Raw genomic sequence first — 56000 nt, 5'->3', positions numbered from 1 at the left:
GACTCCGCCCTCAAATCCATCGCCCGCGTCGTCCACGAGACGGTGACCCCCACCCCACCTGCGCAGGCGCTCGCGTTCATCCTCCGCCAGCTGCGGGCCACCGGCTGCCTCGTTCTCACCGGGGCCGGGGTCTCCACCGACTCGGGGATTCCCGATTATCGCGGCCCCAACGGTTCGCTCACCCGCCACCGCCCCATGACTTACCAGGAGTTTCAGCACGACCCTGAGGCTTTGCGACGCTACTGGGCCCGCAGTTTCATCGGCTGGCGGCACATGGATGAGGCGCGCCCCAACTCGGTTCACCGCGCCATCGCCGCGCTTGAGGCGCGCGGCTTCGTCTCGGGGCTCATCACCCAAAACGTCGACGGCCTGCACACGCAGGCTGGTTCGCGCACCGTCATCCCGCTGCACGGCGACTTGGGCTCGGTGTGCTGCCTCACGTGCGGTCACCGGGAGAAGCGCACGCGATTTGATAAGCGGTTGGCGTCAGCCAACCCCGGATATGTGGAGTCCATCCACGTGGACACATCTATGGTCAACCCCGACGGAGACGTGGCGCTTAGGGACGAGGACGTCGCCGCGTTCCACCTCGCCGAGTGCGAAAATTGTGGCTCCACGAAGCTCAAGCCCGATGTTGTCTACTTCGGCGAACCCGTCCCGGCTAACCGCAAGGCCCGGGCGCGGGAACTCCTGGACAAGTCATCCTCGCTCCTCGTTGTGGGGAGCTCACTTGCCGTCATGAGTGGCTACACGTTCGTCCTCGACGCGCGGGCGCAGGGCAAGCCCGTCGCCGTGATCAACGGCGGGCCGGGGCGCGGGGACAAGAAGGCCGACGTGGTGTGGCGCACCGATGTGGCCAGCGCATTCGAGCAGATTAGTGCTGCCCTGGATGTCGCTTGACCTCCGTCAGGGTGAGGTCGAGATCGAGCGCCTCCAGCAGATCGATGAGCTTATCTAGGCGCAGGGACATCTTGCCGTGTTCGAGGTCGCGGATGAAGCGGTCGGACACGCCCGACCTCTCGGCGAGGTCCAGCTGGTTGATTCCGAGCTTGCGGCGACGCTTGCGGATGGTCTCGCCAAGATTGTTAATGCTCATGTTTCCTCCACGGGCGGTTTAGTCGGGGTTTGAGGGGCCGTACGGGGGCGGTGCGGCAGAAGCGACGAAGTTCCTCGTCGCTGGCCGCGAGAATGCCGTCCCAAAGAATAAAAGGCGTGGTGAGGGGCTCACCACCGAAGGAGATTCCAGCCTCACTGGAACCGATGGCAATCCCCGCGTCGCCGATGGACGCGACCTCGCTGCCCGCTGGTACCCCCTCATCGGCGGTGGTGAGGAACCCCGCATGAAGCGGTGGGTTGAGCCACGAGGAGGTGAGCGCGGTGTTGGCCAGCAGCAGCTGGGCACCCCGCGCGGAATCCCCGTACGGCTGAATCCGCACTGTGAGCCCGCTGGGTACCCCGGCAATCATGCCCTGCGACACGTCAGCGCTGAACCCGCTGGAATCCTCGACAAGCACGCAGCCATGGCGCACCACAACGTAGGTGGTCACACCGTGGCGGTACTGCGGTGGTTGGGTCAGGTCCCGTGACGCTCCTACCCACGGCCCGACACTCACCCACCCTGCCGAGGGAAGCTGGGTAAGAAGAGGTGCCATGCCCTCATTATGGCTTGTCGGGCCAAAGTTTGCTTGACGTACTTATTCCGGCTTCACGATCGGGAACAGGACGGTCTCGCGAATGCCCAGGCCAGTAAGGGCCATGAGGAGACGATCGATGCCCATGCCGTTGCCCGATGTCGGAGGCATGGCCTGCTCCATCGCGAACAGGAAGTCCTCATCAAGCTCCATCGCCTCGTCGTCGCCTCCGGCGGCAAGACGCGCCTGATCCTCAAAGCGCTCGCGCTGGATCACCGGATCGACCAGCTCCGAGTAGCCGGTGGCCAGCTCAAAGCCGCGGACGTAGAGGTCCCACTTCTCGGTCACGCCGGGCTTGGACCGGTGCTGGCGAGTCAGCGGCGAGGTCTCCACCGGGAAGTCGCGGACGAACACCGGGCCGTACAGCTGATCTTCGCAGAGGAACTCCCAGATCTCCTCGACAAACTTGCCGTGACCCCAGCCCTTGCCCTTCTCCAGGCCAATGTGGTCGGCGATGGCCTCCAGCTCTTCTACAGAAGAATCGATGGTGACCTCCGGCTGGCCGGGGAACTTGCGGGCCAGCGCCTCGTTCAAGGAGGGATACATCTCCAGCGTCTTCCACTCGCCGCCGAAGTCGTACTCGGTGCCGTCGACAAGCGTGACGGTGGTGGAACCGAACACCTCCGTGGCGACGGACTGAATGAGGCGCTTAATAAGGTCAGCGCCGGTGTTGTAATCACCCCACGCCTGGTATGTCTCGAGCATCGCGAACTCCGGGGAGTGCGAGGAATCCACACCCTCGTTGCGGAAGTTACGGTTGACCTCAAAGACCCGCTCAATGCCGCCGACGACGCACCGCTTAAGGAACAACTCCGGCGCAATACGCAGGTAGAGGTCCATGTCCATGGCGTTGGAGTAGGTGACGAACGGGCGAGCAGCGGCACCACCGTGCAGCGTCTGCAGCATCGGGGTCTCCACCTCCAGGAAGCCCTCCGACTCCAGGAAGTTCCGCAGCGCGCGCATGACCTTAATACGCGTCAGCGCGTTCTTACGGGCCTCGTCACGCATGATCAGATCCGTGTAGCGGTGACGGATCCGCTGATCCTCACTCATCTCCTTGTGCGCCACCGGCAGCGGGCGCAGCGCCTTCGAGGCCATCTGCCAATCCGTAGCCATGACGGACAGCTCGCCGCGCTTGGAGGAAATAACCCGACCGGTAACAGAAATAATATCGCCGAGATCGACATCGGCCTTCCAATTCTTCAGCGACTCCTCGCCGACCTCTGCCAGCGAAATCATCGCCTGCACGGACGCACCGGAGCCCGCCTGCAGCTTGGCAAAGCACAGCTTGCCCGTATTACGGAAGAAGATCACACGACCGGCGACGGAAACAACGATATCCGTCTCCTCACCCACCTCGAGGTTCGTCGCCCCCTCCACGGCGGGCGCGTCCTCCTTGACCACGTGGTACTTCGAAACAAGGTCCTCGATGGAAATCGTGCGGGGAACCTCGACCGGGTACGGATCCCGGCCACTAGCTAGCAGGCGCTCGCGCTTCTCGTGGCGGATGCGCACCTGTTCGGGCAAATCATTCTTCACGTCAGTCATAGCACCATAGAGTACCCCACCTGCTGAAGGTTTCCAGTTCTAGGTGCACTTGCGTGATCGGCAAAACCGAGTTAATGTGATATCACATTCAAAAATTGATATCACATTCCGCACCGGAAGGACCCACTATGGAAACCGCCGCACCCACCGTCTCCGAAAAACCCGTCGGCCACGACGGCACCAAAGTCTCAATCACCGAACACCCCTCATGGGTCGCAGGCCCCGCAGCAGCAATCATCAACCTTGTTGTCATCATCGCGCTGCTCGTCGTGCCGCTCTTCACCCTGCCTGGACTCTTTATCCCGTTCGTCATCATCGCTGTCCTGCTCATCTCCATGTTCCGCATCATGTCCCCCGGCCACACGCAGGTCAACCAGTTCCTCGGCCGCTACGTCGGCACCAATCGGCGCACCGGCCTCAGCCTCGTCCCACCGCTGTGCACCACCAAGAACGTGTCCGTGCGTGTGCGCAACTTCGAGACCGCAGAGCTCAAGGTCAATGATGCCAACGGCAACCCGCTCAACATCGGCGCCATCGTCGTGTGGCAGGTCGCCGACACCGCCAAAGCCAGCTTCGCCGTGGAGGAGGTAGAAGAATTCATCCACTCCCAGTCCGAGTCCGCACTGCGCCACGTCACCACCAACTACACGTACACGCAGCTATCCAACTCCACCGACCAGATCTCCGGCGAGATCGCCAACGAGGTGGCCGCCCGCGCAGCACTCGCCGGCGTTGAGATCATCGAGGCCCGCATCTCCACCCTCGCCTACGCCCCGGAGATCGCCCAGTCCATGCTCCAGCGCCAGCAGGCCTCCGCAATTGTCGACGCCCGCGAAACCATCGTCGAGGGTGCGGTCACCATGGTGGAATCCGCGCTTGACCAACTGGAGAAGAAAGACATCGTCGAGCTAGACCCCGAGCGCCGCGCCCAGATGGTGTCCAACCTCCTCGTCGTCCTGTGCTCCGACAACCACACACAGCCCGTGGTGAACGCAGGTAGCCTGTACTAATGGCAAAACGCAAGGCCGTCCCGCTGCGCCTCGACCCCGCCGTCTACGAGGCAGTGGCGAAGTGGGCGGCCGATGACCTCGTAAGCGTCAACGCGCAGATCGAACGGCTGCTACGCGACGCACTGCGCACCAACGGGCGCCTACCTAAAAACGTGCAGCCCATCCCCCGCCGCGGCCGGCCCCCTAAAGCCCACGGCGAACAAGATCCAGGTGCTCAGAAATAATGCGCTCGGCAACGTCCTCCTGGCCGGTGACATCGAGGAGGATGCGGCGCGCGTCGGCGTAGGCATCCGCCGCCGTGTCGAGGGCGGCGGCGACGCGGCCGATGAGGGGACGATCCGCGTCGTCGACAACAATCGACACCCCACCCATCTCTGAGGCAAGCAGCGTGCCGATCATCGTCCCCAGCTCATCGACGGCAGACACACACCACATATCCCCCAGCGCGCCGAGCGCCACGCACAGCGCGCCGCGCACCTCCAGAGGATCGAGCACCTGCGCGCCCATGCGTGGGTCGGTGTGGACCACAACCTGACCGGGACGAATGAGGGACTCGAGGGAGGAAATGGCGTCGAAAAGCCCATCACCGCGGGTAGAAACAACGATGAGCGACGCATCCTCCGGGCGGGAAACCAACGTATGGTGCGTGCGGGCGAGCCCCTCGGCGACGTGCGGATCGGAGCCGATGTGGCAGACGCGCTGCGCGGGTGAAGCCACAACTACTTCTTCAGATTCTTGAGCAGATCAGCAACTGACACGCCACCCTCGCGGTCATCCGCGCGCCGACGGCCGTGACCCGAGGACCGCTCCTGGGCCTCCGGAACCGGCGGAATCTGGGCGGTCTGGTCAGACTTCGCCGTAACAATGTCCTCAATATCGGGCGCGTGCCACTCATCATCCGCGGCCACCGGATCCGTCACCGGAGTCCAACCACCGAAACGACGCGGCTCGTCCTCCTTCCGGCGACGGCCGTGGTACGACTCCTCCTCGACTGCAGGTTCCTGCAGGAAGTCGAACGAATCGTCTTCCTTGCGGCGACGCCCATGATACGTGTCAGCAGACTCCGACGGCTCAACATAGGAACTCGACGGCGGCGTCCACGACCACGTCGGCTCACTCTTTGACTCCTCCGCAGCGTGCCCCGCCGTGTGGCTGCCACCCTGATCCGGATCCGCCGTAACAACTTCGGCATCCTCTGCCTCCTCACGCGGCGGCTCCGGCGCAGGCGGCTCCGGCGGGGTAAAGGATGTCGAACCGATCTCCCGCAGGCGCGTGGCGGAGGCGGTGATGGAATTCGGCTCGTACTCGTACGTGCGGCCGGTGAGCTCCTCCAGCTGGGCGCGCATCGCGTCGAGCTGCTCGCGGATCGCGGCCAGCGTCTCGTCGGACTCCTCGGAACGGGCGATGGCCTGCTCACTGCGGGCGCGCTCCTCATCTGCACGCGCACGCTCCCGGTCAAGCTGATTTTCCAGCTCTGCGACGCGGTCGGCGTCGGCCTTGGATTCGCCGCGCATCTTCATGACAAGGAACGCGCCAAGGGCTGCGGCCCACAGTGCGGCAAGAACAGCGATTTTCTGCCAGGCATCGGAGTCCGAAAACATCATCAGGACGCTCGCCACGATAGCCAGCCCGATGAGCACCCAGAGAAAAACTTCACTGCCCTTGATATTCATGGTGCTTATGGTACCTTCCCCAGTCCGCGACCTGCGGTAGGTTCCCGGGCGCGCCCGGGTAGGCTTACACCCCGTGGAAACGATTACTGACCCCGCCCGCCTCGCCATGTACACCCGCGCCATGCGCAAAACCGCGCGCCCCGTCGTCCTCGTCCCCGATTCCGATGCCGGCCAGCAGGTGTTGATGCAGGCGGCGCGGCGGATCCCGCGGGCGGTTGTGGTCGGAGTTGTTTCGATTGCTTCCAGTGCGCCGTCAGGTGCACTTCCCGCTGATGTAGTCTTCGTCGACTCCACCCCCGCCCCTCATGTGCTTGTCGACGACTCCCCCTCCCTCACCCGCACCGTACGGCTCATCGGACTCGCCCACTGCACAGACATCATGGTCAGCGAACTCCACTTCGACGAAGTCCTGCGCCTCCAACAGACAATCACCGACCTCGCGCTTGAGGTCACCGTCCACACGCTGCCCACCCTCCGCGAACCCGACGGCATCGCACTCGCCCGCGTCAACGCCTTGCTTTCCGACGACGAAAGGCACGCAGCCCTCGCCCTCTCCGCAGCACTCACCGCCGGCGCCCACGAAGCACCCAAGGGGGACGACGCCGTCCTCGCCGCCGCGCGTGCCGTCTTCGACGTCGCCCCCAACATCACCCTCACTTCGTTGGAAATCCTCTCCGGCCGCCTGTTTGCGCGTGCCACGGTGGGCGAACACGAGCTTGTCGACACCATGGACATCCGCCTCAACGAATAAAACCCTCCCACGCTACCCTGCGTCCAGGTCCTGGCCCATGGATGCGACCTGGTCTGGGGATAACTTTTGGGACTGTGGGTGAGTTATCCACAGGTCCGTATCACCGCTCTTGACGTGTGTTGATTGTGGTTTATCGTCGGTGGCATGAACGAACTTTGTGCTATTGCTGAATTGCTTGCCCAGGCGATGACCGTCGCCGGGCAAGCGTTTGGCATGTCCCAAAAAGCACTTGTTCGCCTGGGCTACGATAAGACCACCGCCCACACCATTAAGAAACTTTCGAACATTTACTACGGGCGCGCAAGCGCCCCGCGGAGTCAGGAACGCTCCCGCGAAAAAGCAAAAGTTGCCGGCTGCTCCTTTGCCTCTCTGAACGCCATCGAACGATTTGTTGCAAAGCTTCCTAAGAAGTTCGCCTGGAAAATCCGTGAAGCCTTGGTCCCTTATGGTCGGGACATCACCGCAATTAACGCAGAAGGCGCTCGCCTCCTACAGACCTATCGCCAAGCTGACAACCCCGATAAGAAACTCACCTACATGTCTATCCCTAACTCCACGTTCGCAACGCTCACGTTAACTGCAGAGTCATCGCGTGTGAAGCAGATCTATGACCGGGCTCAGGAAACGGACACGAAATGTCCCGCTGACGGTTTAATCACGTTGGCGCTGGCAGCCAATGATGGCACGCTTCCACCGGCTGCGACAGCCTGTGTGATTATCGGGACGGATCTTCCCTTCACAGAAACTGATGATGGTGACTATGTTTTCTCGCTGACTAACGGTGCCACCATGACCTCGAAGGAATTATTCGAGGCAGAACTATCCAAAAAGGTAACCGGCGCTCTGGTTAATCCCTTGGGGCCGGAAAACTTTGGACTTTTTGACATCGAGTTTCCCCGCTTTGCTGATGGGAAGGAAAGGTTTTTCCAAGCGCTTCGCAACCCCGTGTGCGCGTGGCCGGGATGCGGCCAACCGGCCACAAAGTCCCAGATCCACCACATCAAAGCGTTCAAACACGGAGGCAAAACCACAACAGAAAACCTGATGGTGTTGTGCCCCTTCCACAACGGACGAAACGATGATGACCTGGATAAGCCCAAACATGGCCACATGGTCAGAATTGATGGGTTGGAGTATTGGCAGCCTGCCTTCGGCGGACCACTTCAGTTGAACATGCACCCGTGTGCCCAAGGTGGCGCCATACGAATAGCCCGAAGACAACTCGGCATCCCCATAGACCCGTCTCCACCAGGCATGGCATACGCACACGGATAACCCGACCAAAGTCGGGTCATCCGGCATGCCCTACTCCTTAAATCAGCCAAACAAGGGCGATCCAGATTGCAGCGCTAATGAAATCGCTGCCCATGATTACGCTCCTTCTGCCGAGGATGCCGGCGGAATGTGGCACCCGCGCTCAAGGTACAGGCCGGCGGCGGAGGCGGCAAGGCCACCGAGGGTGGAGACGATGACACCGGGCAGATCGTCGACAGCTGAGGCGAGGTGCAGGTTGAAGAGGAGGACGATGAGGACGCCGACGTAGGCGCCACCGACGATGCCGCCCGTCCAGGCGGATGTCTTGCCGATGACCAGCCACTGCGCCGCCGTCACCGGGTTGAGCTGCGAGCGGTCCTGTCCGATGTTGTCATCCTTCATCGCGCGACGCACCCGCCAACCCAAGTATCCGCACAGGGCGGCGATCGCCCACAGTGTCACGCTTGCTGCAGCGGAGAAACCACCGATCGCGCCGTAGAACCGCCACGTCAGGATGGCCGCTGCGGCGGCGAAGAATCCTCCGGTGGCGATGAGGGCGCGGATGTCGGTGAGGTTCATGGCAGCTCCGAAATGGGGGTTCCGTTCAATTCAGCGTCGGGTTCAATTTCTTCCCAGGGGCGCAGCACGAAGTCGCGCTCATGGGCATGCGGGTGCGGGACGATGAGTTCCGGGGAGGTGGACTCGGCGCCGTACATTTGCACCACATCAACGTCGAGGGTGCGCGGGCCCCAGTGGATCTCGCGGGTGCGGTGCGCGCACTTTTCCAGGTGCTGGCAGTAGCGCAAGAGACTCAGCGGCGTGCCGCACCAGGTGAGCTCCAGGGCGAGATTCAAGAAGTCGGGCTGTTCCACCCCGCCCCAGGGGGCCGTTTTGTGGATGGTGGAAACCTTCGTCGGGTGGAGACGATTCGTTGCGGATCGCAAGATCTCTTCGGAGTCGCCGATGTTGGAGCCGAGGGACAGGATGGCGCGGAAGGCGTTCTTGCGGTTGCGGCGGCGGACGACGGCGACGTCGGCAAAGTCGTGCGGGATCGGGGCGTGCGGCTTGTGCACGGTGACCTCGATGGCGTGCAGGAGCGGGAATGCGAGCATCGCCTCGTCGGCAATCAGGCCCGCGACGGTTTCGATGAGGTCGTAGGCGGGGCCGGTGAGGGTGCGGTAGGCAATCTCGGCGAGCTCACCGTAGTGGACGGTGTCCTCCACGTGGTCGGTGTCCGGAAACGGCAGCCAGCACGTGATGTCCACGGAGAATTCCTGGCCATCGCGCTTTTCGTGGTCGAAGACCCCGTGGTAGCCGGTTGCCTTAAGCCCGGTGAGCTCAATCCGATCAGCCACGCGGGTTCCTCCAGCGGGCTGCCACCTCGACGGCGTCGCGGGAACCGCGGACGCTGTGCACGCGGACGGCCCAGGCACCGTGGTAGGCGGATAGCGCGGAGACGGCGTGGGTGGCGTCGTCGCGGTCGACGGCGGTGTTCTCGTCGCGAGCGTACTCGGCGCGCATGTCGCCGAGGAAGCGCTTGCGGGACTGGCCGATGAGCACCGGGTAGCCGGTCTCCACGAGCTTCGGCAGCGCGTTGAGGAGCTGCCAATCCGCAAGCCGGGACTTACCAAAGCCCAGGCCCGGGTCGATGATGATGTTGTCCTTCTTCACGCCCGCGTCTTGGGCGCGGTGAACAAGTTCACCGAGGAGGCGGAGGACCTCGGCCACTACGTCCTTGCCGGCAAGCGTGTCGCCTGCGGCGTCGCCGAAGTTGGTCACGTCCCAGTGCTGCAGGATCACGGGCAGGCCCGTGTCGGCCATGGTGGCGAACATGTTGGGATCGGCCATGCCACCGGAGACGTCGTTCAAAATGGTCACGCCGGCCGAAGCGCTGGCGCGGGCAACGGCGGCACGCATCGTGTCCACCGAGGTCGCGATGCCTTCCTTGGACAGCGCCTCGATGACGGGCACGACGCGGGCGAGTTCTTGTTCCTCGGTCACGCGGGTGGCGCCGGGGCGGGTGGATTCGCCGCCGACGTCGATGATGTCGGCGCCCTGGTCCACGAGGTCGTGGGCGTGGGCGATGGCGCGGTCGAAGGTGTTCCATTTGCCGCCGTCGGAAAACGAGTCGTCGGTGACGTTCAAAACGCCCATGACGAGACAGCGGTCGGCGTTGAAAAGATCCATGGTTTAACCCCTAATCAGCGTGAGGAATTCCGCGCGGGAGGCCGCTGAGGTCTTAAATCCTCCGCGCATCGCAGATGTTGTGGTCTTGGAGCCGGGCTTGCGGATGCCGCGCATGGTCATGCACATGTGCTCGCATTCGAGGACGACGGCGACGGCCTGCGTATCCAGGCGGTCGACGAGTGCGTCGGCGATCTGGGAGGTCAACCGTTCCTGTACCTGGGGACGGCGAGCATAGCCGTCGGCAAGCCTGGCGAGCTTTGACAACCCTGTGACGGAACCGTGACCACCAGGAATGTACCCGATGTGGGCGACGCCGTAGAACGGCAGGAGGTGGTGCTCGCACATGGAGTAGATGGGGATGTCGCGCACGATGACGAGCTCGGTGTGGTTTTCCGGGAACGTCTTTTCCAGGTGGTCGGCGGGGTTGATGTGCAGTCCGCCGGTGTTTTCCTCGAAGGCTTTGGCCACCCGCCGGGGCGTTTCTTTCAGTCCGGGGCGGTCGGGGTCCTCGCCGATGGCGATGAGGAGCTCCCGGACGGCTGCCTGTGCGCGCTCAAAATCGAAATCTGCCACTACTTTTCCTCTTCTTCTTCCTCCGGGAGGCGGAACCCAATCTGTTCCTCCCCCTCCGGGCCGGCCCCGTAGGACTGCCAGCCGGGGTGTTTGTGCGGGTCGGTGCGGTCGCCTTCGGGCACCTTCGGGCTTGTCGACGGCTTTGCGTGCCGGCTTATCGACTGTGTCGGCGCCTCCTCGTAGCCCGGTACAACCCAATCCTTCGGCGGCGGCGTGCCACCGTAGACGGGCGCCGGCGTGGAGTTTTCCCCGCGCGGGGTGATGGGGCCGGTGGTGTTTTCCTTCTCGGCGCGCTCTTTCTCGCGGCGGGCGCGGGCGGCGCGGGAGGCCTCGAGGAGGGAGAAGCGCTTTGGCGGTTCCTCGCCGCGCTCCTCGGCAAGCTCCACGGGGGTCTTCACCGGGTCGCGGCCGATCTGCTTGGCAAAGCGGTAGCTCTCGCCGGGGAACACGTCGCCGGAGGGGACGGTCTCGATGCCGTCGAAGATGGCCTCGAGGTCCGGGCGGCGCAGGGTTTCCTTTTCCAGCAGCTTGGACGCGAGCGTGTCGAGGTAGTCGCGGTTGCGCTCGAGGATGGAGTAGGCGGTCTCGTGGGCTTTGTCCAGGAGGTATTTCACCTGCTCGTCGATAATCGCTGCGACCTTGGGCGAGTAGTCGAGGGTGCTGTCCGAGCCACGGCCGACGAACGGATCTCCCTGCTCCTCGCCGTACTTGACGGGGCCGAGATCCGGCGACATGCCGTATTCGGTGACCATCGCGCGGGCAATCTTCGTCGCCTGCTCGATGTCGGCGGACGCGCCCGTCGTGGGGGTGCCGAAGACGAGTTCCTCGGCGGAGCGGCCCCCCATGGCGAACACGAGGTGGGCGAAGAGTTCGGCGCGGGTGTTCATGCCCTTGTCGTCCTCCTGCGAGAGGCGGGCGTGGCCACCGGTACGGCCGCGGGCGAGGATCGTCACCTTGTACACGGGCTCGAGGCCCTCCATGACCCACGCGGCGAGCGTGTGGCCACCCTCGTGATAGGCGGTCATCTTCTTCTCGTGTTCGGAGATGACCCGGGAGCTACGGCGCGGGCCGCCGACGACGCGGTCGGTGGCTTCTTCCAGGGCATCGGCGGTGATGACGTTGCCGCCGATGCGGGCGGTGAGCAGCGCCGCCTCGTTCAAAACGTTGGCCAGGTCCGCGCCGCTCATGCCGGCGGTGCGCTTGGCCAGGGACTTAATGTCCGCGTCGGGTGCGAACGGCTTGCCCTTGGCGTGCACCTCGAGGATCTTTTCGCGGCCCTTGAGGTCCGGGTTGACCACGGGGATCTGCCGGTCGAAGCGGCCGGGGCGCAGAAGCGCCGGATCGAGGATGTCGGGGCGGTTGGTGGCGGCGATGAGGATGACGCCCTCGCGGTCGCCGAAGCCGTCCATCTCCACGAGCAGCTGGTTGAGGGTTTGCTCGCGCTCGTCGTGGCCGCCACCCATGCCGGAGCCGCGCTGGCGGCCGACGGCGTCGATCTCGTCGATGAAGATGATGCAGGGACTGTTTTCGCGGGCCTGCTTGAACAGGTCGCGGACCCGGGAAGCGCCGACACCGACGAACATCTCCACGAAGTCGGAGCCGGAGATGGAGTAGAACGGCACGCCGGCCTCACCGGCGACGGCGCGCGCCATGAGCGTCTTGCCGGTGCCGGGCGGGCCGTAGAGGAGCACGCCGCGGGGGATCTTGGCGCCGAGTTTCTCGTAGATCGTCGGATCCTGCAGGAAGTCCTTGATTTCCTGCAGCTCATCAAGGGCGTCGTCGGCGCCGGCGACGTCGGCGAAGGAGTTCGTCGGCATGTCCTTGGTGAGTTCCTTGGCGCGGGAGCCACCGATGCCGAACATTCCGCCGCCGCCCTGCATCCGCGTGAAGAAGAAGATGAGCAGCCCGAACATGAGGAGCATGGGCAGGATCATCATCAGCATGGAGCCGAAGAAGCTGTCCTTGGTCACCTTCGTGTTGTACGAATCAACCTGAGCGGAACTGACGGCGTCGAAGACCTGGCCCGTGGCGCGGGCGGGGTACTGGGCGATGATTTCCTCAACGCCCTCTTGCTCTTTCACCGTGATGGGGTTTTTGAGCTTGAGGCGGAGCTGCTGCTCGCGGTCGTCGATACGCGCCTCGGAGACGTTGCCGTTGTGCAGCTCGGCCAAGGCGACGGAGGTGTCAACCTTGGCGAAGCCGCGGGTGTCGTCTGTCAGCACGGAAAAGCTGAACAGGGCGATGAGGATGATCGTGGCGATGGTCGCCCAGCGGATGATCTTCTTGTTCTTGTCGTCCGCGGGTGTGGTGTTCTTTGAAATATCTGGCACTGTGTTAGTTCTCGTACATCCGTGGGTGAAGTGTTCCTACGTAGGGCAGGTCGCGGTAGCGCTCGGCGAAGTCGAGGCCGTAACCGATGACGAATTCGTCGGGGATTTCGAAGCCGACGTCGAGTAGCTCAACCTTGGCTTTTTGGGCCTCGGGCTTGCGTAGGAGGGTGATGACGTTGAGGGAAGCGGGGTGGCGCGACTTGAGGTTGCGCACGAGCCAGGACAGGGTGAGACCGGAATCGATGATGTCTTCCACGATGAGCACGTGGCGGTTTTCGATCTCTCGGTCGAGGTCTTTGAGAATCCTGACCACGCCGGAGGAGGAGGTGGAGTTGCCGTAGCTGGAGACGGCCATGAACTCCATCTGGCTGGGGATGGACAGTTTGCGGGAGAAATCGGTGAGGAAGTACACCGCCCCCTTCAGGACGCACACGAGGATGAGATCGTCATCGATGTCTTTGTATTCCTGGCTGACCTTGTCCGCCATCTCCTGGATGCGCGTTTGCAGCTGCTCTTCGCTGAGCAGAACTTTTTGCACTTCGTCGCCGTATCGGGACTCACTCATGAGTTTTTCTCCTCTATCTTTATCGCATCGGATACACGCAATGCTACCAATCCTCCCCCGACATCCCGCGGCCCCTGCCCGTGCCACTCGGTCAGAAGCTTGTCGACGCCCTCGACGTGCGGTTTGCTCACCTTCGCACCCGCCGCCCGCAGGGCCCCGGCGATGATGTCCTGCCGGGTAGCCTCCGGCAGGTCCTTGGTGGCCAGCGGGACGGTGGTCGCCGTCATGCGGGTCGCCTCCGCCTGCGTCCGCCGCGCCGCCTGCGCCAGCGCCGGTACGGCATCGCCGCCGACGATGTCTCCGAGTAGTGGCAGCACCTCCCGGCGCACGCGCACGCGGGTGAAGGCGGGGTCTGCGTTCTGCGGGTCGTGCCACGGGGTGACACCGATCTCCGCGCACGTGGCGACGGTGTCCGTACGCCGGACGGCCAGTAATGGCCGGATGATGTGTGCGCCCTCCACCTCGGCGGTTTCTCTCATGCCGCACGTCATGCCGCGCAGGCCGGCGATGAGGAATGTTTCGGCGAGGTCGTCCATCGTGTGCGCGACGCACACGGGGCCACCCCATTCGGCGAACGCCCGGTAGCGGGCTTGTCGAGCAGCGGACTCTGTAGGCGGATCCACATTAATCGGAATAACGCGGGCCTCCGCGCCCCAGCTGCGGGCGATGCGGGCTGCCTCCTCGGACACCTCCCGGGAGCCGTCCTGCAGGCCGTGGTCGATGCACAGGGCGGTGACGTGGACGCCCTCGGCGATAAGGGCTGCGGTGAGGGCGAGCGAATCCGGGCCACCGGAAAGACCTACCGCCACCGAGGACGGTACACATCGCCTCACGGCGTTTCTTACCCGCACGAAATGGGGGCTGGGCTCTGGAAATCGGTGCATGTTATTTGCGCAGCGCCGAGGCGAGGGTGTCGAGGGATTCCCGGGCGGCGAGGATATCGGAGCCGTTGGACAGGAACGCGAACGTGTAGACGCTGCCGTCCTCACCGGTGACAGTGCCGGCGAGCCCCGAGGTGGCGTCGAGGGTGCCCGTCTTGGCGCGCACCCAGCCCTGGCCGTCCTTGCCGCCGAAGCGTTCGGCAAGCGTGCCGGAGCCGTAGGCCACAGGCAGGGAGCGCAGCACCGGGTGCAGCTTGTCGTCTGTCGCCGCGGTGTAGAGCGCAATGTCGATGGTGCGGGGTGCAATCCGATTGTCAGCGCTCAGCCCCGAGCAATCGTTGAGGTTCAGCCCATCGGTGGGAATCGACAGGGCGTGCAACTCGGCGATGACGGCGTCCACGGGGTTGGTGGCCCCCTTGGCCACGGCGAGTTCGCGGCCGATGGCCTCGGCCATGACGTTGTCGGAGTGGTCCATCATGGCGTTGAGGCGGTCGTCGAGGCGCGGGGACTCTACCGTACCGATCTTGGTGGCGGTGGGGGGAACCGTCGACAAGCCTGCGGGGGTGGCACCAGAGCGGGCGGCGACGCTGGCAAGGACATCCTGAGCCGGCGTGTGGGAGCGGGGAACATCGCCCGTCGTCGCGTCGATGCGCGCCTGATTGATCATGACCGGCTCGATGGGGGCGACGAAACCCGCGTCGATGTCGGCGGGGTCCCACGTGGGGGCGAAGGGCTCGAAACCGTCCCAGACGGACGTGTCCAGGACGACCCGCGGGGTGGTGACCATACCAGCCAACCGGTCCAGGGAGGCGTCGGAAAGCCACACATCCCCACCGGCCTTGATATAGCTCGTATCACCGTCCGCGTACACCTCCGTCACCAGACGGTGACCGGCGGGCAGCGCGTGGACCGCGGCGGTGGCGGTGAGCACCTTCGTGATCGACGCCGGACGACCCGGAACATCGGCATTCTTCTCCCACAGCGTCTCCCCCGTCTGCACATCCGTGACGATGCCGAAGAACTCCCCCAGCGCCGGATCCTGCGACAGCGCCTCCAGCTCTAGGGCCTGCGCCGGATCAACCGGACCATCCCGGTGAGCGGGCACCGCCAGCGGCGTCGCCGACGGCGGCTGCATCCCCGGAGTTACCGTGGTCGCGCGGGCAGCGGACAAAACGGCGACCGCGACGATCGCCGCAATAACGGCGAGAACCGCCACGATGGCACCAATGAAAAGACCTTTTCTTCGCACCCCACACACTGTAGCGGGTGACCAATTCGAGGACAGACTAGGATGGGAGCGGAGTAAAACGTTTTGACAGAAAGGACTCACATGAGCTTCGAAGTGACCATCGAGATCCCCGCCGGCTCCCGCAACAAGTACGAGATCGACCACGAGACCGGCAAGGTCTACCTCGACCGTTACCTGTTCACCCCCATGGCCTACCCGCAGGACTACGGCTTCATCGAGGGCACCCTCGGCGAAGACGGCGACCCGCTCGACGCCCTCGTCATCCTGCCTGAGTCCGTATTCCCCGGCGTCATCGTCCCCGCGCGCCCGCTCGGCGTGTTCAAGATGACCGACGAGGCCGGCGGCGACGACAAGCTGCTCTGCGTTGTCGACGACGTCCGCTACGAGAACTACAAGGACATCGACGACGTCCCGCAGCACGTCAAGGACGAGATCGAGCACTTCTTCGTCCACTACAAGGACCTCGAGCCGAACAAGGAAGTTTCCGGCTCCGGCTGGGCCGGCAAGGACGAGGCCGAGCGCATCTACCAGGAGGCCATCGAGCGCCTCAAGAACGAGGGCTAAACGCGTAGCCCCGCGCCGCCACCCGGACGTGTTCCGGGTGGCGGATTTTTTGGCCGTGATGAGGGCAAAGTGGCCCGCAGACCAGGCCCCAAGACCTACACTTGGCACTATGAGCGAGATCCCCAGCCTCCTGACACAGTCCCCGCTTTTTCAGCTGGAGAAGCTCCGCAAAACGACCCGCGACGCGGTCGATGCCGCCCTTGTGCCCACGGACGTCACGCTCCGGGAGTATTGGGTGCTCACGTGTCTTGCACCCGCGCCCACCGCGCAGCAGGCGGAGATTTCTGCGGCGCTTGGCATCGACCCCTCCGACGTGGTGCGGATCCTGGACAAGCTGGTGCGCAAAGGGCTGGTGACGCGGGACCGGGCGGCGGAGGATCGGCGCCGACAAGTGGTGGCGCTCACCAAGGCGGGGCGGAAGCTGCACAAGAAGCTCGCCAGCGCGGTGACGGAGGCAGAGAAAACGGCCCTGGACGACTCCTCCAAGAAGCAGCTGAAGCAGCTGCGGAAGATGTCCAAGGCCGTGCTTGCACCGGCCGACGAGAAGAACTAGTCGCCGATCTGATCGCGGCCGCGCTTGACCAGCAGCGGGTCGGGCTCGCCGACGATCTCGTGATCCTTGTTTGTGTACTCGAACTTGCTCAAGATGTAGCGCATCGCGTTGAGGCGGGCGCGCTTCTTGTCATTCGACTTGATGGTGATCCACGGGGACTCATCTGTGTCCGTGTAACGGAACTGTTCCTCCTTCGCCCGCGTGTAATCGTTCCACTTATCCAGGGAGGCGAGGTCCATCGGGGACAGCTTCCAGCGGCGCACGGGGTCCACCTGGCGGATGGCGAAGCGGGTGCGCTGCTCCTTCTGGGTGACAGAGAACCAGAACTTCGTCAGCGAAATGCCGGAACCCAGGATCATGTTCTCCAGCATCGGCACCTCGCGCAGGAACTCGGCGTGCTGGGATTCCGTGCAGAAGCCCATGACGCGCTCCACGCCGGAGCGGTTGTACCACGAGCGGTCAAAGAACACGATCTCCCCTGCCGACGGGAAGTGCTCGATGTAGCGCTGGAAGTACCAGGAGGTGGACTCGCGCGGCGACGGCTTTTCCAGTGCCACGATGCGGGCACCGCGGGGGTTGAGGTGCTCGTTGAAGCGCTTGATGGTGCCGCCCTTGCCGGCGGCGTCGCGCCCCTCGAAAAGAATGATGTGGCGCTGGCCCGTTGCTTTGGTCCAGTTCTGCCATTTCAGGAGCTCGATTTGTAGGGCTCGTTTAATGTGCTCGTACTCCGGGCGTTTCATCTGCTCGTCGTACGGGTAGTTTTCGCGCCACGTGTCTACGCGTTCTCCATTGGGCTTGACCAGTACCGGATCGTCCTCGTCGCTGTCATCGACGTGGTATCCGTGCAGTTTAGCTAGGTCAAGTACGGGGATTTCCTCATTATCGTCGGCCATACGCACAATAATAGTCAGTTACTAGCCGGCACGCCGGGTGAAATTGAACGCGAAAAATCCCCCGCCTAATCGGCGGGGGATTAGTCGATTAACGCTATTGCGTTGTTGGCCTGAAAAGGCTCAGCTTATGCAAGACCGATGAGGGTCTTGATGCCCTTGGCAACCTCAGCGAGGTTGTCGAGGAGGCTGAAGAGCCAGCCGAAGCCGTCCTGGCTGTTGGAGAGGTTGCCCCAGTTGTTCACTGCGGTCTCGTAGCCCTCGTCAACCTTGAACTTATCTGCATCTGCAGCGTAGTAAGCAATGTTTTCCATGAAAAACTCCTAGTTTAAAAGATCCGGTTAGGGGGTTGTCTTACTTCTTGGGCTTGGTCTCAGTCGGAGCCTCGGGCAACGGCTTGAGGAGCTTATCGAAATCGAAGAAGTCCGGGTCATCAATGTGGTTGAAGGCCTGGAAGAACTTCGGCAGGTTGGTGAAGATCTTGGTGATGCCCTCAACGAGATCGATGAAGAAGCTCAGCGCATCCTTGATTGCAGACAGATCCATAATTTCTCCTTGGGTTGGCCAGCCCCAAGGGGCTGGGATTACAAGTTCATAACGTCTCTCGACCGTCGTTGATTTAATTTAGGCGGTAACGGCCCTACCGTCAAGCGTTTATTGCAAACTTTTCCACCAAATTTGCTACGTTTAGTCAGCGTCCACAAAGGCGTAACTTTGCATTCATTTTTGTGACTTTTCACAATACTTCAAGCTAGACGGGTTTTTAGCGGATCGACTACCTGAAAACGCGGTGAGAATTTTCAAAAAATCTGCCGTTTGTGTAACGCATACGGCATCAAAAAGCGATAAGGCGCGTTCAAACCAGAAAATTTTTCGCACACTCCCCCGCGCGGGGGTAACCAGCGGTTTCTACATCGTCGACGCAAACAACAACGGGCACCTCTGACGAGGTGCCCGTGATGTGTTACCGCTTACGCGTCAGCGTGAGGGAGGCTTAGAAGCCGCCCATGCCGCCCATCTCGTCGGCGCCGGGGGCTGCGGGAGCCTTGGGCTCCGGCTTATCGGCGACGACAGCCTCAGTGGTGAGGAAGAGGGCCGCAATGGAGGCTGCGTTCTGCAGAGCAGAGCGGGTGACCTTCACCGGGTCGTTGACGCCGGCAGCCATGAGATCCTCGTACTCGCCGGTAGCGGCGTTGAGGCCCTGGCCTGCGGGGAGGTCTGCAACCTTGGCAGCGACCACGCCGGGCTCGTAGCCAGCGTTGGCAGCGATCTGCTTCAGCGGGGCGGACAGTGCCTCGCGGACGATGGCAACACCGGTGCCCTCGTCACCCTCGAGACCGAGGTTATCCTCGAGCACCTCGGCGGCCTGCAGGAGTGCGACGCCACCGCCGGAGACGATACCCTCTTCCGCAGCGGCCTTGGCGTTGCGGACGGCATCCTCAATGCGGTGCTTGCGCTCCTTCAGCTCGACCTCGGTGGCTGCGCCGACCTTGAGGACAGCGACACCACCGGCAAGCTTAGCCAGGCGCTCCTGGAGCTTCTCGCGGTCGTAGTCGGAATCGGAGTTGTCGATCTCAGCGCGGATCTGCTGCTCGCGGCCCTTGATCTGGTCTGCGGAGCCCGCACCATCGACGATGGTGGTGTCGTCCTTGGTCACAACGACCTTGCGGGCGGAGCCGAGGTGCTCGATGCCGGCGGTCTCGAGGGAGAGGCCGACCTCCTCGGAGATGACCTGGCCGCCGGTGAGGATGGCCATATCCTGCAGCTGTGCCTTGCGGCGATCGCCGAAGCCCGGAGCCTTGACAGCGACGGACTTGAAGGTGCCACGAAGCTTATTCACAACGAGAGTGGACAGGGCCTCGCCCTCGACGTCCTCGGCGATAATGAGCAGAGGCTTGCCGGACTGCATGACCTTCTCCAGAAGCGGGAGGAGATCTTTGACGTTGGAGATCTTGGAGCCAACGAGAAGGATGTAGGGATCCTCAAGGACAGCCTCCAGGCGCTCCATGTCGGTGGCGAAGTAGCCGGAGATGTAGCCCTTATCAAAGCGGAGGCCCTCGGTGACCTCGAGCTCAACGCCGAAGGTGTTGGACTCCTCGACGGTGATAACGGAGTCCTTGTTCAGCTCTCCGCCGCCCACGGCGTACATCGCCTCGGCGATCTTCTCGCCGATGGCCGGATCAGCAGCAGAAATGCCAGCGGTTGCGGCGATTTCTTCCTTGGTGTCAATCTCCTTGGCGGTGGACAGGAGCTTCTCGGTGACCTTCTTTACTGCAGCCTCGATGCCGCGCTTAATGCTCATCGGATTGGAACCAGCGGCAACGTTGCGCAGACCCTCGCGGACGAGCGCCTGGGCGAGAACGGTTGCGGTGGTCGTGCCGTCACCCGCGACGTCGTCGGTCTTCTTGGCTACCTCTTTAACGAGCTCCGCGCCGATCTTCTCGTACGGATCCTCGAGATCGATGTCGCGGGCAATGGTGACACCGTCGTTGGTAATGGTCGGGGCGCCCCAGGACTTCTCCAGGACGACGTTGCGACCCTTGGGTCCAAGGGTGACCTTGACAGCGTCGGCGAGGGTATTCAGACCCCGCTCAAGACCGCGGCGTGCTTCTTCATCAAAGGCAATCATCTTAGCCATAGTGGAAGTGATACTCCTTATTATTTGTCGTGCTGTGTAGGTGCCCGCGACGGCGATGGACATCAAGCCCACCTACACTTCGTTCATTTAGCACTCTCAAACTGGAAGTGCTAAAAACCATTTTTAGCACTCAACCCCCGAGAGTGCAAGACAGTGGCCGCTCACCTGGGCGAGGGCTACCATGATGGTTATGACATTGAAATTGGACGGAAAGACGGTGCGCGAAGCCGTCGACAAGCAAAAAGACAGTATCTTTAGTACCCTCAGTGAGCTCGTGGCCTTCAATTCCCCGCGTGGCGAGGCCGGCAACCGCGAGGCTGCGCTGTGGGTAAAGGAAGCGTTTGAAAAGTTCGGTATCGAGATGGAGGCCCACGAGACCTCCGACGGCACGCTTGCGCTTGTTGGCACCCGCGCCGGCGAGGCCGACGCACCCGAGGTCCTCCTTTACTCCCACTACGACGTGGTGCCCGCGGGCGACCCGGAGAAGTGGGATTCCGACCCGTTCACCCTCACCAAGCGCGACGGGCGCTGGTACGGCCGTGGCGCCGCAGACTGCAAGGGCAATATTGCCACGCACCTCGCGGTACTTGAGGCCATCGAAAAGCTGGGAGGAACACGAGCCAACCTGCGCATTGTCATCGAGGGATCTGAGGAGGTCGGCGGCGAAGGCCTCGACTCCCTCATTGAATCCAACCCCGAGCTGTTCAAGGCGGATGTCATCTGCATCGTGGATGCCGGCAACGCCAAGGCGGGCGTGCCCACCATCACATCCAGCCTGCGCGGCGGCGGCCAGATGGACATCACCATCACAACCATGGCCTCCCCCGCCCACTCCGGTGAGTTCGGCGGCCCTGCACCGGATGCCACCTTCGCCCTCATCCGCACCCTTGACTCGCTGCGCGACGAGGACGGCTTCGTCGTCATCGACGGCCTGGACAACACCGTCAGGTGGGAGGGCCAGCAGTACTCGGCGGAGGACTTCGCCAAGGACGCCGGCGTTCTCGAGGGCGTAGATATTATTGCCGGCGATAAGGGCACGCCCTCCGACCAGCTGTGGTCCCGCGTCGCCGTCACCGTCACTGGCTTTAGCTCCACCCCGGTGGAGGAGGCCGTCAACGCGGTGCCCAACATTGCCCGCGCCCGCGTCAACTTCCGCGTGCCGGAGAAGATGGACGCCCACGAGGTGGCCGAAAAGCTCAAGGCACACGTGGAAAACCATGTGCCGTTCAACGCCCAGTGTGAGATCGAGCTGTCCGAGGTCTCCCAACCATTTTCCGCCAAGCTCGACGGCCCTGCCATTCAGCTGCTGGAGGAGGCGCTTTCCGCCGCCTACGACGGTGCCGAGGTAGTCAAGGTGGGCATGGGTGGCTCCATCCCGCTGACCACGAAGCTGCAGGGACTCTACCCCGACTCCGAGATTGCCCTGTACGGCGTGGAGGAGCCCGCCGCCAACATCCACTCCCCCAACGAGTCCGTCGACCCGGAGGAGATTTACGCCATCGCCGTGGCTGAGGCGCTGCTCCTGCTGTCAATCTAGCGCGCGTACCCGCCGTGTACCCGCGTTCGCGCGTTCTCCCGAACGCGTTATAAACGAGACAATGCCCGGAACCACGTGGTTCCGGGCATTGCGCTTTGGGCGCGCTATGTAAGTGTTGGTTAGGACATTCTGCCGAACGGCCGAACCTTTAGAGGTTGTCCACTGCGTACTGGGCCTCTTCTGCAGTGAACTTCTCGCCGTATTCGCTCACGAGCTGGTCGTAAATCGCAGACGGGGACATAGCCATGGATTCCTCGTAATTGCGGGCAGATTCCAACGCGTTCTTCTTGTAGTCGGCCTTCAGGTTGTCGACGGCGTACTGCGCGGCTTCGGGCGAGAACTGGTCGCCATATTCACTTGTCAGCTGGTCATAGATGCCCTGCTTGGACATGTGCATCATGTCTGAGTACGACTTGGCGCTGCGGAGGGCGTTCTTGTACTCCTTGGGCACATCGGCCTCTTTTTCCTTTTCCTCGGCGGCCGGTGCTTCCGAGGTTTCCTTTGCGAGTGCCGCCTCGGAGCTTGGTGCGTCGAGGGCTTCCTGCGCCTGCGTGCTCGTCACTGTGGAGGTGACGGGGGTATCGGCCTGATCTTTGTCACTATCACTGTTTCCGCCGCTACCGGCGATTCCGATGATGACGACGGCGGCGATGAGCCATACCCACCATTTCTTGTACCAAGGCTTCTTCGGTGCTTCCACGGGCTGGGCCGGGTTTTCTGCGTTGGCAGGCCATTGATTGGTCATGTTCACTTTTCCTTTTTCCTACTCGCATCTAGATGAGCGAAGCGTCTCTAGATGAGCGAAGCGTCTCTAGATGAACCGCGTGGTCCCCGGCGGGGTGCCGGGGAAGAGACCCCGCTGCTGTTCATGACACAAAAGTACAAAGCGGCGGGCACGCGTTCTTACACCTTTTAGAACATGTTCGAACACACGACACGCCCACGCTGGTGCGTGGAGGATGACAAACCCCACTTCGGCGGGGTCAGACCTTTCCCGGTACAATTAAAACGGTTTACCCCACATGTGGGGGATGTATAGCCAACCGATAATGCCCAAACGACAAATGATTGAGCCCACGTGTTAATAACTTTTCTCACACTTCTGATTGCTACCGCGCTCGCGCCGGTACTGGTCAAGGTTGTGGGTCGGGCCGCGTTTGGCATTCTTGCTCTTGTTCCGGCTGCAGGCTTCGCCTGGGTCGTGTCCCTGTTTGTCAACGGGACGTTTGGTTGGGACAAGCCTGGGCTCACCGCCACCATCGAGTGGATGCCCGCAGCGCACCTCAACCTGGAGTTCCGGATGGATGCGCTGGCTGCCATCTTCGCCCTCATTATCTTGGGCATCGGCGCGCTGGTGCTTCTGTATTGCTGGGGGTATTTCGATTCGGCGCCGAAGCGCCTGCGGGAATTCGCCGGTGAGATGACGTGCTTCTCGCTGGCGATGTATGGGCTTGTGATTTCGGACAACCTGCTCCAGATGTACGTGTTCTGGGAGATCACCTCGGTGCTGTCGTTTATGCTCGTGGGCTACTACCGCGAGCGCGCGTCGTCACGGCGCGCGGCGGGCCAGGCGTTGATGGTGACCACTCTGGGTGGCCTGGCGATGCTCGTGGGCATCGTGCTCTTGGGCTTCGACACGGGCATGTGGACGCTCTCGGAGCTCACCGGCTCCGGCGTATTGTTCGATTCCCCGGCCGGCCGCGCCGCCGTGGTCCTTGTTTTGGCCGGTGCGCTGAGTAAGTCTGCGATCGCCCCCACCCACTTCTGGCTGCCCGGCGCGATGGCCGCACCCACCCCAGTGTCCGCCTACCTGCATTCCGCGGCGATGGTGAAGGCCGGCATCTACCTTGTTGCCCGCCTGTCGCCGACGTTCCACGAGATCGGCAGCTGGCACCTCGTCACCATCACCCTCGGCGTGTTCACCATGCTGATGGGCGGGTGGATGGCGCTGCGCCAGGTGGATTTGAAGTTGATCCTCGCCTACGGCACGGTGAGCCAGCTCGGCTTCATCATTTCCGTGGTGGCGATCGGCTCGCGGGAGGCGCTCATGGCCGGGTTGGCGCTGACGTTTGCGCACTCGATGTTTAAGGCGACGCTGTTTATGATCGTCGGCGCGATTGACCACACCAGTGGCACGCGCGATGTGCGCAAGATCAGTGGACTGGGCAAGAAGCACCCGTACCTGGCGGTGTTGGCGACGATTGTCGCCGCGTCGATGGCGGGGATTCCGCCGCTGTTCGGGTTCGTGGCCAAGGAGGCCGCCCTGACCGCGGTGATGAACGAGGAGCTGCTCACGGGTATGCCGGGCAAGATCATGCTCGTCGGGCTCGTCGCGGGTTCCGTGCTGACGATGGCGTACTCGCTGCGCTTCCTGTACGGCGCGTTCGCCACCAAGCCCGCCAGCCACCCCTCGGGTGGTGGCACGTCGGAGCCGATCCTCACGATGGATCGGATGGTTCCGCAGCTCATCATCTCGCCGACAGTGCTGACGCTCACCACGATTGTGTTCGGTTTGTTCCCCGGGCTTCTCGACGTCCCCATCCAGGCGGACATGGAGCAAATGTGGGGGCTGGCGGAGGACGCGCCGCACCTGGGGCTGTGGCACGGCCTCACCCCCGCCCTCGCGCTCAGCGCGTTTATCATCCTCGCCGGCGCGATCATGCACTGGCAGCGGGGCGTTGTCGCCCAGCTGCAGTTCGAGCAGCCAGCCCTCGGCAGCGCCGACTACGCCTACGATGCCGTCCTCGACGGCCTGCGCAGGCTGTCGCTGAAGACGACGGCATCCACGCAGCGCGGCTCCCTGCCCCTCAACCAGTCGATTATCTTCCTCACCTTGATGCTGGTGCCACTCGTCGCGCTGCTTGCCGGTGAGCGCACCGACGTGCGCATGGTGCTGTGGGACACGCCGCTGCAAGGGATCATCGCGCTCATCATGATCATCGCCGCCATCGCCGCGACGCGCCTGGATAACCGCCTGTCCGCCCTCATCATGGTGGGCATGACGGGCTACGGCCTGTCCATGATCTTCGCGCTGTACGGCGCCCCGGATCTGGCACTCACGCAGGTGCTCGTGGAGACCATCTCGATGGTTATCTTCATGCTCGTGCTGCGGAAGCTGCCGGTGACCACCGTCGTTCCACCGGACAAGAAGCTTATCCGCCCTAGGGCGTGGCTGTCCGTGGCTCTCGGCGTGGTCATCGTGGTGCTGTCCACCTTCGCCTCCAACGCGCGCTCGGCAACACCGATCAGCGTGTACATTCCGGAGCTGGCCAAGGAGATCGGCCACGGCGCGAACGCCGTCAACGTGCTCCTCGTGGACCTGCGTGGCTGGGATACGCTCGGCGAGATTTCCGTCCTCGTCATCGTGGCTACGGGCGTGGCCAGCATCGTGTTCCGCAACCGCGACTTCACCCGCACCAGCGCCCGCCCGGTGCTCATGGATAACGGCTCGCAGTGGCTATCTTCGCTGCCACACACGGATGTGCAGCGCAGCCGCTCCATCATGATCGACGTGACCACACGCCTGCTGTTCCCCTCGATGATGGTGCTCGCCGCGTACTTCTTCTTCGCCGGGCACAACGCCCCCGGTGGCGGCTTCGCCGGTGGCCTCGTCGCCGCGCTCGCGATCGCGCTGCGCTACCTCGCCGGTGGCCGCGAGGAGTTCGAGCTCGCCTTCCCCATCGATGCCAACCGCGTCCTGGGCACGGGCTTGCTCCTGTCCGCCGGAACCGCGCTGCTCCCCATGTTCTTCGGCCGCACGCCGCTGAGCTCCCACTACTGGGAGATTCCCCTCCCGTGGATCGGGGATGTCACCGTCGTCAGCGCGCTCGCCTTCGATGCCGGCGTGTTCCTAATCGTCATCGGCCTCGTATTGCACATCATCGAGTCGCTCGGCTCGCAGCTCGACCGCGACGAGGACATGCGTAAACAGCGTGCCCGCGACAGGCGCCGGCGGATGGAACGCCGGAAGGCGAAGCTGCGCGCCAAGCAGCACGCCGCCGCGCAGCACGCCAAGTACCACGTACCAGGAGAGGAGGAGAACTAAATGGCATCGAACTTATTCCTGCTCATCACCGCGGGTGTGCTCATCTCCGCCGGCGCGTACCTCCTCCTGGAGCGCGCCATGACCAAGATGCTCATGGGCATCATGCTCATGGGTAACGGCGCGAATCTCCTGCTGCTGCTCTCCGGCGGTCGCTCCGGCCAGCCGCCTATCGACGGCCGGGACAGCGAGCTCACCGAGAAGGTCGCCGACCCGCTGGCCCAAGGCATGATTCTGACCGCCATCGTCATCTCCATGGCGATGACCGCCTTCATCCTTGCGCTCGCGTTCCGCCAGTACCGCTACCGCAGCGCCGATTACATTGAGAACGACGCCGAGGATGCAGCCATCGCCATGCGGCCGCCGACAGCCGCAGCCGCCCCCGACCACGATGCCTCCGATGACCCGGAGACCGGGCGGGCGACGAGCGAGGGCGACGCCTTCGGGCCGCAATCCTTCGAGGCCCCCGTAACCAACGAGGACGATGTAGCTGAGGGGGAAGCAGACGACGAAGCGTCGACAAGCAAGAAAAAGAAGGAGGAGGATAAATGACACTTCACGATGTTGAGATGTTCCTCTTCCATCTCCTTCCCTACCTCGTGCCGATGCCGATTCTGCTACCGGCGATCACCGCGGCGCTCGTGCTGTTTTTCACCCGCTTCAAGCGCGTGCAGCGCGGCCTGACGATGCTCTCCTACGTGCTGCTCATCATCTTGTGCTTCACGCTGCTCTACCTCGTTGACCAGTACGGCATCCAAACCGTGCAGGTCGGTGGTTGGGACGCCCCCATCGGCATCACACTTGTTGCCGATCGCCTGTCCACCCTCATGCTGTCCGTCAGCGCGCTCGTGCTGTTCTCCGTCATGTGGTTCGCCATGGGCCAGGCGCAGCGCGACGGCACCGAGGAAGAACCAGTAGCGATCTTCCTACCGGCATACCTGCTGCTATCCATGGGCGTGAACATCGCGTTCCTCGCCGGCGACCTATTCAACCTGTACGTCGGGTTCGAGGTGTTCCTCGTGGCCAGCTACGTGCTGCTCACCCTCGGCGCGAGCGCCAAGCGCGTTTCCGCCGGCATCTCCTACGTCATGATTTCCATGGTCAGCTCCATGGTGTTCCTGTTTGCCCTCGGCATGATCTACGCCTCCGTCGGCACCGTCAACATGGCGCAGATCGGCGAGCGGATGGAGCAGGTCCCCAGCGGCACCCGCGCCGCCATGTTCGCCGTGCTCCTCATCGCCTTCGGCATCAAGGCGGCGGTGTTCCCGCTGTACTCCTGGCTGCCGGACTCCTACCCCACGGCTGCGGCTTTGATTACGGCGGTGTTCGCCGGGCTTTTGACCAAGGTTGGTGTGTACTCGATCATCCGCGCCCGCACCGTCATGTTCACCGACGGATCGCTCGACACCATGCTCATGTGGGCGGCGCTATTCACCATGCTCGTCGGCATCCTCGGCGCCATGGCGCAAAACGACATCAAACGATTGCTGTCGTTCACCCTTGTCAGCCACATCGGCTACATGATCATGGGCATCGCTATCGGCACGCCACAGGGGCTATCGGGCGCGATCTTCTACGTCGTCCACCACATCCTCGTGCAGACGGCATTGTTCCTCGTCGTCGGCCTCATTGAGCGCCAGGCGGGCTCCACCTCGCTGCGCTCACTCGGCTCGCTGGCAAGCGGCTCCACGCTGCTCGCCGCGCTGTACATCGTGCCCGCCCTGAACCTCGGCGGCATCCCGCCGTTTTCCGGGTTCCTGGGCAAGATCATCCTCATCGAGGCCGCCGCCGACTCCGGCACGGGCCTGGACTGGCTGCTCGTCGGCGGTGCGGTGATCACGTCGCTGCTCACGCTGTACACGATGATGAACGTGTGGTCCAAGGCGTTCTGGCGCGACCGCAAGGACGCCCCCGAGGGCTCCAAGGTGGAGATCCGTCCGACGCCGCTGACAGAAGTCACCGTCCACGTGGACCTGAAGGAGCGCACCGACGTGGGACGCATGCCCTTCGGCATGGTCGCCCCCACCGCGCTGCTCGTCGCCGCGTCGCTCGCCGTGACTGTGCTCGCCGGTCCGATTTCCACGATCACCACGCGCTCGGCGGAGGCCACGCAGGACATTTCCCGCTACCGCACCGCCGTCCTTGGCGACCAGTCCGCGGAGAACTCCGCCGCCGTCAAGCCCGGCCGCACCGTGGAGATGCAGCACTCGGATCCGAACCAGCCGGACGAAAACTCCGTCCTCGAACCATTGGAGGGGGCTCACAAATGACCGCATTCATTCGCCGCATCCGGCCCTTCAGCCTCATCTGGCTCGCCGCCATGTGGTGCCTCCTCTACGGAGAGGTAACCCTCGGCAACGTGCTGGCGGGCCTCGGCATCGGCATCGTCATCCAGCTTGTCTTCCCGCTACCGGCGCTGCCGATGCAGTCCGTCCACGTCGATCTCGGCGCACTCGTCGGCCTTATGTGGATGTTCGTCACCGGCCTCATCTCCGGCGCGGTCAGCGTCTCGTGGCTGGCGATCCGCCCGCAGGAACCACCGAAGTCCGCTATCCTCACCGCCCCCATGCGCGTGAACACGGACTTCGCCATGGTCACCGGCGTATCGCTGTACAACCTGCAGCCCGGCGGCACCGTCCTCGATATCGACCTCGCCCGCCACGAGTGGACCGTCCACCTGCTCGACGCCTCCACGCCGGAGAAGATCGAGCAGGGCTTCGCCGATATCGCCGACCTTGAGCGCCGCCTCCTCGCCGCGTTTGAGGGTGGTGCCATCGCCGACAGTACTGCTGCCGACGGATCAACCAAGGCGGTGAAAGGACTCGCATGATGTACCACATTTTGCTCCTCATCGCGGCCATGATGTTCGCCGTCGCTTTCCTCCTTGTTGGCTACCGCATGCTCGTGGGCCCCAACTCCATGGACCGCATGCAGGCGCTCGACACCACCGTCGCCATCCTGCAGTGCGCGCTCGGCGCCTACATCTGTTGGTCGCTCGACACCACCGTGGTCAATGCCATGGTCGTCCTCGCGCTGCTGGGCTTCATAAGCTCCGTCGCCGTCACCCGATTTAGGAAGAGGGATGAGTAATGGATGTTCTCAATGCACTCCCCTGGCGGGGGCTTTTAGACGCCCTGTCGATCGCTTTCATCCTCATCGGGGCGTTCCTTTGCCTCTCCGCCTCCCTCGGCCTCGTGCGCTTCCACGACACCATGGCCAGGCTCCACGCGATCACGAAACCCCAGTCCCTGGGCATCGTGTTTACGCTCCTTGGTGTAGCGCTGCGCGTGACCGCCAGCCCCAACTTCGGCCCCGCGGAGCGCGGTGACCTCGGCATCTGCGCCCTGATCATTATGTTCACCCTGCTCACCGCACCCGCCGTGGGGCAGCGACAGGGGCGCATCACCCGCCGCGAAAAGCTCTACGACCCGGAGCACCTCTCCCGCAACGACCTGAAACAAAAGAACCCCAAGAAGAAGGACCCGTCCAAGGACGATCCCGCCAAACTTGGGGAGCGGAAGAAGGCGCGCGAGGCGGAGCAGAAACGGCAGCGCCGCGCCGCCGCCGAGGAGGCCCACAAGGAGATTCAACTCCGCCACAACGAGAAGGGCGAAGCCGACATCGTCTCCGAAGACTCTTAGAAAAAATCCCCCAGCAGGTTTGCTGGGGGACTTTGCTGCTCTTAGGCGTATTCTTCTTGCGCTTCTTTGAGCCTCTGCTTCGTCTCTGCGATCTGTTCTTCCAAGGTGGCAGCGCGCGCCTGGAGCACCCACAGCGACACCGGGATGAGTCCGGCGGTGGCGTTGATGAGCAGGTTAGATACCGTCGCGCCGGTGAACACCGGGTTGATGGGCAGCGTGGCGTCATCGGGGATGATGTTCGATTTGGCACCGGCCTGGATGGAGCCGACGGTGACGACGGCCGTGTCGCTCGGGGCGATCTCGCGGGCGACGATCGTCTGCAAGCGCATGAAGATATACGAGGCGAGAACCACTGGGTCAATGCCCAGCTGCGGCATGGAACCATGGGAACCCTTGCCAAACACCTTCACGCGGATGGAAGCCGCAGCCGTGAAGATGGAACCCGGCTTTGAGCCGACCGTGCCACCCGGGATGGAGGCCAAAACGTGCTGACCAAGGTAGACATCCAGGGGCGGAAGGACATCAGCAACATTGTTGTCCACCATGTCGCGGGCACCCTGCGCAGTCTCCTCTGCGGGTTGGAACACGCCCACGTAGGTGCCACTCCACTTGTCCTTGTGGTCATTGAACAGCTTCAGCGCAGTGAGCACGCTCATGATGTGGAAATCGTGTCCACACGCGTGGCTTACCCTTCGAGGCGTACTCCTTGCCGGAATGCTCCGGCACGGGCAGCGCGTCAATGTCGCCGCACATGGCCACCGTTTTTGATGATAGCCACCACGCCCGTATTTCCTACGCGGTGGTTTTCAATCCCGAACTCTTCAAGACCAGACAAGATATCCCCTTTCTGGGTAGCATTATTTGTTTTGCAACCCAAATTGTTACTACCTTTTGCAGTACTAAGCATGACGATGTGACCCAATTTCGCAACATTTTTGTTTCTTTAAAATTTGTGCGGTTTCCACTGGTCTTTTGGCAGCACCCGCCCACGGTTTTCTTCCAACGCACGCTCAACCGAGAGCAACCAATCCCCTGAAGTGAACGATTTCGAGTCGATCCGCACAACGCGAACTGCCTCCGTCGTGAATTTCCTTTCCCGCTTCCGCTCGTCTACAGCTGCTTTTGCTGGCTCTACCCCGAATTGACCTTCCAACTTCCCCCGTCCGTCATACTCCAAAGCTACTGACGATTCCGGATCAAGGAAATCTGCACGGCCGATCCACTCCCCCGCAGCACTGAACACGTCAACCTGCTGGATAAACCCCGTAATCCCCGCCGTATGAAGCCCGACTTTCACTTCAGCTTCTCGCACACTCTCGGACCGCCCATCGATGAGTTGCGCTGCAACCTCGGCCGACTCCACGTTGTCACAGTACCTGCGGTTCTGGATTGCCTTCTGTAAATCTCCAGGATCAAGTTTGAAATCCCGCACCAACTTGTCCCCCAAAGCCACAGCTGAGGGCACGTCGTACCAGCGGGAGATATCGACAACGGTTTCCGCAGCTGATGACACTTTGATGAGGTGGCCGTAAATTTCAACAGTATGCACGTCGACATCGGGAACACTCCGGAACCGGAGGGATGAATGAGAACGATTCGATCTCCCGTGCGCCTCTGGAACGAATTTTATCCATTGATCTAAATACGGAAACAGCAATACAGCGGCAGCAGATTTTCCCACCAGAGTATGGCGCCCGGCGCCGATTGCGACAGACGCAACAAAGGATTTCTCACCAGGCTTCAAACCATAGAACTGCTTCTTTGGGTAGTACACCCCGCTGGACAGCTTTATCAATTCCCCCCGGCGATTACGTGCCGATAGTTTTTGGCGTTGTGAGTTACTGAGTCCCCGAGTGAAAATGAGACCTTCCCCGATATTCATGTTTGAATTCTGACACAGCGCAGCACCACGTGCCACTTGAAAAGCAGGTACCAAATTTTTAGGTAGCTCTAACGCTCTCAGGAAAAATCGACCAGGGCCGATACACACATGTACGCATTAGAGCTACCTAAATTTTTGGCACCACGCTAAGGACGGGCACACAACCTACAGGTACGAGTCCCGGATCGCATCCATCCAGCCGCCGGCCTTGTACAAAGCCCGCTGTCGCTCATAGGCGCCCTGCTCAATGACGGTAAGAACCTGGCGGAGATCCCCCTCGCAGCCGAACTCGCGGGCCAGCGGCGTGAGGCGCTCCACCCACAAGGCGAGCTCGTCGCGAACCCACGCCTCGTTGGTGTCCCGGTCGATGATGATCTCGGCGTCGAGGCCGTAGCGGGCGGCGCGCCACTTGTTCTCGGAGACGTGCCAGGGCTGGAGGATGGGCAGGGGGCCGTCGTCAAGCATCCGGTCGAAGTAGACGACCATCATATGCGTGAAGGCGACGATGGCGCGGAGCTCTGTGAAATTGGTGGGCGAATCGGCGATGCGCACCTCGATGGTGCCCCACTTGCCGGAGGGACGGATGTCGAAGTGCATGTAGCCAATGTGGCTGACGACACCGGAGCGCTGCTGGTCGATCTGGAAATTCGACCACTCCTCCCAGCTTTGGAACTGGTAGGGCATGCCGGCGGTGGGCAGCTGCTGGTACAGCATGGTGCGCGTGGAGGCGTAGCCGGTATCCATCCCGTCCCACCCGGGAGAGGAGCAGGCAAGCGTGAGTAGCTGCGGGTAGTGCGCCATGAGAGCGTTGATGATCGGCCACACGCGGTCCTCGTGCCGGATGCCCACGTGCACGTGGAGGCCCCAGATGAGCATTTGCATGCCCCAGAATTGGGTGCGCTCAATGATCTCCGAATAGTGGGATTTGTGGGACAGTTCCTGGTCCTGCCAGTGGGCGGTGGGGTGGGTTCCGGAGGCCCACAGTTTCTTGCCATGCTTTTCGACGATCGGTCGCACGTGCTCAAGCTTTTCTTGAAGGTCACGCACCGCGTCGGGGGAACTCGTGTGGACACCGGTGACGAGTTCCAGCGTGTTGGTGAGCAGTTCGGGGACGACCCCGTCAATGCCGAAGCATTCCTCCGGGGAGCGGACGAGATCGCCGCTTTCGGGGTCGACACAAGCTACCTCCCATTCCACGCCGAGGGTGTGATGGGGGGAGCGGTTAAATTCTTCCATGAGCCTCTTACTGGAGATCTTGCGTCACCACGACGACCAGCCCGGGGTAGTGCTCCACTGCGGGGATCTTGGGGCCGTAGTTAATGCCTAGTTGGTTGGCCACGCGCTTGGCGGCCGCTTCTTCACCGGGGCTGTAGTACACCATGGACTGTGGGGTCTCCACATCCGGCAGGTTTCCTACTGTGCCTGTGGGATTACCGGTAGAGGTGAGCCGGTTTGCCACATCGGCGGCGAGCCCTTGAACTGTGGAGTTGTTGAGGACGTTGACCAGGGGGTGGGTGTCCGGTGCATCGGCAGGCCGGTCAGCCTGCGGGGCAGGGGCGGGAGCTCCGGGAGCCGGTTCCGGTTGCTGCGATTCCGCTGGGCGTGCCTCGTGTTCATCCTTGGGAGCTTCGGACGAGGGACGATTGCCATCGGACGGCTCGGTGAGCGTCGATGGTTCGTGGGTTGCGGTTGTCACCGTCGCTGCTGTTGTTTCGCCAGCAGGAGACCCCTCTGTGGCGGTCTTTCCCGGCGCGGCCTGGGCCGTGGTTGTCTGCGTTCCGGTGGCTGCCGTGTCTTCCTTATCGCCGCCGAGGAAGAAGATGGCCCAGAGGAGGATGAGGATGGCTACGGCGATGGCGATCATCCCGATACCGCGGAGGGGAACGCCCGTCGCTGCGGCTGCCGTGCGCGAACTGTCGGCCGCGTGCACGCCGCGAGATGGGCGATCGTCGTACACCTGGGTTTCATCGTCGTATTGCTCCATGGGTTAGATTTTACGCAACCGTTCTAGCTGGGCAAGCATGACGGGATATTTTTCTCTCGCCCAGGCGGTATCGATGAGCTTGTTGAGGCGTTGATAATAGGCGATCGGGGTGATGCCGTGGTCGCGGATGAGGTCGTTCTTTTTCCCGCTTGGCGTGGGATGTTCCTTCTCAAACGCGAGAAGGGCTTCGTCGTCCATCGTGTCTTCCTTCCTTCATCCCTGGTAACGTAATCGTACTGTGATTATGCCTATTGTTATCTGTGGGGATCCGGTTCTCCACACGCCCACGCAGCCAGTGGAAACTCCCCTCTCCCCCAAGCTTATCGACGACATGTTTGAGACCATGTACGCCGCCAACGGTGTCGGCCTGGCCGCCAACCAGGTGGGGCTGAGCCAGTCCTTCTTCGTCTTCGACTGCGAAGGTGTCAAGGGTGTCGTGGTCAACCCCGTCCTGGAGACGAGCGAGGTCCCCGAGACCATGCCCGATGAGGAGGAGGACCTGGAGGGCTGCCTCAGCCTCCCCGGCGAATTCTTCCCCACCGGCCGCGCCTCGTGGGCGAAGGTCACGGGCACGGATGAAAACGGCAACCCCGTGGAGTTCGAGGGCGAAGACTTCCTCGCCCGCTGCTTCCAACACGAGTGTGGACACCTCAAGGGGCAGGTGTACACCGACGTCACGATTGGACGGTATCGTCGAGAAGCCAAAAGAGCGATCCGAGACAACGGCTGGAAGATCCCGGGGCAGACGTGGATGCCCGAGCCGGGCAGCGAGGACGAGTAAACGCTAGGCTGGTCACCATGAGGATAGCCACGTGGAATGTGAACTCGGCGCGGGCGCGCTTCGGCCGCATCACCGAGCTGCTCGCGCGCCACGATATTGATGTTCTCGCCCTCCAGGAAACCAAGATAAAAGAGTTTCCGCCGGTGAAAGGCTACGAGGTGGCACACGTGGGGTACAACCAGTGGAACGGTGTTGCAATCCTCTCCCGTGTAGGGCTCAAGGATGTCCAGACTTCCTTCACCGGTCAGCCCGATTACGAAGGCAAGAAGGAGGGGCGCGCTATTTCCGCAGTGTGCGGCGGGAAACGCATCTGGAACCTCTACGTTCCCAACGGGCGTGCCGTCGATCACCCGCACTATGATTACAAGCTGCGGTTTTTGTATAACTTCGCCCGCTACGCGGCGCCCGGCGCGGATCTGGCGATGGGTGATTTCAACGTCATCCCCGGAGCCGAGGATGTCTACGATGAATCCCCGTTTGAAACCCACGTCACCGAACCTGAGCGCGCCGCCTTCGAGTACCTCACCGATGTTCTTCCCGTGGTTTCGCCCACGGGGTATACCTACTGGGATTACCAAGCTAGGCGTTTTGACCGTGACCAGGGTATGCGGATTGATTTTCATCTTTCCACCACCCCTGCCACCAGCGGTTTTGTGGACCGCGCCGAGCGGGCAGCAAAGAGTTCCGATCACGCGCCCGTTATCTGCGAGTACGAATAGGAACCAAAACAAGCAGGTAAACATCCCGTAACTTCTCATTTTCATCGCATGACCGCACCTCAAGGAGGAATTTTCTACTGTGTCCAACTGGGAAATTGGCGTCCTTGTGCTCGAGTACGCGATCAAGGTGCTTGCGGTGGGACTCGTCCCAGATGGCCGGAAGCCGGGTTCTGCTAACGCGTGGCTGCTTCTCATTTTGTTCCTGCCGGCGGTGGGGCTCCCCCTCTACCTGCTCATGGGCAGTAATTATGTGGATCGCCGCCGCCACAGGATGCAAAAGCGCGCCAACGAGGCCATCAACGAGGTGTTTAGAGGGTGGCATAACCCTCAGGTCAATCCGGAGCTGGATTCCGTGATGCGACAAAACCGAACGTTGACACATATCCCGGCGCTGCGGTCCTCGGTGGTGGGCTTCTACCACGAGTATGCGGAATCTATCGCGGCGATGGTCGCTGCGGTGGATGCAGCCAAGGAATACGTGTACGTGGAAATTTACACCGTAGCCTGGGATGACACCACCAATCCGTTTTTTCAGGCCCTGGCCAGAGCCACCTCACGCGGGGTGACGGTCAAGCTCCTTTTTGATCACATCGGCACCTTCAAGTACCCCAAGTACCTGCGGTTGGGCAGGCGGCTTTCAGCCATCGGCGTGGAATGGCGCCCGATGCTGCCTCTGCAGCCCTTTAAGTGGCGGTTTAGGAGACCTGACCTCCGCAATCACCGCAAGCTCGTTGTGGTGGATAACCGGGTGGCATTCATGGGGTCACAAAACATGATTGAGAGGAGCTACCGCACCGCCCTCCAGAGGCACTCGGATCGCGCCTGGGTGGATGCGATGGTGAAACTCAAGGGGCCAATCGTCTCCACAATGACGATGATCTTTGCCGCCGATTGGTACTCCGAGGCCGACGAGATCGTGCGCTACACCGAGCACTCGGAGCCCGCCGGCGAGGATGTCATGCAGCTGGTGCCCTCGGGCCCGGGCTACACGGCGGACCCCAACCTGCGGTTATTTAACGAGGTCATCCACAACGCGAGGAAGCGCGCGGTGCTGTGTTCCCCGTATTTTATCCCCGATTCCTCGCTTCTTGATGCCATCACCTCGGCCGCCTATAGGGGCGTGAAGGTGCAGCTTCTTGTCAATGAAAAAGCGGACCAGTTCATGGTTCACCACGCGCAGTGCTCGTACTACCAAAACCTGCTGGATGCGGGTGTAGAGATTTACCTCTACCCCATGCCGTACGTCCTCCACACCAAGTTTGTGCTGGTGGATCCGGTGGAAGACGAACCTGATTTTGACCCCGCAGATACGTCTCGCACCAACGTATTTGTGTTTGGTTCATCCAACATGGACATGCGCTCATTTGGCCTGAACTACGAGGTCTCCCTCATGGGAGTGGGCAAGCTATCGCGCGAGCTATACCAGCTCACCGGCCAGTACCTCTCCGCGTCCCGGCGGCTCACGCAATCAGAATGGTCTCAGAGGAGTTTCCCGCGCCGGTGGCTGGACAACGCCCTGCGCCTTACTTCCGCCTTGCAGTAGCGGACCCGTACAGTAGTAGTTATGCCTTCCTCATCCGCGCCCATTGGCACGGTTCAACGCCGCAGCACCGGTCAGGACGTATTATTCACTCCGCTAGGTGCTGGCGTTCGCTGGGCGATAATCCTTGTGGCGACCCTCGCGCTCATCGGCGCGATCTCGCTCATGTCCATGGGGCTTGCCCCGGTGGCCGAGCACATCCTCGTCCAGGGCACGCTGGGAACCGGCATCATCGCCGCTGCGATCACGCAATCCTCCTCGTTTGTTACGCTCATGGGGTCAGGCGCGGTGGTCTTGGGGGCAAACCTCGGCACCTGCTTCACCGCGGGTGTGGTTGCGGTGGTGTTCCGGCATTCCTTCCTCCGCGCATCCACGGCGTTCTTCCTCCATTTCTGGGTGAACGCCGTCGGTGTGTTGTTGTTTATCCCCTTCATCACCGAGCTTCCTACCTCTGACCTCCACCCCATCCCCCCTATTCACTGGGTGTGGTCGATTGTGGGGCTCGTACTGCTCTACGTGGCCATCCGCACCATCACGGTGCAGCTCCGCGTCCTCATGTCCGCCGGTCAGACCGGCCACGTTGGATTTTGGGTGGGCTTTTTCTTGGCCTCGATCCTGCAATCCTCCACGGCCATCACCGCTGCAGCTGTTCCTATGGCTGCAGTGCGGGCCGTTTCCGCACGGCGCCTGCTGCGCCTGATTTCCGGCACCAACCTCGGTACCTGTACTACCGCGTGGCTGTTTGTCGCCCGCACCGGAAACAGCGAGGGCGCCACCCTGCACCTCGTATTCAACCTGGTCATGGTGGCCCTGGTTGCGCTGTTCCCGGACGTGTTCCTGGCGCTAGCCCGCACGTGCGCTCGCCACTCCACCCCGCTGAGGCTGGTCATATTCCTCGCGGTGATGTTCTTCGCTCTTCCGCTCGCCTCCATGTTCCTGGTGTAGCTTGTCGACGCCTCGGTGTACCGCCCCGCTTTTTCTTTCCCCGGACATCCTGCCGTGAGAAGCGGTGGGGATTATCCTTGGTCCGCTCCTACCGGCTAACATAGTAGAGCTGCTTATTTACAAACTCGTCCATGCCCAGCGGGCCCAGCTCACGGCCATACCCGGAGCGCTTCACGCCGCCGAAGGGGAGCTCTGCGCCCTCGCCAGCGGGAGTGTTGACGTTGGCCATGCCCACTTCCAGGCGGGAGGCGATCTTTTTGGCCCGCTCCACATTAGTGGAGAACACGGCGCCTCCAAGGCCAAAGTCGGAGGAATTGGCAAGCTCCAACGCCTCCTCATCGCTTGCTACCTTGTACACTGCGGCCACGGGGCCAAACAGCTCCTCGGAATAGGCTTTGGTCCCCGGCGCGATGTCGGTGAGAACGGCGGGAGAAATGTAGGCCCCCGTGTCACTCAGCTCGCCACCCACGCGCAACGTGGCACCCTCCTGAACGGCCGTTTGGATTTGCTCGTACAGGTGCTCGGCTGCCTCGCGGGACGACAGCGCCGAGTAGACATCATCGGCCGAGGCCTCCTTCGGCGTTCCCGGCTTCATGGCTTTGGCGAGCTCCACGAGCCTATCCACAAACTCGTCGTAGATGTCCTCCATAACGATTATCCGCTTATTGGAGTTGCAGGCCTGGCCGGTGTTGTACATGCGGGTGGCCCAGGCGGTATCGGCTGCTTTCTTGACATCGTCGCTATCGAGGATGATGTACGGGTCCGAGCCGCCGAGCTCGAGCACGGCCTTTTTCAGGTTCCTGCCCGCTTGTTCGGCGACGATGGCGCCTGCCCTCTCGGAGCCGGTGAGCGAAACACCCTGCACGCGGGGGTCGGCAATGATCCGGGCGACCTGGTCGTGATCAGCAAACAGGTTGGTGTACACACCCCTCGGCACACCTGCCTCGTCCATGATCTGCTGCACGGCCAGCGCCGAGCGCGGGCAAAGGTTGGCATCCTTGAGCAGAATCGTGTTCCCCAGCACAAGGTTGGGGCCCGCAAAACGGGCGATCTGGTAGTAGGGGAAGTTCCACGGCATGATGCCAAGAAGGACACCGATCGGGCGACGACGGATTATGGCGGTACCGTCAGACTCGGTGGGAATCTCCTGGTCGGCTGCGAACTCGGCGCCGTGGTCGGCGTAGTAGCCGATGATGGCACTGGCGAACTCGGCCTCCTCCACGGCCTCCGAATACGGCTTGCCCATCTCCTGGCCGGCAATGACTGCGAGTTCGTCCTTCTTAGCGTCGAAAAGCTGAGCAACCTTGGACGCGACCTCGGCCCGCTCGGTGATGGGGCGAGACCCCCACTCAGCGTAGGCGGCGTGGGCGGCGTCGATGGCGGCGGTGACCTCCGCATCGGTCGCGGTGTCAAACGTCTCCAGGACCTCGCCGGTGGTGGGGTCTTGAACCTTGAATGTAGACATGTTTTCTCTCCTTTTTTTAGGTTAGTTTGATGGTGACGTGGGGCTTACGGTGGGACCGCGCGGCCTTGTCGATTCGCAGCGGGGAAGAGTCTCCCCACGGAAGAACTCGGGGTAGAACGCCCGGGTGGCGAGCATGACCACAACTCCGAGGCCGAGGATGCCCGCACCGAGGATGAAGACAGTGCCGATCCCCATGACGCTGGAGCCGGAGCCGTACGAGGGATCGATGCTGTCCACGGCCGTGATGCAGAACATGACCAGCAACGCACCGCCTCCGACGAGCGGAAAGAGGAAGCGGAAGACGATGTTGCGGGCAGAGGAGAACAACTCCCTGCGGAAGTACCAGAGACACGCGACGGCGGTGATGCCGTAGTAGAAGCAAATCATGAGCCCCAGCGCGGCGATGGTATCCCACAGTGCGTTTTCTGACAGCACCCTGGTGACGGAGTAGAACAGCCCGGCACCGATGGCGGACACGATCGTCGCCGTCGACGGGGTGCGGAACTTGGCGCTGACGCGGGCAAAGCTCGGTGGTAACGCGCGGTAATAGCCCATAGCAAGAAGCGTCCGCGCGGGTCCCACCATGGTGGATTGGAGCGAGGCGAACGAGCTGGACAGCACGGCCACGTAGATGAGGATGGAAAACGGCCCCAAAACCGGCCCGGATAGGACGGCGAAGATGGATTCCTGGTTATCCGGATTTCCTGCACCGAGCCCCTCAGTGCCAATTCCCGCCCAACACACCACGGCAACGGCGGTGAGAACATACAGCACGATGATGATGATCACCGTGACCATGGCGGCCCGCCCCGGCGTGGTCTCCGGGTCTTTTGTCTCCTCGTTCATGGTGAGGGTGACGTCCCACCCCCAGAACATGAAGATGGATAGTGAAATACCCGCGGCGATGACGGATACATCCCCAGCACCAGCCGGGTTGAGCCAAGACCACTCGAAGGGGGTGAAGTCAAACCCCTGGTGGTGGTAGGCCTCCCAGATCGCTACCGCATCAAAGACGATGATGCTTATCACCTGGATGGCTACGAGTACGTTCTGAATCTTCTGCGTGGACCCCATGCCACGGTAAGAAATGTAGGCGGCAAGTGCGAGAAACACGAGGGTGGTGGGGATATTCACCCACAAGTTATCCGTCAGCGCGGCGATGGAATCATTGCCCGCTACCCGTGCGAGGAGGAGGAACAAGAAATCCACGGCAACGGCGGCGAGGTTGGAGATAACCAGCACGGTTGCGGTAATGAGCCCCCAACCGCCCATCCAGCCCACCCACGGGCCGAAGGCGCGGGTGGCCCAGGTAAACGAGGTGCCGGAATCCGGGATCGCGTTATTGAGCTCTCGGTACGCAAACGCGACGAGGAGCATGGGGAGAAAGCCCAGCAACAATACTGCGGGGACGTATTGCCCCACCGCCGAGATGGTGGGACCAAGGCCACTGGTCAAGGTGTAGGTGGGTGCGATGCAGCTGATGCCGATGATGACGGCCCCCACAAGCCCCACGGTGCCTGTTGCAAGCCCCTTGGAACTGGAGCCGTCACCGTCTGACGCGGGTGAATCGATGGTATCGCTGGTGACAAGTACGTGGCGGGGGCGCTTTACGGCATGGCGGGCTGAGACAGGAGACGCACCGGACGACGTTGCAGATCTAAGGGCACTGTGGGCGCTATGGAGTATGGACATCACCCCTCACCCCCTGTGGCTTCCTTACCCGTCATGTATCCGGCGGGCACGATCATCAGCGGCACGGGGATACAGTGCAAGAGCTGCGCGCCGGTGGTGCCCAAGAAGATGCGGCCGTGGACTGCAAGGCGGGAGGAACCAATGATCACCATCTCTCCAGGCACAAAGGTGAGTTCCTTGACGGCCTCCGCCACGCTTGCTCCCGCAGCGGTGGCGACCGCAACATCACCCTCCTCGATTGCCTCGGTAGCAAGCTCTGCAAGAAACTCCTCGGTGTATGCACTAAGCGCCGCCACCGTATTTTTTGGTGGGGACTTTCTCAGCCGCTTGAGAAGCCTCTTGTCTTCCTTCACCATGAGCGACACCAACCGGGCGGGAATCCCCCTGCGCTGGGCGCGGTCCATGCATAGCGCCACTACATCATTGCACCCGTGTCTCGGCCCGAACATCGCGGTGATCCGGGTGACTTCCCCGGTGTAGTGGTACCCAGGTGGCGCAATGGCCACCGGCCGCGTGGCGGAATGCAAGAGGGCATCCACGGTGGCCCCCATGGTCACACGGTTCAACACACGATGGGCACGCGACCCGATGATGATGGCGTCGCACGATAATTGTTCGGCCGCCCTGCTAATGGCATCGGCCTCGTTTTCACCCGTGACAATCCGCGCCCGCGCGGGAATGTCCAGGGGTACCTCATCAAGCGCCTGGCGCAACCATTTCTGGAGCTGGTTGGTAATGACAACGTCATAGCCCGAGTCCCCCACCCATACCCCGGAATAGGAATCATCGCGCGGTTCAACCGATACAATTTCAAGCCCGATATCTCTGCCGGCTGCCAGGCTAATGGCGAGCTTCAGGCCCGCTTTCCCAGCCCTGGTAGCCTGGTAAGCGACAAGGAACCGCCCCGTGGTTGGCCGGTAGTGGCCTCGTACGCTTTTCTTCCTTCTCATGGCGTTGTGCCTCCCCCGCGAGATCCAAGCGAGGGCCGAACCGGCCTTAATGGAATATCACTGCGGGCCGCAGCACATAGGCCTCCCGCGCCACCGCCCCCAGTGACACCAGCAGTGCGCCACCCCCATGTGGCCCATGCGGAAAGCTTCGAACGTTCGACGCCGTGCATCGCGACCTCCTTTTCCTTGTGGTTAAAGTCTTAAGAATCCTTTTGACCAGTCCTGTCTTCTTGTACGTATCCGTTTCGGGCCTCAACCGGCCCTGTCCGAGCCCCCAACGCCGGCTACGGGAACCGCGGTGGGCGTGGACACAACTTTCACTCCATGCAATTTATGCATTATGTGGTTGGTGCCACTCTAACAGAACTTGCACCCCTTCGGAGGAAATTTTCTTCTCTGGGCCGGTGCGTTTATTCCACTCAACATACCTATCCCCTGGTAGCTTCGCCTATTTTAGTTTTCCCCACACCCGACCGATGGGGGAGGTTTAAGCCTCCACTCGCGACGCGACGGACGAGAATTGCCCCTCCACAAACCATCCGTGCATATTTGCGCTCTTTATTAGCCGTTTTATAAATCACTTTCTCACCCCGTTTTCCATATCCATGTTGGATTTTTTCTTTCGACGAATTATCCATAATGTCCACGCACACATGGCCGTTTTCCGCCGTATTCTGTGCCGAGACACTCGCACTCCCCCGACCGGGCCGGCCGCATTCCCCCACACGCAGATGGATCGGAATCACCGGCTTCCCCGCAGCGGAGAAGACGCATGAAGAAAGGAAAAACCAAAATGAAAGACCTGGAATACCGGCTCCCCCAAACCCGCTCCATCACCACGGATATTCCCGGACCAATAAGCACGGAGCTTGATGCTCGCCGCGAAAAGTCCGTGGCACGGGCCCTCCATCCAGGTCTCCCCGGCTACGTTGTTGATGCCGACGGCGGAGTGCTTGTCGACGCCGACGGAAACTCGTGGATTGACTTTGCCTCCGGCATCGCGGTGACATCCGTCGGCGCCTCCAACAAAGCCGTCACCGAGGCCGTGGCCGAGGCCGCAAAGCACTTTACCCACACCTGCTTTATGACATCCCCCTACGAGGGATACGTGCAGGTGGCGGAGCTCCTGGCGGAGGTCACCCCCGGCGATCACGAGAAGAAGTCCGTGCTGCTCAACTCCGGCGCCGAGGCCGTGGAAAACGCCGTGAAGGTGGCACGCGCCTACACCGGCAAGTTCGGCGTGGTCACCTTTGAAAATTGCTACCACGGCCGCACCAACCTCACCATGGCGATGACCGCCAAGAACAACCCGTACAAGACGGGGTTCGGACCGTTCGCCTCCGATGTGTTCCGCGTTCCCATGTCCTACCCGCTGCGTGACGGGCTCTCCGGCAAAGAGGCCGCAGAGCGCACCATTCGGGTCATGGAAAACGAGCTCGGCGCCGAGAACCTCGCGTGCGTGGTAGTGGAGCCGATCCAGGGCGAAGGCGGATTCATCGTTCCTGCAGAAGGGTTCCTGCCCGCCATTGTGGAGTGGTGCAAGGAAAACAACGTGGTGTTCGTCGCCGACGAGATTCAAGCCGGATTCTGTCGCACGGGCCAGTGGTTCGCCTGCGAGAAGGAGGGCATAGTGCCCGATCTCATCACCACCGCCAAGGGGATCGCCGGCGGCCTGCCGCTGTCGGCGGTCACCGGTCGCGCGGAGATCATGGATGCTGCGGTAGTCGGCGGCCTCGGCGGCACCTACGGCGGTAACCCCATCTCCTGCGCCGCGTCTGTCGCCGCCATCGGCGAAATGAAGCGCCTTAATCTTCCGGCCCGCGCCCAGGAAATGGAGAAGATTATTCGCGAAGAGTTCGAGGCAATCGCAGGCCTGCCGGAAGTAGCTGAGATCCGCGGGCGCGGCGCCATGGTTGCCGTGGAGTTTTCCACCCGGGACGGCGCACCAGGCACTGCACTGTGCAAGGCTGTGGCCGCCGCGTGCAAGCAAAACGGCGTGCTCATCCTCACCTGCGGGCTCGACGGCAATGTCATCCGCCTCTTGCCCCCGCTGGTCATGCCCGAAGATCTTCTCCGCGACGGCCTGCGCGTTCTGGTTGAGGCTGTCAAGAACGAAACCGCCAAATAGAAGCACGAAGGAGGAGACCGAATGCGCCTGCGCGCCACTATCCCCACCGGGATTCGGATCGGTTACACCGAACGCCCTGCATCTGGCGGAACCGAATTTCCCGTAGTTGATCCGGCCACCGAGGAGGTTGTTGCACACGTTGCCAACGCAACCTCCCCCGATTGGAACGAGGCGCTCGACCTCGCCCACGCGGCCGCACCAACGCTTGCTGCCATGCCTGCCAGAGCGCGGTCGCAAGCCCTGCGGGAAATCTTCGAGGCAGTCAAAGAACGCACGGAGGATTTCGCCACCACCATGACAGTGGAGATGGGCAAACCGCTGGCCGAGGCGCGCGGTGAGGTGAGCTACGGCAACGAGTACTTCCGCTGGTTTTCTGAGGAAGCCGCCCGCATCAACGGGCGCGTGACCCCCGCACCGGCAGGTGGTGGAACCATCGCCACCACGAAGCACCCCGTGGGCCCGGTGCTCGCCATCACGCCATGGAACTTCCCGCTGGCCATGGCCACGCGAAAGATCGCTCCCGCCCTTGCCGCCGGCTGCCCCATTCTGGTTAAGCCTGCGGCGGAGACTCCGCTTACCCTCCTCCTTCTTGGTAAGGTCCTAACCGATGTGCTGCGTCGCCTCGATTTTCCGGACGGCACTGTCTCTATTCTCCCCACCACACACGCGGCAGATCTATCAGCCGAACTCATGGCTGACGCCAGGCTGAAAAAGGTCACCTTCACCGGGTCTACCGCCGTGGGGAAAACCCTGGTGCGGCAATCGGCCGACAACCTGCAGCGCACGTCTATGGAACTCGGTGGGAACGCTCCGTTTGTAGTTGCAGGGGATGCCGATCTTGATCTTGTCCTCGAGGCAGCACTTGCCGCCAAGATGCGCAATGGAGGCGAGGCGTGCATCGCCGCCAACAGGTTCTTGGTACACGAGGATCTAGCAAAGGAATTCACCGAACGCCTCACCGCGCGGATGGGTGAATTTGTTGCCGGGCACGGCCTTGATGATTCCACCACGCTTGGTCCCCTCATTACCGCCGAGCAGAGGGATCGCGTGGCCACACTTGTCAAGGATGCCGTTTCTGGCGGAGCCACCGTCCTCATCGGTGGTGAAACTCCGACCGGTGCCGGCTACTTCTACCCGGCGACAGTTCTCACTAACGTTGCACCCACCTCCCGGATCATGCACGAGGAGATATTTGGCCCGGTGGCAACGGTTACCTCCTTTCATAATCTCGACCAGGCGGTCGCCACCGCCAATGACACCCCCTTTGGGCTCGCAGCCTACGGATTTACTGAGAACATCCACACCGCGAAGTACCTGGCAAGCGCACTCAACGCCGGAATGGTGGGCATCAATAGGGGTGCCATCTCGGATCCGGCGGCGCCATTTGGTGGCATCAAGCAGTCTGGCTTTGGACGCGAGGGGGGAAGTGAGGGCATAGAGGAATACCTGGAAACACGCTACATCGCCCTCCAGTAATTGCTCGCGAGTATCCTCCGAAGAATAGCCAATAAGGAGGACGACCGTGTCGCACTTTCCCACCCCGTACACGCCGCTGGATCTGTCGTGGCTCATGCGCCAGCCAGATCTTCGCCTCACCCCGGTGGTATCCCGCCCGGTGGAGTTTTGGGGCGTGCAGGTCTCCGAGATCGCGCACCCGGAGACCTTCATTGAAAACGGAGCCGTCGTGCTCACGGTGGGGCTCGCGTTCCGTGGCGACCTCCCCGGTTTCATTGAGGCTGTGCGCGCTATGGCCCGCTCCGGCGCCGTGGCCATCGGTGTGGGTGTGGGCTACGCGTTCGACCACATTCCGGACGAGCTCATTAAGGCCACGGCCGACCTTCCCCTCGCGCTGTTTGAGGTCCCGCGCGAGGTGTCCTTTGCCTCCATCCTCGCCGCGGTGCAAGCCGAGCGCACCTCCCGCGCGGCTTCCCGCGAGCGGAAGCTTCTCCGCACTCTCATCAGGCTTAACGACGCCGCCAATGCGGGCGATACGGTCGCCTTGGTCCGTGGGGTTGCTCAATCATTAGACGTGACGGCAGCCCTCATTGATAGCGATAACCGCATCATCGCCCACCACGGCGACGATACCCTTATCACCGCAGCCGTGTCGCTTTATTCGGGAACGAGCAAGGCGGTATCCGCCGACGGCGTAAACTATCTCTTTCACAAGATGCGCACCCGGGGAACGGTTCACCGCGCCATGGCCATCGCCTCCCGCGCAGAATTTGGGTTCATCGATCGCGTGGTTATTAGGCACAGCGCGGGGCTCGCCGATCTCTTATTGGGGCGCCCGCAGGAGCTCGCGGGGCAGCGCGCCGCCGTCAACGAAGCCGCCATCCTTGCCCACCTCGGTCGCAGTGGCGACGAATCTGCACTGCATGACCTGTTCCGTGTGGTAGTGGACTCGCGGGGGCTCACGCGTCCGGCGGTGGTGTGCACCCGGACGAGGAAGACGATGCGAGCCATCCGCCAGGCGCTGCTGCAGCGCGCGTGGGAGGATGGCCGGACGCTTTTTGTGGCGGAAGTGGCACCCAACACCACCCTGTACCTCGTGCGTGGATCCACGAGTGAGGCGGAGATTGTGAAGAATTTTCAAAAGTGGCACGACCAAGTAAGACTCGGAATAGGAGCACCGATTCCTTTGGGTGCGCTCACGGGGCACAGCGTGGACAAGCTCATCGCCGAGGCACGCACCAACCCGGCCGGCTATGGCAAGCCGGGCGGACACGCACCGCAATGGCTTTTCTCCCCCACCGTCACCGCCGCCACGCAGGGGCGATTCATGGAGGTGGAGGAGAAACTAGCGAACTCCGCCAAGGCCGACGAGCTCAAGGAAGCGGTGGCGGCCTTTCTTTTTGAAAACGGTAACCTCGGCGCCGCCGCCGACCGCCTCGGCATTCACCGACACACCATGCGCGCCCGGATCGGCGAGGCGGAGGGGCTTTTGTCTACCGACCTATCGCACCCACTCACCCGCGCCGAGCTCACCCTCGTTTTTGCCACCCGCATGCGGGAATTTAACCCACCACTCCAGTAATGCTCAGGGCCGTGTACACAAACGCGAGCCCGTACACTACGATGATTGCGCCGCGGATAAGCGGATGTGCCTGCCACGTGTTCGCCCACGCCGGTGAGACATCACCGAAACGTCGTGCAGCGGTGAGGAGCATGACGGGGACGATGGAGATGATCGCGCCCGCGAAACCACCGGTATAGGTGAGCGCCTGGACAAAACCGTGGAACCCGCAGAAGAAGATGATAAGCGGCGGGAACACCGTCATGGCGATCCCCACATGCCGGTAGAGTCCCTCCTCCGGCCAGTGGAAGATGTCCAGCACGTTTCGCATGGTGGTAAACCCGATGGCGATAAACGATGTCATCATCGCGCACAGCGCAAAGATATTAGCCATGATAAAGGCCGCATGCCCCAAGCGCTCACTCCAGGCAAGCGTAATAACCTCCGTCACCTGCGTTCCCAAAAGGCCCAGTGCGGCAAACGGCACGGCTGCGAGGGTAAACCCGGTGATGCACATGCCCACAACGATGGTGACGGGGATGGCCCCCGCGCGGTGGTCCTTCATCCCGCGGGCGAGTTCCGGCACCACGTACTGCGCGAGAAACGTGAACACGGCGAGGTTAACGATGGGGATGATAAACCCGGGACGAAATACCCACAGGTTACCAAGGGTGATGCCAGGACCGAGAAGCGTCCACCCGATGAGTACTGCAAGTATCACCGCCATCGCGGTGGTGATGGCCCCCTCCACCACGCCGGTGGCTTGGAGGCCCAGCCACATAATTGCCGCGCCCGCCGCGAAGAACACCACCGTGCCCACGGATTCTGGAAGCCCCGTCAAGCTCGCGATAAGTGACCCGGATCCGGAGGCGTAGGCGATGAGTGCGCCTACGCCGTTGATGATGACGGCGGTGAACACTATCCACCGTCCAGCCTGCCCGAGGTACTTTTCCGTCAGCCCCGAAAGCTGCAGCGGCTTATTGGTTCGAAGCGCCACCTCTGCCACGTAGAGCATGGAGAATGTGGTGAGCGTTCCGGCAATAACCAGGGCCAGCACCAGTGACGCGAAGCCCCCGTCCTTGGCCGCGTACGGCAGGCTCAAAATCCCCGCGCCAATGTTGGTACCGAAGATTATCGCCACGCCCTGCAGGGGCGTGATCGAGTTGTGGTGGATGCTCGCATCATGCGCGGTCTGAGCGCTGCTGGTCCCGCCGGGCTCATATACCTGTTCTATTTCCACCTGCTGTTCCCGCGGGGTGGTTCCCGCCACTTCTAACGCCACAGCCGACCTCCTTGTGATGCGCGTCATATTTATTACTGCCAGCGTAGGGGGACAAAACACCGCACCATAGGGCCGTAACGTACATTTCGTAGTTTCTTGTTAGACATCTCGTCCACTGCAGCAGGCCCCAAGTCCCTGCTGAGTCCCCACTTCATCCACAGCTCACTCCCCAAACAATGTGTTCGTCATTCGCTGGTCTTTTCGTGCGAAGCCGAAACAGACCCCTCACTTACCCAGGCTCTCGCCACAAGGCAATTCTGGACTATGCCCACTGCCTATATTTTGATAAATGGCTGGTCGTTTCTTTCTCAAATACTCCCCACGTGCAAAACCTGCGATGCCACAACTCAAAATCACACCAGGGATAACAAACACCAGGTACCAGAGCTCTGCATCACCGATTAGATTTTTGAAATTGAGAAGGACAAGGACAAACATCGCACCGAAACCAACGATGGCAACAACCGGAGAATATGTCGTAATGAAAGACGAATATTTTCTTTCCCTCCGCGTGAAATACCGCAGAACCGAGATACTTGTTACCAAAAATAGGAAGATCAACCCGAATCCGCCGGCGTTACTCGCCCACGAAAACACGATGTCGGAAGGGAACGAATCGGCCATATACAAAGTCTTTTGTGTCAACCACATTGCTATCACGACCACGATGGCTAAACATGATTGAGAGACTGAGGCCGTCCTTGGCACACCATCAGCTGTCACACGCCCCAGAGACTTCCACAACACATGCTCCCTCCCTAAGGCCATGAGGTACCGCGAGATGGAATTGTGAAAGGAAACCACCGCTGCAAACAACGAGGTGACGAGCAAGGCCTGTAGGAACGGTACCAGCGCAGTAAATCCATGACTACCGAGGTAAGTGAAAAATAGCGTTGAACCCTGCTCCTGAGCGGCGGTAATCACGTTGTCTTCCCCTACGCTCTGTGCAATTGCCCACGAGGAGAAGCCATAAAACACCGAAATAACCGCAATGGAAATCAAGGTCGCCCGCGGAATCGTCTTTCCCGGGTCTTCAGTTTCCTCTGCATACATGGAGCTGCTTTCGATTCCCATAAATCCGGCAATGGTGAAAGCAAGGAGCGTCCCTGTACCGCCACCGATAAGAGACATCGGGGAAAAAGTGCCCACGGCGAGATCGTGGCCCCTGTTGATCAGTACGACGATGCAGAAAAACAACACCGTTAAAAATTCGAGTATAAGGAGAAATCCGATAATCCGAGAAGCGAGGTCAGCGGACCTTACTCCCAGAGTCCCAACGAGTATCACCGCCACTATGGAGAATAAAACCCAGGTAACACTACGCCCGGTGACCCTCAGTAAGAGGTCTTCCGCCATGAACCCCAGAAGACACACAAGTGCAGTCTGCATCATGGAGTAGGAGATAATGGCAAGCCAGGATGCCGCCAGACCGTGGCTTTCCCCTAGCCCCGCAGAAACATATGAAAAGAACGCAGCGGTATTCGGGATTTCCTTTGCCATCGCACAAAACCCAAGGGCAAACATCGCCACCAGACCGCCGCAGATGAGGTAACCGAGCGGAACGTCCGCGAGGCCAGAGGCAGCATACGCAGCAGTAACACCAGCGGAAACAACGGTAAGTGGGGCGGCAGCAGCACAGACCAGGAAAACGATGTGGTGTGTTTTCAGGGTCCGCATGTTTACGTAGCCTTTCGCTGGTCACGTGAATTCATGTAGGCATCACGAGCTGCCGTGAGAAACTTTTTCTGCTCTTCGTTTACTTCGGACCTTATCTGTCCTTCCACGATATAGGAATAGCCATCAGCAAATCCAGAATTTTTTTCAGTTAACGCCTCAAGCGTTGCCAATCCACAGAAAGGAACGTAATACTGACAGTAGCCACCTTCCTGAATGAACACTAACTTTCCATCGCACAGCAACTCCGCAGCAGACACCATTTTCCGAGTCAAATTATTGAATCCTTGAGCGGTGACCATCATCCGCCCCAATGGGTCCATCATTGCTGCATCATAGCCGCTGGAAATCACGATCAGGTCGGGGCTGAAATCCTCCAATGCTGGCACCACAATGTCAGTAATGGCATGGCAGTACACCGCATCTCCACTTCCCGGGGGAAGTGGGATATTGATGTTGAAACCGGTACCGGCCCCGCTTCCAATTTCATCAACGAAACCACTATTCACTGGATAGTTCCGATCCTGGTGAATAGATATGGTGAGGACGTTGCTGTTGTCCCACCAGATGTCTTGGGTGCCGTTGCCGTGATGGACATCCCAATCCACAATTGCGACCTTTGAAACGTCATTTCTTTCTAACGCATGCGCAACTGCTACGGAGGAGTTATTGAACATACAAAACCCCATTCCCTTGTCTTTACATGCATGATGACCTGGTGGATTAATAAGCGCGTAGGCGCGGTCCACTTGGCCATCGAGTACGGCATCGACAGCCACCATCGCACCACCGGCCGAAAGTACCGCAATATCGAGAGCATTGTGCCCTAACGGTGAGGCGCCGTCACCACAGTCCCCTCCCTTAGGCAATGCGGACTGTTCTACCATACGGTTCCAATGACCCTCCGTGTGAACGCGAAGAATATCCTCTCGCGTGCAGGGGATTGCCCGCATGTGCTGGATTTCACGGCTGAGCTTAGATACCTGGATGAGCTCATTAAGCCTGCGCTTCGGTTCCGGCGAAGAGTAATGCCTGTACACCGGTTGGAGTCCACGGGCTGGATCGGATGGCATGTCTCCGCCAGTACCCGTGTCATGCCAACCGTAGAGGGTATCCCATACATAGCCCACTTGTATTTCTTTCTCTGACATTTCCCTCTCCTTCTTTCCGGGGTATTCACCGATGTGGGGCGAAAGCCATGACTAAATATTCCTGGGATCTATTTCTTGACCTAAATATCCGCTTGGGAAGTAACAGCACTTGTAGCTGTCAGCGTGTTGGTCGATCCGCTACCGCACCAACGTCAAAGAGTGAGGTATATTCTCCTCCTCCTAACCGGGCCCGGACGCATATGGCGCCGGGGAGTTTTCATCTGCGGTAGCCCCATGATGCGTGAAGTGGGTCACTTTTCACATCGCCACGGTGTCTAAATCAAGGTTGAAGAAAGTACATCGAGCCTATTGCGGGTCTCGCTGACTTGAATTTTTCATTTTCTCAAAAAGTTTTCAACTTCCCAGTCGATCCCCCGCGTCCCCCATTCCCTCCGGTTACAATGACAGCGCACAGTGCACGTTCCAGCGTGACTCCAAACGACGTCCCAAAACCGGAGATTTTTTGGACGATAATCAATAGTTTTTGCGAGGGATCCAGTTCATCTAAACGAACATGCACAGAAAGAAGCCCCATCGGTAGAAATAATCCGATGGGGCTTTAAGAAAGGACGAGTGATGAAGCAGTGACGGGCTACTTTGTTACCTCAGCCAGGAGAGAATCGAACGCATCAACGTAGGCATCGATAGCCTCGTCGGTGTGTGTGACGGAGAGGGTCCATTCCTCCTCACGGCCAGGGGTCATGAAAATGCCGTGGTTCATGTTCCACAGCCAGGCAAGGTCGGTGATGGGACCCGCCTGGAGCCGGGCGTAGGACTCGTAATCCGTGATCTTTTCCGGCGCGAAGGTGACACAACCCTTGGAGCCGATGCCCACGGTGTACGCGGCGATATCGTACTTCTTAATTACGGCGTCGCAGCCAGCGAGGATGCGGTCATTGAGGTGGTCGAGATGCTTGTAGGCATCCGGGGTGAGTACCTTTTCCAGCGACGCACGAGCAGCTGCCATGGATAACGGATTGCCGGAGTAGGTGCCTACCTGATACACGGTGTGATCCTCCACCACGCGCATGACCTCCTCGGACCCGCCGATACCACCGGCCGGGAGTCCGCCGCCGAGAGCCTTGGCAAGCGTGACAAGATCCGGGGTGACGCCGAATTTCTCCGTCGCGCCACCTGCTGCGATACACAGTCCGGTCTTCACCTCGTCGAAGATGAGGACGATACCGTGGCGCTTGGTGATGTCACGAACCGCCTCAAGGTAACCCGGTTCCGGAAGAACCACACCGAGATTCATCATGGCGGCCTCCATAATGACACAGGCAGGCTTGCGGCCTTCCTTATCCAGGTCAATGATGCGCTTCTCCATCGCCTCGGCATCGTTGAACGGCACGGGGACTGTCATATCCACCGTGGCCTGCGGGATGCCGCCACCGTAGGGGAGCTGGTTGTAGTGATCGCGCGGGCCAATGTTGTCGTACGGCATGCCGATGGATACCATGACCGTATCGTGGTGGCCGTGGTAGGAACCGAAAATCTTCATCACCGTATCGCGCTTGGTGTATGCGCGGGCGATGCGGATGGCATCCATCGTCGCCTCCGAACCCGAGTTGGTGAAACGCCACTTGGGGAGGCCGAACCTCTCGGCGAGGAGGGTGGAGACTATGAGGTCATCTTCTGTGGCGGAACCAAAGTGGGATCCCTTGGGCCACCGTTCATTGATAGCCTTGCCTATCTCCGGGTGCCCGTGGCCTTGCACCATAGCCCCGTAGCCATTGTGGAAGTCCCAATATTCGTTGCCGTCCACGTCCCAAATCTTGGCGCCCTGGCCGCGGTCGATGTAGATGGGCCACGGGTCACGGGATTGGTAGCTGGAAGCAACGCCATTGGACAGGTGCTCGGCGCCGTCAAACATCTGCTTTGACTTTTGAGTATTGGCATCGAGGATCTTCTCCTGCTCCTCGATGAGATTAGCAATACGGGATTCATCCAGTGATACAGTCACGGTTTTCTCCTCCTTGGGATGGATTACGAGAGTGTGTACCCCAACGAGCCTAGCGAATTCTTCCGCCAAAAGGAACGGTTTCCGTACTTTTTTATTGTTTTACATACCCTTTACGTACCTAAAACTGCTAGATAACACCCCAATTGTAAATTTGTTTATTTATCTCCAGGTACTGAAAGGTCTCCGTGCTTCGCACCCCATCGGTGGCGCGAACCTTCTTATATATGGCTTCTTTAAGGTGAGCGTCTGACCTGGCGACGATCTCAGCAAGGATGTCATAGCGCCCCGTGGTCACGACAAGGTAGGTGACCTCCTCCAGCTCCCGCAGGTGGGCAAGCACCGGTTCCACGTCGCCATCCACGGTGATACCAACCAATGCCTGCCTAGGAAACCCCATCTGCTTGGGGTCGGTGACCGCGACAATATCAATGACCCCTTCGCTTTCGAGCTTTTTCACGCGTTTTCGCACCGCCGCCTCACTGAGGTTGACATACGCGGCTATATCCGAATACGGCACCCGGCCATCGTTTTGCAGCATCTCGATGATTTTCCGGTTCACACTGTCCATGCAAGCATCGTATCTAAATTTTCCCCTTAGCCCTTGGCATATGTGCAAATTAGCGCACACAATCGACCACACCTAGCCCGGCTATGTCTCCCGATCTAAAAAACCGCAACGCACCAGGCGTTGCGGTTAACCTATCCACACAGTGGTTCTACACGGGCTCTACACGTCCCGTTTTTGCAGCGAGATCATCGAGCAGATGACCAGTACCGCGAGCAGCGCGAGGAAGTACCACAGGGAACCCTCCCAGCCCCACGGCGCCGTCTTGCCCGTCATCATGTGCGTCACGTCGTGCTTGCTCATGAAGGCGTTGAAGTTGGTGAACGGCATGAGGTAGAAGATGTGCTCGCCGATCTTGGGCAGCAGGCCGAGCAGCCCCTCGATCATAGAGGCGAGCAGCACGATGGCGATGGAGCCTGCGGTGCTGCGAGTGAGCCACCCCAGCGCCTGGCCGACGGTGACGTACACGATGGCCTGGAACGGGTAGAGCCACATGAAGCGCTGGGAGCGCTCGTCGCCCCACACGTCGAGGGACTCGCCGATGGCGCCACCGACGATGAACTTGGCCATGTACAGGCACAGCAGCACGGTGATGAAGGTGAGCAGCGCCGCGAACACGGCGTAGATGAGCCACTTAGCCAGCGCCACCAGCGGCCGGTTCGGGGTGGCCAGGAAGGTGGCGGACTGGTAATTGTTGCTGTATTCGTTGGTCACCACGAGCACGGCCTGGATGGCGAGCACGAGGAAGCCTGCCTGGCCGACGAGGACGAGGAGGTTGTCAACGGAAAAACTCAAGGCCTGGTTGGGATCCATCCGCACGAGCAGGGCGGTCAGAGCCGAGAAGCCGACACAGAGAACGAGGTAGACGCCGGTTGTCCAGAAGATGGAGTTCACCGACCAGAGCTTCGTCCATTCGGATTTCAGTGTTTGCGCGAACATGGTCTCTACTGCTCCTTCTCATTCAACGCGTGCTGCGACGGCTTCGGTTTCGCTGCCGCTGAAGCCTCGCCGTGGTACTGCACGGAGTCGGAGGTGGCCTGCATGAAGACGTCCTCAAGCGAATCGTGGACCTCCGTGAGCTCGCCCAACGGAACGCCGGCGGCGAAGGCAACCTCGCCAACCTCGTCGGAGTTCTTGTCCTTCACGAGGACGTACGGACGCTCATCCTCGTCGGTGCCGTCGGTAAACGGGATCGACTTCAGCGCCAAGGCACTGCGGAACTCCTCCAGGCGTGGGGAACGCACGCGGACGGAGACCTTGGAGGAACGCTTGAGGAACTCATGGGTGGTCGTGTCTGCAACAAGCTTGCCCTGGCCGATAACGACGAGGCGGTCGGCGGTCTGCGACATCTCGCTGAGCAAGTGAGAGCTCACCAGAACCGTGCGCCCCTCGGCCGCAAGGTTGCGGAGGAAGCCACGGACCCACCGGATGCCTTCGGGATCAAGGCCGTTGACCGGCTCGTCGAAAAGCAAAACCTCAGGGTCGCCGAGCATTGCGGCGGCGAGCCCCAGACGTTGCCCCATGCCGAGCGAGAACTTGCCGGCCGGGCGCTTGGCAACTTCGGAAAGCCCCACCAAGTCAAGCACCTCATTGACGCGGGAACGAGGAATACCATTAGAATCCGCGATCCAGGAGAGGTGTGCGTATGCTGAGCGCTTGCGGTGCACAGCCTTGGCATCGAGGAGGGCACCCACCGTGCGAAGGGGATTCTTCAACTTGTAGTACGGCTGGCCATTGATAGTGGCGTAACCGTTGGTGGGCTTGTCAAGTCCCAGGATCATGCGCATTGTTGTCGATTTCCCCGCACCGTTCGGCCCAAGAAAGCCAGTCACGACTCCGGGCTTAACAGTAAAAGCTAGGTCATCGACGGCAACGGTGGACCCGTAGACTTTTGTCAATCCGTTGACTTCGATCATGACCACCATTTTTACACGTTAGCTACTTTTGCGCATAACCAATTGTGTGAGTTTAGGCAGACTGTTAGCAAATGGGGACAATAACGGAAGTTTTGACAGGCTATTCACATGCACCCACCGCAGCTCCAAGCTCTCCGCATTCGGCATCACCGGCAGCTCCTCCGCACACCGCGCGACGACGGTGGTGTACGTCCACCCATCCACGCGCGTGGTCACCAGCTCCTCAATCACGTGAACGAGACCCACGTCCATCCCCGTTTCTTCCTCCGCCTCGCGCAGCGCCGCCTCGCGCGCGCTCTCGTGTGAATCCCGCGCGCCCCCGGGCAACGCCCACGTCCCACCCATGTTGGTCCACAGCGCCCGGTGCTGCAGGAGCACCGTATCCGCGCCAGACACCAGGAATAACCCCGCAGATCCGAACCGCCCCCAACGGCGCACGCCATCCGAACCATCCACGAAACCGTTGCCATCACCACGCATAGCCCTCAGCCTACCTTTTTCCGGGTGGCTGCTTTGGGGTTTGCTTGGCGCTTGGTGGCTTGCTTTGGCCTTGGTGGCTGTGGGGGATTTGCTTTGGCCTTGGTGGCTGTGCATGATTCTCGGGAACGCTAACCCCACAATTCCCATCAAAATCAACCCAATTCGCGAGTTAAGGGACCGGGCACACCCGGCACCCGCCGCCACCCCGCATCCCAGCATCGCACCGGGATCGCCTCAGGATCGCCCTGGGATCGCCCTGGGATCGCTAACTCCATAAATCCCCTCAAAAC

54 protein-coding genes and 2 pseudogenes (1 of these 56 running past the window's edge) are annotated in these 56000 nt (G+C 61.3%); 21 read left to right on the top strand and 35 right to left on the bottom strand.

The window, feature by feature from the left end:
• Positions 1–900, top strand: the 3' portion of a protein-coding gene (locus tag HMPREF3044_RS10785) for a Sir2 family NAD-dependent protein deacetylase (protein WP_005388651.1). The gene continues 54 nt to the left of window position 1, outside the view; 900 of the gene's 954 nt are visible here — the last part of the coding sequence; the start codon falls outside the window, past its left edge; it ends in the stop codon at positions 898–900.
• On the opposite strand, the gene HMPREF3044_RS10780 is transcribed toward HMPREF3044_RS10785, so the two are convergent.
• Genes HMPREF3044_RS10780 through lysS form a run of 3 tightly spaced genes read right to left on the bottom strand, consistent with a single transcriptional unit; the run spans position 875 to position 3239 of the window.
• Complete coding sequence (locus HMPREF3044_RS10780; protein ID WP_005388649.1) at positions 875–1096, bottom strand: type II toxin-antitoxin system Y4mF family antitoxin; 222 nt, start codon at positions 1094–1096, stop codon at positions 875–877. The two genes, HMPREF3044_RS10785 and HMPREF3044_RS10780, sit on opposite strands and share 26 nt — an antisense overlap.
• The gene (locus tag HMPREF3044_RS10775) at positions 1086–1652 is read right to left on the bottom strand and encodes a hypothetical protein (protein ID WP_070741583.1); all 567 of its coding nucleotides are present in this window, start codon (positions 1650–1652) and stop codon (positions 1086–1088) included. Before HMPREF3044_RS10775 ends, HMPREF3044_RS10780 begins: the two co-directional genes overlap by 11 nt.
• A gap of 42 nt (positions 1653–1694) precedes the next feature.
• Positions 1695–3239: a lysine--tRNA ligase gene (gene lysS, locus HMPREF3044_RS10770; RefSeq protein ID WP_070741580.1), complete on the bottom strand. Its 1545-nt coding sequence runs from the start codon at positions 3237–3239 to the stop codon at positions 1695–1697.
• Positions 3240–3367: 128 nt separating this feature from the next.
• On the opposite strand from lysS, the gene HMPREF3044_RS10765 reads away from it, so the two are divergent.
• Together HMPREF3044_RS10765 and HMPREF3044_RS10760 are read left to right on the top strand one after the other, a co-directional pair.
• Positions 3368–4249, top strand: a complete 882-nt coding sequence (locus HMPREF3044_RS10765; RefSeq protein ID WP_070741577.1) for an SPFH domain-containing protein — start codon at positions 3368–3370, stop codon at positions 4247–4249.
• Entirely contained in the window at positions 4249–4473 is a 225-nt protein-coding gene (locus HMPREF3044_RS10760) for a type II toxin-antitoxin system antitoxin (RefSeq protein WP_005388639.1), read from the top strand. Before HMPREF3044_RS10765 ends, HMPREF3044_RS10760 begins: the two co-directional genes overlap by 1 nt.
• Here the strand turns inward: HMPREF3044_RS10760 and HMPREF3044_RS10755 are convergent.
• Positions 4433–4966: a hypothetical protein gene (locus HMPREF3044_RS10755; protein WP_070741574.1), complete on the bottom strand. Its 534-nt coding sequence runs from the start codon at positions 4964–4966 to the stop codon at positions 4433–4435. The two genes, HMPREF3044_RS10760 and HMPREF3044_RS10755, sit on opposite strands and share 41 nt — an antisense overlap.
• 2 nt (positions 4967–4968) lie before the next feature.
• Positions 4969–5922 (bottom strand): DUF6779 domain-containing protein, encoded by a 954-nt coding sequence (locus tag HMPREF3044_RS10750; protein WP_070741571.1) that lies wholly within the window; start codon positions 5920–5922, stop codon positions 4969–4971.
• A gap of 73 nt (positions 5923–5995) precedes the next feature.
• On the opposite strand from HMPREF3044_RS10750, the gene HMPREF3044_RS10745 reads away from it, so the two are divergent.
• Positions 5996–6673 carry a pantoate--beta-alanine ligase gene (locus HMPREF3044_RS10745; RefSeq protein ID WP_070741566.1) on the top strand — a complete coding sequence of 226 codons (678 nt, stop codon included), beginning with the start codon at positions 5996–5998 and terminating at the stop codon, positions 6671–6673.
• Positions 6674–6817: 144 nt separating this feature from the next.
• Positions 6818–7948, top strand: a complete 1131-nt coding sequence (locus HMPREF3044_RS10740; protein ID WP_070741563.1) for an HNH endonuclease signature motif containing protein — start codon at positions 6818–6820, stop codon at positions 7946–7948.
• Between the two features lie 96 nt (positions 7949–8044).
• Here the strand turns inward: HMPREF3044_RS10740 and HMPREF3044_RS10735 are convergent, their stop codons facing one another.
• The 9 genes and pseudogenes from HMPREF3044_RS10735 to dacB all read right to left on the bottom strand — a co-directional run bounded on the left by HMPREF3044_RS10735 (position 8045) and on the right by dacB (position 15712).
• Positions 8045–8506 (bottom strand): DUF3180 domain-containing protein, encoded by a 462-nt coding sequence (locus tag HMPREF3044_RS10735; RefSeq protein WP_005388634.1) that lies wholly within the window; start codon positions 8504–8506, stop codon positions 8045–8047.
• A pseudogene (gene folK / locus HMPREF3044_RS13685) lies at positions 8503–8904 on the bottom strand (2-amino-4-hydroxy-6-hydroxymethyldihydropteridine diphosphokinase); the annotation flags it as partial. The gene HMPREF3044_RS10735 and the pseudogene folK, both read right to left, overlap by 4 nt.
• A gap of 24 nt (positions 8905–8928) precedes the next feature.
• Positions 8929–9282, bottom strand: a pseudogene (gene folB / locus HMPREF3044_RS13680) (dihydroneopterin aldolase); the annotation flags it as partial.
• On the bottom strand, positions 9275–10114 hold the full coding sequence (gene folP / locus HMPREF3044_RS10725; RefSeq protein WP_070741557.1) for a dihydropteroate synthase: 840 nt from the start codon (positions 10112–10114) through the stop codon (positions 9275–9277). The pseudogene folB and the gene folP, both read right to left, overlap by 8 nt.
• A gap of 3 nt (positions 10115–10117) precedes the next feature.
• On the bottom strand, positions 10118–10687 hold the full coding sequence (gene folE, locus HMPREF3044_RS10720) for a GTP cyclohydrolase I FolE (RefSeq protein ID WP_005388630.1): 570 nt from the start codon (positions 10685–10687) through the stop codon (positions 10118–10120).
• Positions 10687–13017: an ATP-dependent zinc metalloprotease FtsH gene (gene ftsH / locus HMPREF3044_RS10715; protein ID WP_070741554.1), complete on the bottom strand. Its 2331-nt coding sequence runs from the start codon at positions 13015–13017 to the stop codon at positions 10687–10689. The genes folE and ftsH overlap by 1 nt, the downstream gene beginning before the upstream one ends.
• 4 nt (positions 13018–13021) lie before the next feature.
• Positions 13022–13582: a hypoxanthine phosphoribosyltransferase gene (hpt, locus tag HMPREF3044_RS10710; RefSeq protein WP_005393603.1), complete on the bottom strand. Its 561-nt coding sequence runs from the start codon at positions 13580–13582 to the stop codon at positions 13022–13024.
• Complete coding sequence (gene tilS / locus HMPREF3044_RS10705; protein ID WP_210400553.1) at positions 13579–14466, bottom strand: tRNA lysidine(34) synthetase TilS; 888 nt, start codon at positions 14464–14466, stop codon at positions 13579–13581. The genes hpt and tilS overlap by 4 nt, the downstream gene beginning before the upstream one ends.
• A gap of 1 nt (position 14467) precedes the next feature.
• Positions 14468–15712 carry a D-alanyl-D-alanine carboxypeptidase/D-alanyl-D-alanine endopeptidase gene (dacB, locus tag HMPREF3044_RS10700; RefSeq protein WP_070741548.1) on the bottom strand — a complete coding sequence of 415 codons (1245 nt, stop codon included), beginning with the start codon at positions 15710–15712 and terminating at the stop codon, positions 14468–14470.
• Between the two features lie 81 nt (positions 15713–15793).
• On the opposite strand from dacB, the gene HMPREF3044_RS10695 reads away from it, so the two are divergent.
• Both HMPREF3044_RS10695 and HMPREF3044_RS10690 read left to right on the top strand, forming a co-directional pair.
• Positions 15794–16276 carry an inorganic diphosphatase gene (locus tag HMPREF3044_RS10695; protein WP_005388617.1) on the top strand — a complete coding sequence of 161 codons (483 nt, stop codon included), beginning with the start codon at positions 15794–15796 and terminating at the stop codon, positions 16274–16276.
• Positions 16277–16334: 58 nt separating this feature from the next.
• Entirely contained in the window at positions 16335–16829 is a 495-nt protein-coding gene (locus tag HMPREF3044_RS10690) for a MarR family winged helix-turn-helix transcriptional regulator (RefSeq protein ID WP_070741545.1), read from the top strand.
• Here the strand turns inward: HMPREF3044_RS10690 and ppk2 are convergent.
• The 4 genes from ppk2 to groL form a co-directional block, all read right to left on the bottom strand.
• A complete protein-coding gene (gene ppk2, locus HMPREF3044_RS10685) occupies positions 16826–17722 on the bottom strand; it encodes a polyphosphate kinase 2 (protein WP_005388615.1) in 897 nt (298 codons plus the stop codon). The genes HMPREF3044_RS10690 and ppk2 overlap by 4 nt on opposite strands.
• A 125-nt stretch (positions 17723–17847) precedes the next feature.
• A complete protein-coding gene (locus HMPREF3044_RS10680) occupies positions 17848–18033 on the bottom strand; it encodes a hypothetical protein (RefSeq protein WP_005388614.1) in 186 nt (61 codons plus the stop codon).
• A 40-nt stretch (positions 18034–18073) separates the two neighbouring features.
• On the bottom strand, positions 18074–18265 hold the full coding sequence (locus HMPREF3044_RS10675; RefSeq protein WP_005388613.1) for a hypothetical protein: 192 nt from the start codon (positions 18263–18265) through the stop codon (positions 18074–18076).
• A gap of 448 nt (positions 18266–18713) precedes the next feature.
• Positions 18714–20357, bottom strand: coding sequence for a chaperonin GroEL (gene groL, locus HMPREF3044_RS10670; protein WP_034988764.1), 1644 nt, complete (start codon positions 20355–20357; stop codon positions 18714–18716).
• Between the two features lie 181 nt (positions 20358–20538).
• Between groL and HMPREF3044_RS10665 the strand changes: the two genes are divergently transcribed.
• Positions 20539–21894 carry a M20/M25/M40 family metallo-hydrolase gene (locus HMPREF3044_RS10665; protein WP_070741542.1) on the top strand — a complete coding sequence of 452 codons (1356 nt, stop codon included), beginning with the start codon at positions 20539–20541 and terminating at the stop codon, positions 21892–21894.
• Between the two features lie 148 nt (positions 21895–22042).
• On the opposite strand, the gene HMPREF3044_RS10660 is transcribed toward HMPREF3044_RS10665, so the two are convergent.
• Entirely contained in the window at positions 22043–22639 is a 597-nt protein-coding gene (locus HMPREF3044_RS10660; RefSeq protein ID WP_070741539.1) for an Ltp family lipoprotein, read from the bottom strand.
• 333 nt (positions 22640–22972) lie between these two features.
• Between HMPREF3044_RS10660 and HMPREF3044_RS10655 the strand changes: the two genes are divergently transcribed.
• The 6 genes from HMPREF3044_RS10655 to HMPREF3044_RS10630 are packed head-to-tail and all read left to right on the top strand — an operon-like array spanning position 22973 to position 29577.
• Positions 22973–25939 carry a Na+/H+ antiporter subunit A gene (locus HMPREF3044_RS10655; RefSeq protein WP_070741536.1) on the top strand — a complete coding sequence of 989 codons (2967 nt, stop codon included), beginning with the start codon at positions 22973–22975 and terminating at the stop codon, positions 25937–25939.
• Positions 25940–26488, top strand: a complete 549-nt coding sequence (locus tag HMPREF3044_RS10650; protein ID WP_005388600.1) for a Na(+)/H(+) antiporter subunit C — start codon at positions 25940–25942, stop codon at positions 26486–26488. It begins immediately after the preceding gene.
• The gene (locus HMPREF3044_RS10645) at positions 26485–28206 is read left to right on the top strand and encodes a Na+/H+ antiporter subunit D (RefSeq protein ID WP_005388598.1); all 1722 of its coding nucleotides are present in this window, start codon (positions 26485–26487) and stop codon (positions 28204–28206) included. The genes HMPREF3044_RS10650 and HMPREF3044_RS10645 overlap by 4 nt, the downstream gene beginning before the upstream one ends.
• A complete protein-coding gene (locus HMPREF3044_RS10640) occupies positions 28203–28766 on the top strand; it encodes a Na+/H+ antiporter subunit E (RefSeq protein WP_070741532.1) in 564 nt (187 codons plus the stop codon). The genes HMPREF3044_RS10645 and HMPREF3044_RS10640 overlap by 4 nt, the downstream gene beginning before the upstream one ends.
• Entirely contained in the window at positions 28763–29026 is a 264-nt protein-coding gene (locus HMPREF3044_RS10635) for a monovalent cation/H+ antiporter complex subunit F (protein ID WP_070741529.1), read from the top strand. The genes HMPREF3044_RS10640 and HMPREF3044_RS10635 overlap by 4 nt, the downstream gene beginning before the upstream one ends.
• Positions 29026–29577, top strand: a complete 552-nt coding sequence (locus tag HMPREF3044_RS10630) for a monovalent cation/H(+) antiporter subunit G (protein WP_070741526.1) — start codon at positions 29026–29028, stop codon at positions 29575–29577. The genes HMPREF3044_RS10635 and HMPREF3044_RS10630 overlap by 1 nt, the downstream gene beginning before the upstream one ends.
• Positions 29578–29618: 41 nt before the next feature.
• Here HMPREF3044_RS10630 and HMPREF3044_RS10625 read toward each other — a convergent pair whose 3' ends face one another.
• The 5 genes from HMPREF3044_RS10625 to HMPREF3044_RS10605 form a co-directional block, all read right to left on the bottom strand.
• Entirely contained in the window at positions 29619–30233 is a 615-nt protein-coding gene (locus HMPREF3044_RS10625; RefSeq protein WP_070741523.1) for a M20/M25/M40 family metallo-hydrolase, read from the bottom strand.
• A 287-nt stretch (positions 30234–30520) separates the two neighbouring features.
• A complete protein-coding gene (locus tag HMPREF3044_RS10620) occupies positions 30521–31459 on the bottom strand; it encodes a hypothetical protein (protein ID WP_070741520.1) in 939 nt (312 codons plus the stop codon).
• Positions 31460–31624: 165 nt separating this feature from the next.
• Positions 31625–32695, bottom strand: coding sequence for a glutamate--cysteine ligase (locus HMPREF3044_RS10615; protein WP_070741516.1), 1071 nt, complete (start codon positions 32693–32695; stop codon positions 31625–31627).
• A gap of 7 nt (positions 32696–32702) precedes the next feature.
• Positions 32703–33443 carry a LytR C-terminal domain-containing protein gene (locus HMPREF3044_RS10610; protein WP_070741513.1) on the bottom strand — a complete coding sequence of 247 codons (741 nt, stop codon included), beginning with the start codon at positions 33441–33443 and terminating at the stop codon, positions 32703–32705.
• Positions 33444–33446: 3 nt separating this feature from the next.
• Entirely contained in the window at positions 33447–33641 is a 195-nt protein-coding gene (locus HMPREF3044_RS10605; protein ID WP_005388585.1) for a DUF3263 domain-containing protein, read from the bottom strand.
• A gap of 46 nt (positions 33642–33687) precedes the next feature.
• Between HMPREF3044_RS10605 and HMPREF3044_RS10600 the strand changes: the two genes are divergently transcribed.
• The 4 genes from HMPREF3044_RS10600 to HMPREF3044_RS10585 all read left to right on the top strand — a co-directional run bounded on the left by HMPREF3044_RS10600 (position 33688) and on the right by HMPREF3044_RS10585 (position 37428).
• On the top strand, positions 33688–34224 hold the full coding sequence (locus HMPREF3044_RS10600; protein ID WP_034988756.1) for a peptide deformylase: 537 nt from the start codon (positions 33688–33690) through the stop codon (positions 34222–34224).
• A 17-nt stretch (positions 34225–34241) separates the two neighbouring features.
• The gene (locus HMPREF3044_RS10595; protein WP_070741510.1) at positions 34242–34943 is read left to right on the top strand and encodes an exodeoxyribonuclease III; all 702 of its coding nucleotides are present in this window, start codon (positions 34242–34244) and stop codon (positions 34941–34943) included.
• A gap of 79 nt (positions 34944–35022) precedes the next feature.
• Positions 35023–36486, top strand: coding sequence for a phospholipase D-like domain-containing protein (locus HMPREF3044_RS10590; RefSeq protein WP_070741507.1), 1464 nt, complete (start codon positions 35023–35025; stop codon positions 36484–36486).
• A gap of 21 nt (positions 36487–36507) precedes the next feature.
• Positions 36508–37428: a Na/Pi cotransporter family protein gene (locus HMPREF3044_RS10585; protein ID WP_005388577.1), complete on the top strand. Its 921-nt coding sequence runs from the start codon at positions 36508–36510 to the stop codon at positions 37426–37428.
• A gap of 88 nt (positions 37429–37516) precedes the next feature.
• On the opposite strand, the gene HMPREF3044_RS10580 is transcribed toward HMPREF3044_RS10585, so the two are convergent.
• Genes HMPREF3044_RS10580 through HMPREF3044_RS10570 form a run of 3 tightly spaced genes read right to left on the bottom strand, consistent with a single transcriptional unit; the run spans position 37517 to position 41535 of the window.
• On the bottom strand, positions 37517–38893 hold the full coding sequence (locus HMPREF3044_RS10580; protein ID WP_070741504.1) for an NAD-dependent succinate-semialdehyde dehydrogenase: 1377 nt from the start codon (positions 38891–38893) through the stop codon (positions 37517–37519).
• 21 nt (positions 38894–38914) lie between these two features.
• Complete coding sequence (locus tag HMPREF3044_RS10575; RefSeq protein WP_246821042.1) at positions 38915–40585, bottom strand: APC family permease; 1671 nt, start codon at positions 40583–40585, stop codon at positions 38915–38917.
• Complete coding sequence (locus tag HMPREF3044_RS10570) at positions 40585–41535, bottom strand: universal stress protein (RefSeq protein WP_070741501.1); 951 nt, start codon at positions 41533–41535, stop codon at positions 40585–40587. The genes HMPREF3044_RS10575 and HMPREF3044_RS10570 overlap by 1 nt, the downstream gene beginning before the upstream one ends.
• A gap of 793 nt (positions 41536–42328) precedes the next feature.
• Here HMPREF3044_RS10570 and gabT point away from each other — a divergent pair.
• From gabT to HMPREF3044_RS10555, 3 genes are read left to right on the top strand one after another with little or no spacing between them, the layout of a single operon-like run.
• A complete protein-coding gene (gene gabT, locus HMPREF3044_RS10565; RefSeq protein WP_034988754.1) occupies positions 42329–43663 on the top strand; it encodes a 4-aminobutyrate--2-oxoglutarate transaminase in 1335 nt (444 codons plus the stop codon).
• A 21-nt stretch (positions 43664–43684) separates the two neighbouring features.
• The gene (locus HMPREF3044_RS10560) at positions 43685–45139 is read left to right on the top strand and encodes an NAD-dependent succinate-semialdehyde dehydrogenase (RefSeq protein ID WP_070741498.1); all 1455 of its coding nucleotides are present in this window, start codon (positions 43685–43687) and stop codon (positions 45137–45139) included.
• Between the two features lie 46 nt (positions 45140–45185).
• Complete coding sequence (locus tag HMPREF3044_RS10555; protein ID WP_231285998.1) at positions 45186–46700, top strand: PucR family transcriptional regulator; 1515 nt, start codon at positions 45186–45188, stop codon at positions 46698–46700.
• On the opposite strand, the gene HMPREF3044_RS10550 is transcribed toward HMPREF3044_RS10555, so the two are convergent.
• From HMPREF3044_RS10550 to HMPREF3044_RS10515, 8 genes are all read right to left on the bottom strand, one after another.
• A complete protein-coding gene (locus HMPREF3044_RS10550) occupies positions 46681–47988 on the bottom strand; it encodes an aromatic amino acid transport family protein (RefSeq protein ID WP_005393562.1) in 1308 nt (435 codons plus the stop codon). The two genes, HMPREF3044_RS10555 and HMPREF3044_RS10550, sit on opposite strands and share 20 nt — an antisense overlap.
• Positions 47989–48186: 198 nt before the next feature.
• Positions 48187–49638: an APC family permease gene (locus tag HMPREF3044_RS10545; protein ID WP_070741495.1), complete on the bottom strand. Its 1452-nt coding sequence runs from the start codon at positions 49636–49638 to the stop codon at positions 48187–48189.
• Between the two features lie 2 nt (positions 49639–49640).
• The gene (locus HMPREF3044_RS10540) at positions 49641–50786 is read right to left on the bottom strand and encodes a class II histone deacetylase (protein WP_070741492.1); all 1146 of its coding nucleotides are present in this window, start codon (positions 50784–50786) and stop codon (positions 49641–49643) included.
• Between the two features lie 592 nt (positions 50787–51378).
• Positions 51379–52749, bottom strand: a complete 1371-nt coding sequence (locus tag HMPREF3044_RS10535) for an aspartate aminotransferase family protein (RefSeq protein WP_239170968.1) — start codon at positions 52747–52749, stop codon at positions 51379–51381.
• A gap of 127 nt (positions 52750–52876) precedes the next feature.
• Entirely contained in the window at positions 52877–53317 is a 441-nt protein-coding gene (locus HMPREF3044_RS10530; RefSeq protein WP_005388556.1) for an Lrp/AsnC family transcriptional regulator, read from the bottom strand.
• Positions 53318–53476: 159 nt separating this feature from the next.
• Positions 53477–54253 carry an ABC transporter permease gene (locus tag HMPREF3044_RS10525; protein ID WP_005393553.1) on the bottom strand — a complete coding sequence of 259 codons (777 nt, stop codon included), beginning with the start codon at positions 54251–54253 and terminating at the stop codon, positions 53477–53479.
• A 5-nt stretch (positions 54254–54258) separates the two neighbouring features.
• Entirely contained in the window at positions 54259–55230 is a 972-nt protein-coding gene (locus HMPREF3044_RS10520; protein WP_210400552.1) for an ABC transporter ATP-binding protein, read from the bottom strand.
• Positions 55231–55248: 18 nt separating this feature from the next.
• On the bottom strand, positions 55249–55710 hold the full coding sequence (locus HMPREF3044_RS10515; protein ID WP_005388552.1) for an NUDIX domain-containing protein: 462 nt from the start codon (positions 55708–55710) through the stop codon (positions 55249–55251).
• Positions 55711–56000 lie beyond the last annotated feature (290 nt).

The organism is Corynebacterium sp. HMSC073D01 (assembly GCF_001815555.1).
In the GTDB taxonomy this organism is placed as follows: Bacteria; Actinomycetota; Actinomycetes; order Mycobacteriales; family Mycobacteriaceae; genus Corynebacterium; species Corynebacterium glucuronolyticum.
The sequence above is the reverse complement of the archived record's forward strand: the minus strand, read 5'-3'. Positions and strand labels throughout refer to the sequence as shown.

Bases quoted from the DNA above. Each gene is read 5' to 3' on its own strand.
- HMPREF3044_RS10610 (WP_070741513.1), bottom strand. From the start codon at position 33,443: ATGGAGCAATACGACGATGAAACCCAGGTGTACGACGATCGCCCATCT.
- HMPREF3044_RS10520 (WP_210400552.1), bottom strand. From the start codon at position 55,230: ATGATCGAAGTCAACGGATTGACAAAAGTCTACGGGTCCACCGTTGCC.
- hpt (WP_005393603.1), bottom strand. From the start codon at position 13,582: ATGAGTGAGTCCCGATACGGCGACGAAGTGCAAAAAGTTCTGCTCAGC.
- HMPREF3044_RS10735 (WP_005388634.1), bottom strand. From the start codon at position 8,506: ATGAACCTCACCGACATCCGCGCCCTCATCGCCACCGGAGGATTCTTC.
- HMPREF3044_RS10550 (WP_005393562.1), bottom strand. From the start codon at position 47,988: ATGACGCGCATCACAAGGAGGTCGGCTGTGGCGTTAGAAGTGGCGGGA.
- HMPREF3044_RS10600 (WP_034988756.1), top strand. From the start codon at position 33,688: ATGCCTATTGTTATCTGTGGGGATCCGGTTCTCCACACGCCCACGCAG.
- HMPREF3044_RS10780 (WP_005388649.1), bottom strand. From the start codon at position 1,096: ATGAGCATTAACAATCTTGGCGAGACCATCCGCAAGCGTCGCCGCAAG.
- groL (WP_034988764.1), bottom strand. From the start codon at position 20,357: ATGGCTAAGATGATTGCCTTTGATGAAGAAGCACGCCGCGGTCTTGAG.
- tilS (WP_210400553.1), bottom strand. From the start codon at position 14,466: ATGCACCGATTTCCAGAGCCCAGCCCCCATTTCGTGCGGGTAAGAAAC.
- HMPREF3044_RS10595 (WP_070741510.1), top strand. From the start codon at position 34,242: ATGAGGATAGCCACGTGGAATGTGAACTCGGCGCGGGCGCGCTTCGGC.
- HMPREF3044_RS10630 (WP_070741526.1), top strand. From the start codon at position 29,026: ATGGATGTTCTCAATGCACTCCCCTGGCGGGGGCTTTTAGACGCCCTG.
- HMPREF3044_RS10530 (WP_005388556.1), bottom strand. From the start codon at position 53,317: ATGGACAGTGTGAACCGGAAAATCATCGAGATGCTGCAAAACGATGGC.
- HMPREF3044_RS10695 (WP_005388617.1), top strand. From the start codon at position 15,794: ATGAGCTTCGAAGTGACCATCGAGATCCCCGCCGGCTCCCGCAACAAG.
- HMPREF3044_RS10515 (WP_005388552.1), bottom strand. From the start codon at position 55,710: ATGCGTGGTGATGGCAACGGTTTCGTGGATGGTTCGGATGGCGTGCGC.
- HMPREF3044_RS10545 (WP_070741495.1), bottom strand. From the start codon at position 49,638: ATGCGGACCCTGAAAACACACCACATCGTTTTCCTGGTCTGTGCTGCT.
- HMPREF3044_RS10585 (WP_005388577.1), top strand. From the start codon at position 36,508: ATGCCTTCCTCATCCGCGCCCATTGGCACGGTTCAACGCCGCAGCACC.
- HMPREF3044_RS10665 (WP_070741542.1), top strand. From the start codon at position 20,539: ATGATGGTTATGACATTGAAATTGGACGGAAAGACGGTGCGCGAAGCC.
- HMPREF3044_RS10750 (WP_070741571.1), bottom strand. From the start codon at position 5,922: ATGAATATCAAGGGCAGTGAAGTTTTTCTCTGGGTGCTCATCGGGCTG.
- HMPREF3044_RS10690 (WP_070741545.1), top strand. From the start codon at position 16,335: ATGAGGGCAAAGTGGCCCGCAGACCAGGCCCCAAGACCTACACTTGGC.
- HMPREF3044_RS10680 (WP_005388614.1), bottom strand. From the start codon at position 18,033: ATGGAAAACATTGCTTACTACGCTGCAGATGCAGATAAGTTCAAGGTT.
- gabT (WP_034988754.1), top strand. From the start codon at position 42,329: ATGAAAGACCTGGAATACCGGCTCCCCCAAACCCGCTCCATCACCACG.
- HMPREF3044_RS10760 (WP_005388639.1), top strand. From the start codon at position 4,249: ATGGCAAAACGCAAGGCCGTCCCGCTGCGCCTCGACCCCGCCGTCTAC.
- HMPREF3044_RS10525 (WP_005393553.1), bottom strand. From the start codon at position 54,253: ATGTTCGCGCAAACACTGAAATCCGAATGGACGAAGCTCTGGTCGGTG.
- HMPREF3044_RS10560 (WP_070741498.1), top strand. From the start codon at position 43,685: ATGCGCCTGCGCGCCACTATCCCCACCGGGATTCGGATCGGTTACACC.
- HMPREF3044_RS10775 (WP_070741583.1), bottom strand. From the start codon at position 1,652: ATGGCACCTCTTCTTACCCAGCTTCCCTCGGCAGGGTGGGTGAGTGTC.
- HMPREF3044_RS10740 (WP_070741563.1), top strand. From the start codon at position 6,818: ATGAACGAACTTTGTGCTATTGCTGAATTGCTTGCCCAGGCGATGACC.
- HMPREF3044_RS10605 (WP_005388585.1), bottom strand. From the start codon at position 33,641: ATGGACGACGAAGCCCTTCTCGCGTTTGAGAAGGAACATCCCACGCCA.
- HMPREF3044_RS10540 (WP_070741492.1), bottom strand. From the start codon at position 50,786: ATGTCAGAGAAAGAAATACAAGTGGGCTATGTATGGGATACCCTCTAC.
- HMPREF3044_RS10615 (WP_070741516.1), bottom strand. From the start codon at position 32,695: ATGGAAGAATTTAACCGCTCCCCCCATCACACCCTCGGCGTGGAATGG.
- HMPREF3044_RS10620 (WP_070741520.1), bottom strand. From the start codon at position 31,459: ATGAATATCGGGGAAGGTCTCATTTTCACTCGGGGACTCAGTAACTCA.
- folP (WP_070741557.1), bottom strand. From the start codon at position 10,114: ATGGATCTTTTCAACGCCGACCGCTGTCTCGTCATGGGCGTTTTGAAC.
- HMPREF3044_RS10675 (WP_005388613.1), bottom strand. From the start codon at position 18,265: ATGGATCTGTCTGCAATCAAGGATGCGCTGAGCTTCTTCATCGATCTC.
- HMPREF3044_RS10765 (WP_070741577.1), top strand. From the start codon at position 3,368: ATGGAAACCGCCGCACCCACCGTCTCCGAAAAACCCGTCGGCCACGAC.
- HMPREF3044_RS10645 (WP_005388598.1), top strand. From the start codon at position 26,485: ATGACACTTCACGATGTTGAGATGTTCCTCTTCCATCTCCTTCCCTAC.
- HMPREF3044_RS10580 (WP_070741504.1), bottom strand. From the start codon at position 38,893: ATGTCTACATTCAAGGTTCAAGACCCCACCACCGGCGAGGTCCTGGAG.
- HMPREF3044_RS10625 (WP_070741523.1), bottom strand. From the start codon at position 30,233: ATGAGCGTGCTCACTGCGCTGAAGCTGTTCAATGACCACAAGGACAAG.
- HMPREF3044_RS10570 (WP_070741501.1), bottom strand. From the start codon at position 41,535: ATGAGAAGGAAGAAAAGCGTACGAGGCCACTACCGGCCAACCACGGGG.
- ppk2 (WP_005388615.1), bottom strand. From the start codon at position 17,722: ATGGCCGACGATAATGAGGAAATCCCCGTACTTGACCTAGCTAAACTG.
- lysS (WP_070741580.1), bottom strand. From the start codon at position 3,239: ATGACTGACGTGAAGAATGATTTGCCCGAACAGGTGCGCATCCGCCAC.
- HMPREF3044_RS10575 (WP_246821042.1), bottom strand. From the start codon at position 40,585: ATGTCCATACTCCATAGCGCCCACAGTGCCCTTAGATCTGCAACGTCG.
- HMPREF3044_RS10650 (WP_005388600.1), top strand. From the start codon at position 25,940: ATGGCATCGAACTTATTCCTGCTCATCACCGCGGGTGTGCTCATCTCC.
- HMPREF3044_RS10660 (WP_070741539.1), bottom strand. From the start codon at position 22,639: ATGACCAATCAATGGCCTGCCAACGCAGAAAACCCGGCCCAGCCCGTG.
- HMPREF3044_RS10640 (WP_070741532.1), top strand. From the start codon at position 28,203: ATGACCGCATTCATTCGCCGCATCCGGCCCTTCAGCCTCATCTGGCTC.
- HMPREF3044_RS10635 (WP_070741529.1), top strand. From the start codon at position 28,763: ATGATGTACCACATTTTGCTCCTCATCGCGGCCATGATGTTCGCCGTC.